41 protein-coding genes, 1 tRNA gene and 1 other annotated feature (1 of these 43 cut by a window edge) are annotated in these 47,649 nt (G+C 27.8%); of the genes, 8 read left to right on the top strand and 34 right to left on the bottom strand.

The features are described 5' to 3' along the window. A partial coding sequence (locus tag KGF42_RS05225; RefSeq protein WP_227825918.1) for a MerR family transcriptional regulator occupies positions 1 to 225 on the bottom strand: 225 nt, incomplete at its 3' end. 450 nt (positions 226 to 675) lie between these two features. Next, the gene (locus KGF42_RS05220; protein WP_227821110.1) at positions 676 to 1,110 is read right to left on the bottom strand and encodes a cell wall-binding repeat-containing protein; all 435 of its coding nucleotides are present in this window, start codon (positions 1,108 to 1,110) and stop codon (positions 676 to 678) included. Positions 1,111 to 1,518: 408 nt separating this feature from the next. Here KGF42_RS05220 and rpsT point away from each other — a divergent pair, with 408 nt between their 5' ends. After that, positions 1,519 to 1,785: a 30S ribosomal protein S20 gene (gene rpsT, locus KGF42_RS05215; protein WP_021385419.1), complete on the top strand. Its 267-nt coding sequence runs from the start codon at positions 1,519 to 1,521 to the stop codon at positions 1,783 to 1,785. Positions 1,786 to 1,974: 189 nt separating this feature from the next. Here the strand turns inward: rpsT and holA are convergent, their stop codons facing one another. The 4 genes from holA to KGF42_RS05195 form a co-directional block, all read right to left on the bottom strand. After that, positions 1,975 to 3,018: a DNA polymerase III subunit delta gene (gene holA, locus KGF42_RS05210; RefSeq protein ID WP_227821057.1), complete on the bottom strand. Its 1,044-nt coding sequence runs from the start codon at positions 3,016 to 3,018 to the stop codon at positions 1,975 to 1,977. Next, complete coding sequence (locus tag KGF42_RS05205; protein WP_227825917.1) at positions 2,972 to 4,267, bottom strand: ComEC/Rec2 family competence protein; 1,296 nt, start codon at positions 4,265 to 4,267, stop codon at positions 2,972 to 2,974. The genes holA and KGF42_RS05205 overlap by 47 nt, the downstream gene beginning before the upstream one ends. A gap of 120 nt (positions 4,268 to 4,387) precedes the next feature. Beyond that, on the bottom strand, positions 4,388 to 5,572 hold the full coding sequence (gene eis / locus KGF42_RS05200; RefSeq protein ID WP_227825916.1) for a GNAT family N-acetyltransferase: 1,185 nt from the start codon (positions 5,570 to 5,572) through the stop codon (positions 4,388 to 4,390). Positions 5,573 to 5,580: 8 nt separating this feature from the next. Beyond that, positions 5,581 to 6,486 (bottom strand): DUF2156 domain-containing protein, encoded by a 906-nt coding sequence (locus tag KGF42_RS05195; RefSeq protein ID WP_054274479.1) that lies wholly within the window; start codon positions 6,484 to 6,486, stop codon positions 5,581 to 5,583. Between the two features lie 187 nt (positions 6,487 to 6,673). On the opposite strand from KGF42_RS05195, the gene KGF42_RS05190 reads away from it, so the two are divergent. Next, a complete protein-coding gene (locus KGF42_RS05190; protein WP_227825915.1) occupies positions 6,674 to 7,510 on the top strand; it encodes a ComEC/Rec2 family competence protein in 837 nt (278 codons plus the stop codon). 126 nt (positions 7,511 to 7,636) lie between these two features. Here KGF42_RS05190 and KGF42_RS05185 read toward each other — a convergent pair whose 3' ends face one another. The 5 genes from KGF42_RS05185 to KGF42_RS05165 form a co-directional block, all read right to left on the bottom strand. After that, complete coding sequence (locus tag KGF42_RS05185) at positions 7,637 to 8,344, bottom strand: tRNA threonylcarbamoyladenosine dehydratase (RefSeq protein ID WP_227825914.1); 708 nt, start codon at positions 8,342 to 8,344, stop codon at positions 7,637 to 7,639. 150 nt (positions 8,345 to 8,494) lie between these two features. Further along, positions 8,495 to 8,591 (bottom strand) — tRNA-Sec (locus tag KGF42_RS05180). Positions 8,592 to 8,835: 244 nt separating this feature from the next. Beyond that, positions 8,836 to 9,675: a 3D domain-containing protein gene (locus KGF42_RS05175; protein WP_227821063.1), complete on the bottom strand. Its 840-nt coding sequence runs from the start codon at positions 9,673 to 9,675 to the stop codon at positions 8,836 to 8,838. Positions 9,676 to 9,923: 248 nt separating this feature from the next. Next, positions 9,924 to 10,598 carry a uracil-DNA glycosylase gene (locus KGF42_RS05170; RefSeq protein WP_107595415.1) on the bottom strand — a complete coding sequence of 225 codons (675 nt, stop codon included), beginning with the start codon at positions 10,596 to 10,598 and terminating at the stop codon, positions 9,924 to 9,926. A 36-nt stretch (positions 10,599 to 10,634) separates the two neighbouring features. Then, positions 10,635 to 11,006, bottom strand: coding sequence for a NusG domain II-containing protein (locus tag KGF42_RS05165; RefSeq protein ID WP_054274484.1), 372 nt, complete (start codon positions 11,004 to 11,006; stop codon positions 10,635 to 10,637). Positions 11,007 to 11,072: 66 nt separating this feature from the next. On the opposite strand from KGF42_RS05165, the gene KGF42_RS05160 reads away from it, so the two are divergent. Next, the gene (locus KGF42_RS05160) at positions 11,073 to 12,128 is read left to right on the top strand and encodes an FAD:protein FMN transferase (RefSeq protein WP_227825913.1); all 1,056 of its coding nucleotides are present in this window, start codon (positions 11,073 to 11,075) and stop codon (positions 12,126 to 12,128) included. A 192-nt stretch (positions 12,129 to 12,320) separates the two neighbouring features. Here KGF42_RS05160 and KGF42_RS05155 read toward each other — a convergent pair whose 3' ends face one another. From KGF42_RS05155 to KGF42_RS05125, 7 genes are all read right to left on the bottom strand, one after another. Beyond that, positions 12,321 to 13,499, bottom strand: a complete 1,179-nt coding sequence (locus KGF42_RS05155) for a PatB family C-S lyase (RefSeq protein ID WP_227821066.1) — start codon at positions 13,497 to 13,499, stop codon at positions 12,321 to 12,323. 53 nt (positions 13,500 to 13,552) lie between these two features. Beyond that, positions 13,553 to 14,617: an aminopeptidase P family protein gene (locus tag KGF42_RS05150; protein ID WP_227825912.1), complete on the bottom strand. Its 1,065-nt coding sequence runs from the start codon at positions 14,615 to 14,617 to the stop codon at positions 13,553 to 13,555. Positions 14,618 to 14,715: 98 nt separating this feature from the next. Continuing rightward, complete coding sequence (locus KGF42_RS05145) at positions 14,716 to 15,978, bottom strand: PTS fructose transporter subunit IIC (protein WP_227821068.1); 1,263 nt, start codon at positions 15,976 to 15,978, stop codon at positions 14,716 to 14,718. 24 nt (positions 15,979 to 16,002) lie between these two features. Further along, on the bottom strand, positions 16,003 to 16,320 hold the full coding sequence (locus KGF42_RS05140) for a PTS fructose transporter subunit IIB (RefSeq protein ID WP_003416512.1): 318 nt from the start codon (positions 16,318 to 16,320) through the stop codon (positions 16,003 to 16,005). Between the two features lie 57 nt (positions 16,321 to 16,377). Next, positions 16,378 to 16,833 carry a PTS sugar transporter subunit IIA gene (locus tag KGF42_RS05135; protein WP_227821069.1) on the bottom strand — a complete coding sequence of 152 codons (456 nt, stop codon included), beginning with the start codon at positions 16,831 to 16,833 and terminating at the stop codon, positions 16,378 to 16,380. Between the two features lie 14 nt (positions 16,834 to 16,847). Further along, positions 16,848 to 18,737, bottom strand: a complete 1,890-nt coding sequence (locus KGF42_RS05130) for a BglG family transcription antiterminator (RefSeq protein ID WP_227825911.1) — start codon at positions 18,735 to 18,737, stop codon at positions 16,848 to 16,850. 87 nt (positions 18,738 to 18,824) lie between these two features. Continuing rightward, a complete protein-coding gene (locus KGF42_RS05125) occupies positions 18,825 to 20,186 on the bottom strand; it encodes a Sapep family Mn(2+)-dependent dipeptidase (protein WP_227825910.1) in 1,362 nt (453 codons plus the stop codon). 172 nt (positions 20,187 to 20,358) lie between these two features. Here KGF42_RS05125 and manA point away from each other — a divergent pair, with 172 nt between their 5' ends. Continuing rightward, entirely contained in the window at positions 20,359 to 21,303 is a 945-nt protein-coding gene (gene manA, locus KGF42_RS05120) for a mannose-6-phosphate isomerase, class I (RefSeq protein ID WP_227821072.1), read from the top strand. A gap of 111 nt (positions 21,304 to 21,414) precedes the next feature. Here the strand turns inward: manA and KGF42_RS05115 are convergent, their stop codons facing one another. The 5 genes from KGF42_RS05115 to KGF42_RS05095 form a co-directional block, all read right to left on the bottom strand. Further along, entirely contained in the window at positions 21,415 to 24,153 is a 2,739-nt protein-coding gene (locus tag KGF42_RS05115) for an ATP-binding protein (RefSeq protein ID WP_227821073.1), read from the bottom strand. Between the two features lie 104 nt (positions 24,154 to 24,257). After that, complete coding sequence (gene selB, locus KGF42_RS05110) at positions 24,258 to 26,141, bottom strand: selenocysteine-specific translation elongation factor (RefSeq protein ID WP_227821074.1); 1,884 nt, start codon at positions 26,139 to 26,141, stop codon at positions 24,258 to 24,260. A gap of 116 nt (positions 26,142 to 26,257) precedes the next feature. Then, positions 26,258 to 27,637, bottom strand: a complete 1,380-nt coding sequence (gene selA / locus KGF42_RS05105) for an L-seryl-tRNA(Sec) selenium transferase (RefSeq protein ID WP_227821111.1) — start codon at positions 27,635 to 27,637, stop codon at positions 26,258 to 26,260. 50 nt (positions 27,638 to 27,687) lie between these two features. Beyond that, positions 27,688 to 28,734 (bottom strand): selenide, water dikinase SelD, encoded by a 1,047-nt coding sequence (gene selD / locus KGF42_RS05100; RefSeq protein WP_227825909.1) that lies wholly within the window; start codon positions 28,732 to 28,734, stop codon positions 27,688 to 27,690. Between the two features lie 91 nt (positions 28,735 to 28,825). After that, on the bottom strand, positions 28,826 to 29,515 hold the full coding sequence (locus KGF42_RS05095; RefSeq protein WP_227821075.1) for a helix-hairpin-helix domain-containing protein: 690 nt from the start codon (positions 29,513 to 29,515) through the stop codon (positions 28,826 to 28,828). Positions 29,516 to 29,594: 79 nt separating this feature from the next. On the opposite strand from KGF42_RS05095, the gene KGF42_RS05090 reads away from it, so the two are divergent. Then, positions 29,595 to 30,884: a D-alanyl-D-alanine carboxypeptidase family protein gene (locus tag KGF42_RS05090; protein ID WP_227825908.1), complete on the top strand. Its 1,290-nt coding sequence runs from the start codon at positions 29,595 to 29,597 to the stop codon at positions 30,882 to 30,884. Between the two features lie 113 nt (positions 30,885 to 30,997). Here the strand turns inward: KGF42_RS05090 and KGF42_RS05085 are convergent, their stop codons facing one another. The 3 genes from KGF42_RS05085 to KGF42_RS05075 form a co-directional block, all read right to left on the bottom strand. Continuing rightward, complete coding sequence (locus KGF42_RS05085) at positions 30,998 to 31,336, bottom strand: DUF2325 domain-containing protein (protein ID WP_009890712.1); 339 nt, start codon at positions 31,334 to 31,336, stop codon at positions 30,998 to 31,000. Positions 31,337 to 31,592: 256 nt separating this feature from the next. Beyond that, on the bottom strand, positions 31,593 to 32,909 hold the full coding sequence (gene argH / locus KGF42_RS05080) for an argininosuccinate lyase (protein WP_227825907.1): 1,317 nt from the start codon (positions 32,907 to 32,909) through the stop codon (positions 31,593 to 31,595). A gap of 86 nt (positions 32,910 to 32,995) precedes the next feature. Next, positions 32,996 to 33,207: a binding site (T-box leader), on the bottom strand. Positions 33,208 to 33,283: 76 nt separating this feature from the next. Beyond that, positions 33,284 to 34,105, bottom strand: coding sequence for a Cof-type HAD-IIB family hydrolase (locus KGF42_RS05075; RefSeq protein WP_227821078.1), 822 nt, complete (start codon positions 34,103 to 34,105; stop codon positions 33,284 to 33,286). Positions 34,106 to 34,465: 360 nt separating this feature from the next. On the opposite strand from KGF42_RS05075, the gene KGF42_RS05070 reads away from it, so the two are divergent. Further along, positions 34,466 to 35,569, top strand: a complete 1,104-nt coding sequence (locus KGF42_RS05070) for a pyridoxal phosphate-dependent aminotransferase (protein WP_227825906.1) — start codon at positions 34,466 to 34,468, stop codon at positions 35,567 to 35,569. Between the two features lie 57 nt (positions 35,570 to 35,626). Here the strand turns inward: KGF42_RS05070 and KGF42_RS05065 are convergent, their stop codons facing one another. Further along, complete coding sequence (locus KGF42_RS05065; protein ID WP_227825905.1) at positions 35,627 to 38,266, bottom strand: cation-translocating P-type ATPase; 2,640 nt, start codon at positions 38,264 to 38,266, stop codon at positions 35,627 to 35,629. Between the two features lie 324 nt (positions 38,267 to 38,590). Continuing rightward, positions 38,591 to 39,238: a M15 family metallopeptidase gene (locus KGF42_RS05060; protein ID WP_227821081.1), complete on the bottom strand. Its 648-nt coding sequence runs from the start codon at positions 39,236 to 39,238 to the stop codon at positions 38,591 to 38,593. Between the two features lie 277 nt (positions 39,239 to 39,515). Here KGF42_RS05060 and KGF42_RS05055 point away from each other — a divergent pair, with 277 nt between their 5' ends. Both KGF42_RS05055 and KGF42_RS05050 read left to right on the top strand, forming a co-directional pair. Next, positions 39,516 to 40,406: a TetR/AcrR family transcriptional regulator gene (locus tag KGF42_RS05055; protein ID WP_227825904.1), complete on the top strand. Its 891-nt coding sequence runs from the start codon at positions 39,516 to 39,518 to the stop codon at positions 40,404 to 40,406. 3 nt (positions 40,407 to 40,409) lie between these two features. Beyond that, positions 40,410 to 41,810, top strand: coding sequence for an MDR family MFS transporter (locus KGF42_RS05050; protein WP_227825903.1), 1,401 nt, complete (start codon positions 40,410 to 40,412; stop codon positions 41,808 to 41,810). A gap of 122 nt (positions 41,811 to 41,932) precedes the next feature. Here KGF42_RS05050 and KGF42_RS05045 read toward each other — a convergent pair whose 3' ends face one another. The 6 genes from KGF42_RS05045 to KGF42_RS05020 form a co-directional block, all read right to left on the bottom strand. Then, positions 41,933 to 42,652 (bottom strand): transglutaminase-like domain-containing protein, encoded by a 720-nt coding sequence (locus tag KGF42_RS05045; RefSeq protein ID WP_227821085.1) that lies wholly within the window; start codon positions 42,650 to 42,652, stop codon positions 41,933 to 41,935. A gap of 46 nt (positions 42,653 to 42,698) precedes the next feature. Next, entirely contained in the window at positions 42,699 to 43,412 is a 714-nt protein-coding gene (locus tag KGF42_RS05040; RefSeq protein ID WP_227821086.1) for a helix-turn-helix transcriptional regulator, read from the bottom strand. A gap of 175 nt (positions 43,413 to 43,587) precedes the next feature. Further along, positions 43,588 to 44,940: a 6-phospho-alpha-glucosidase gene (locus tag KGF42_RS05035; RefSeq protein WP_227821087.1), complete on the bottom strand. Its 1,353-nt coding sequence runs from the start codon at positions 44,938 to 44,940 to the stop codon at positions 43,588 to 43,590. A gap of 46 nt (positions 44,941 to 44,986) precedes the next feature. Next, positions 44,987 to 46,537, bottom strand: a complete 1,551-nt coding sequence (locus KGF42_RS05030; protein ID WP_227821088.1) for a PTS transporter subunit EIIC — start codon at positions 46,535 to 46,537, stop codon at positions 44,987 to 44,989. Positions 46,538 to 46,590: 53 nt separating this feature from the next. Next, on the bottom strand, positions 46,591 to 47,406 hold the full coding sequence (locus tag KGF42_RS05025; protein WP_227821089.1) for a PRD domain-containing protein: 816 nt from the start codon (positions 47,404 to 47,406) through the stop codon (positions 46,591 to 46,593). A 20-nt stretch (positions 47,407 to 47,426) separates the two neighbouring features. Further along, on the bottom strand, positions 47,427 to 47,649 hold the end of the coding sequence (locus tag KGF42_RS05020; protein WP_227821090.1) for a PTS glucose transporter subunit IIA. The gene runs 260 nt beyond the window's last position; 223 of the gene's 483 nt are visible here — the last part of the coding sequence; its start codon lies off the right edge, out of view — the gene reads right to left on this strand; its stop codon occupies positions 47,427 to 47,429.

Raw genomic sequence — 47,649 nt, 5'->3', positions numbered from 1 at the left:
TTTTTGATTAGAAGTTGAAACTCTTGTATAAATAACATTTTTTCTATTTACTTGTTCTTTATGTATTCCTTTATATTCTAAATATTGTTCATAAGTGTAATATCTTCTATCTGTTGGAGTTCTAAAAACCTTTAATTTCCCTTCAACATCCCAACGTTGCAGAGTTCTGAATGAAATATTAATTAACTCTGCAAACTCTTTTGGTTTATAGTTATTGTTTTTCATATAATCACATCTTGACTATAATTTACTATAAACAACTATATTTATCTATGTTTTTATTAATTAAAAACAACCTCCTTTTATAAAAATAAGATGCATGTTATTTTGTTTTATCATTATTAACTATAGGCGGAGAAGATATAATTGAAAGTTTTCTAAGTTTTAGATTTAATTTATGCTTTTGTTCTATATATGGCTTCAATAAGTCAGCTATACTTTTAAGAAGACTTTCTTATTTATTATCGCTCATATACAGAAATTCTTAAGTAAAAAGCACACTATCTTTTTTATAGTCTTGGTATTTCCCGCATCAATCCTACATGAAATACTGTAGAAAGTATAACAAATGTTTCTCCTTCCATAGATGCTGTATATTCCTTAATGCATAAACTATTTCAATTGTACCACACACACGATTTTCTTTGAATACTTCAATCATATTGTTCCAAAATTTTAACATGGTGATAAACTGTTGCACGAGGCTTCACCTTTAAACCCATTTGTTACCAGTACATTACCTGAGGTACCTTTTAATTCTAAAATCTTGTCACTTACCTTATAATTTCTACTAAGTCTATCTTTTCCTTCAATTCTTTCAACGTCAATATTTTTTCCCTTTAATAAATTCTCTACTTTTCTTCCTATAGAATTATTTCCTCCTATTATGTATACTTTTTTAACATTATTAAGTCTTTTTAATGTTAAATCTGGTATCTCATCTTTCTTAGTCAATAATATTGGCGCGTTTTCAACTCCAGCCAATCCACTTGCTGATAATCTATCTGCTAAACTATTATCCACATTGATAAGGATGACTTTAGTATAATTCTGTTTATCTGCAATAATGGCTGAAGTTTCATACTTATCTTTACCATTTGTATTATCAATCGAACTAAGTGCATTTGATACTATTGGAAAAATTATCTTAATTGAGCATATAAATTTATATTTTTATAAATTTTTTATTAAATTTACAAAAATGAGTAATTTCTTGCATTATCTTATAATTATTGGAAATACTATCAAAATGTATGTAAATAGTTTGTATTATCTCAAAATATTTGTTACAAAAATGAAATATTAATTTATATATATTAAAATATTTAAAACACAAAATATACCAACCTAAAAACAAGATATTGCAAATTATTTATACACAATCTATAGTCTAAAAAATCAAAATAAAAAACATTATTAAAATATATAAATAATAATCCTTGATTTTTAGATTTATTTCTGTTAAAATCTAATATGTTGACGATGAATATGATAAAAAAATACAGGGAGGTGAACACGGTGGCAAATATAAAATCAGCTAAGAAAAGAATAGGTGTTATCGAAAAGAAAACTGCTTTAAATAGAGTTAGAAAATCTCAAATAAAAACTGCAATAAGAAGATTCGAAGATGCTGTTGCAGCTGGAAACAGAGAGGATGCTGTTGCTAAGTTCCAATACGCTCAAAAAAGAATATACCAAGTAGCTTCTAAAGGAACTATACATAAGAATGCTGCAGCTAGAAAAGTAGCTAAATTAGCTCAAAAATTAAACGGTATGAACGCTTAATTACCAGTTTATATTTCTTATATATAATAACCCCTATGTAGGGGTTTTTTATTTTGTAAATTTATACAATAAAAAATAAATAGTTAGACATATTATAGTTAATTGTACATCCTTAGTCTTAATTTAGCGTACTTCTACTCTGAGCTATAACATATCTTGCTATTTATTTTTTATTAATCTATAGATTTTTTATATTGCTTCTCTTTTACAGTATCTACTAACCAACATTTCAACAGCTAAAGTATCTCTTATAAGACCTGTCTTTATTTTATAATCACTTTCTAATATATAATTTAATATTTCCACAATTATATCATCAGAAAAATTTTTAGTTTGCTTTAATGCTTTTCCTACAACAAATTGATGCATTTTTAATTTATCAGCTATGAGTTTTGTTGAATATCCATCAAGTTGTAACTGTCTTACTTGCATAATTATTTTAAATTGTCTTGCTATCATAGAAAATATACCTAAAACAGACTCTCCTTCTTGTATCATATCGTTTAGTATTTTCATTGCATTGGAAGCATTTTGTTCTCCAATATAATCAATTAATTTAAATATATCATTCTCAACTTTTTTTTGAGATAATTTATCAATTACGTCATTAGTCACATTATTTCCTTTACCAACAAATGAACTTATTTTATTTATTTCATTTTCTAAATCAGATAAAGTCTTTTCACTACTCTTATCTCTATATCCTTCTTGTTCAATAAAATACATTATTTGAGAATTCTCTATTATGACTTCATTTAAAGCAAAAGATTTTTTTATCCACTTAAATAAATCCATATCAGAAAGCTTGTCACAATCAAAAACAATTCCATTATTACCTATTTTCTTAACTAGAGATTTTCTTTTGTCAATATCTCCATATACAACAAAAACTATAGTGGTAGTGTCTGGAGTGTTGTCTAAATGTTCAATTAAGTATTTCTCATCACTATCTGTAAAATTCTTTTTCTTCCCTTTTAATAGTTCAAAATCTTTTATTATTACTATTTTCCTATCATCCATAAATGGAAGTGTTTCTATAGAGCTTATAAGCTGATTTAAGACTATTTCCTTTCCATCTATTATATCTAAATTAAAATCAAGCATTCCCTCGTTTAGACTACCTTTAAATGCTTTTATTGCATTCTCGATTAGATAATACTCTCTTCCATAAAAAAGATACATTTTTTCAAAATTTTTCTCTTTTACATTCCTTATAATATCCTTGTAATTCATTCTCTTGCTCCTTTATCTCTTTTCCTTCTATGTAAAATATGTAAAAAAACACTCCTATGTAATAAATAACAACAATATAAAATTTAGGGTTTTCTATATTAATGTATGCAAAACTTAAATTGCTGAGTTTTTCTAGTAAAAAAAATATGCTTTCTATCAGTGTACTATTAAAAAAGGATATAATTTTAGCTATTATTACACTTACTTTGAATACTATTAAACTTGCGATACTAAGATACATTATTACTCCTACAAATGGTACTATAATTAAATTTCCTATAACTGAAAGCAGTGGTATGCCTTTAAATGTATAGTATATTATAGGCAAAGTTAATATATTTGAAGATATTGTCAATGATACCATACTTAATTTTATAATACTATTTATTTTATTGTAGAATATTAATATAGAAAGTGTCGCTAAAAAAGATAATTGAAAACTTACATTATATATAACATAGGGGTTATTCATAATTAAAACTATCCCTATTAGAGACAATGCTGATATTCCATCCTTTTTTCTATCAATAAATATTGATAAATAGAAAACCATAACAAATGCTATAGACCTAATTATGGATGGAGATGCACCTACCATTATACAATATAAAGTTATAAAAATCGACAATATTAATAATTTATACAATTTATTTATACCTCTTAATAGAAAAGATATAATTACGCATAGTATACCTGTATGAAGACCCGATATAGATATTACATGACTAGTTCCTGTTCTAGTGAATATTTCTTTTTGCTCATCAGTCAAATTTTCAACCTCAGCTAATAATATAGAATTTATAAAATCTGAGTTTTTCTTATATAAATATCTGTAAGTCTTACTAACATAAAATTTTATTTTACCCACTAAGGAATATATTTTATTTTTTCCAATAACTTTATAGTTATTTATGTATATTATACCTTTATATCCAGTACTTTTTACATACCTTCCATAATCAAAGTTATCATACTTCATTTTATCTAAACTTTTAAATTTGCCCGTAATACTGACTTCTTGACCGGTTTTCATATTTTTATTTCTTGTATAATCATTTATTAGAAAAACGCCTACTTTATATTGATTGTATTTTTTCTTTTTAATTTGCCCTTTAACAACTCCCTGTATAGTTATTATCTTATCATTAAGCTCTTCATCGTTTTTTACGTTATTCGTAATGATAAATGATGTAACTATCACAAATGTTAATATAATTAATAAAGGTCTTCTTATTTGAATTATAATCACTCCTACATAAAAACATATTATTTAGATTATTTTCAAATAGTAGATTTTTAAACAAGATAAATTATTATATAAACAAAATAATACGTCAAAAGATTATAAAAAACTTTTGACGTATTCTACTTATATATATTCATTTATATAGTTATTTTTTTTAGAGAAAATACAATTAAGTACTTCTATTGTTTCTTCTGAAACACCTTTTATATCATTTAAGAAAAGAGCTTCTTTTACATCTATATATGAAAATGCTAACTGTGTTAAGGTATTTATATCTAATTTAATATCAAAACCTTCTTGAATCTTTTCTGTGCCTTTTTCATCTAATCTCTCTACAGATACATTTCTATTATGTATAGAAATTTTAAATAGCCCATTATTTTCATCTATAAACTTGTCTTCTATTAATAAATTAACTGAGCTATTAATATCCTTATCAATATCCATATCTTCAATAAATTTCTTTACATTTATAACTCTTCCCATCATAAAAGGTTTTATTTTTATCTCACTATCCTTAGGGTTGTCTAATATGAATCTCATCTTATCTATTACAGGAGTAGATATAGTAGCTATCTTACATTGAGTATTGTGATTATATATAAATCTAAGCATTGATTTAAGAGCATCTATATTTTTATAAAATAACTCTCTAACAAACATTTTGTCTCCCTGAAGAAAATAAACTATATATCCATCCTTTTCATTTCCTTCATGAATGTATAAAAGTCCATCTTCACTTTGAATCTCTTTAAATAAGTTTTCATAATAATGTTCATCTTTTAACACATTACCATTAACCTCATTTAAAAAAGCTCTATCTATTTGTATCAACTCATCTATTTGTGATAAATCAGACTTTATCATTTTTCCACTTGATTTAAAATTTTTTAAGTCATCTGTGTTAATAGTATATTCAATCTGGTCATAACAATGCTCATATCCAAATCTTCTATAAAGTCTATAGTCAATTGGCATCAATATAGAAACTAATTGCCCTCTTTTATACAATTCATTTAAAGTAAATTTAATAACTTTACTCATATATCCGGTTCCTCTTCCTTCTGGAAGTGTAGAAACCCCTACTACATACGATGTATTGTATACCTTGTTATTTAGTAGTAACTTATACTGATTTAGCTGAAGAGAGGAAATAATTTTTCCTCCATCTAAAGCTACTACAGTATTTTCAGATTTATATTTATCACTAAAATAGTACTTCATGAAACTTTCACTGTCGTTAAAACAATAACTCCAAATTTCTTTTATACTTTCTATTTCTTCTTCTTTAGCATATCTAATCTCCATATAGTCTACTAAGCCTCCCTAACACTGTACTTTTCAACAAATCTGCAAGGATGATAAGAAAGTTTAGCCTTTCTTAAACCTTCAATACCTAAGTCTTCTTCTCTGTTCACAAACTCAACATCCTTAAATTCACTTACCAAAAATTGTTGGTTTATAAATGGATACAGACCTCTTATATCAGGATTAGCTTTTTCTATATGAATCAATGCCATATTTGGATTTAAAAGTTCTCCTATACTAAAAGCTTCTAATTTTCCATCCACATAAACACCAAAAACTTTTACCTTATCTTTTAGTATGTCATAATGGTTAAATATTTTTTTGATACCTATTAATTCATCATCCATACTTTCATCAAATTCATCATTTTCTTCTTTATTGCTTTCCCATTCTTTCATTAATACCAAACATTCATCGAAGTTTTCTTTATCTAATAACTTGGCTTCATATCTACCTGCATACTCTTTTAAGAAATAATTTATATGGTTTCTCTTCTTTTGATTCTTCTTACCAGCTAGAGTTCTTAAACTTTCTGCATCATAAATATAGTCAAATAAATCTCTTTCTTCTATATACTCAAATCTATCTGGATATTTTTCTTTTAAAAACTCTACTACTTCAGTAGTAATACCTCTTAGGTATATTTTTTTGTTATTTCTAGAAAAATATTCAAGTACAAAATCTACAACTTCTGGAAGTTTGTCTTTTTTAGCAAGTGGTAATATTGAGAAACTATCTCCTTCATATTCCCCAACTAAAACAGCAAAATCTTCACCTATATAATATCCTGTCTTATAAACATGTTGCCACATATATAAAGTACTAAAACAGTACTCACAAGCTTCATAATCTACTAAATCAAAATATGGGTCTAGCTCCTTTTTTGAATTTAGTTCAATATCTTTGAAAAACATAAAATCCTCCTACCTTTTTTATTGCTTAATTTTTAAAAATTTTATTTTGTATCTATAAAAACTCCAATTTTGTTATGGTATTAATTTCATTTATATTGTCTAGAATATAAAATATAATAAGTTATATATATCTTATATTACCCATCATAAATTTATATAAACATGTAATGAATGGAGTGATTTTTTATTGAGAAATAAAATTTTTTTATCAATACTTATTATAATATCACTTTTAAGCGGCTGTGACAAAAAATCTCTACTATCTATACATATGATTGATGTTGGACAAGGTGATAGTATTTTAGTTCAAACACCTACAAATAAGAATATCTTAATTGATGGAGGTGATGAAGATAGTGAAAACATAATTACTAGTTATCTTAAACAAAAAAGAATAAAAACTATTGATACTATAATAGCTACACATCCAGATTCAGACCATATAGGAAGTCTTGATAATGTTGTAAAAAAATTTAAGGTAAACTCTATATATATGCCTGAACAATCAACAGATAGTGAAGCTTATCAAAATCTAATAAATTCTTGTACTGATAAAAACTTATCTATTCAGTATCTCTACAAAGATGATGTTTTAAATATTGATAACAATATAAATATATATGTATTAAGCCCTTCACATATACAAGAAGAATCTAATTTAAATTCAATAGTTTTCAAATTAACTTTTAATAATAACTCTTTTTTATTTATGGGCGATGCTGAAGAACCAAATGAAAAAGAAATTTTACATTCCTTTGAATTAAACAATATTAATTTTATAAAAATAGGTCATCATGGAAGTAATTCATCGTCTTCTTTAGAGTTTATAAAGAAAGTTAATCCAGATATAGCTACAATATCATGTGGATATAAAAATCAATATGGTCATCCACACAGAGAAGTTATTAATACTCTAAAACAAAACCATGTATCAATTTATAGAACAGACAGAATAGGAGATATTGTTTTTTATAGTGATGGAGAAATTATATTTACAAAACATAAATATGAGATAGATACATAATATAAAAAATAAAACTATAACTACATAAAATAATTAGGCTAAAAGTATGAATATAAAATTATTTTATATTAATGCTTCTAGCCTTCAAGTTGGTATATAAAATTTATAAATTAAAATATTTAAAACTTATTGTCCTAATAGTTCATTAATTATTACAGATGCGATTACTAGCCCTCCTACAGAGGGAACAAATGATACACTACCCGGTGTTACTTTTCTACCATTCATTACTTTCTTTTTAAGTTCTATTGGCTGTTCAGTCGAATATACTACTTTTAATTTTTTGATGCCTCTATCTCTAAGTTCTTTCCTCATAACTTTAGCTAAAGGACAAGTGCTTGTTTTGTGTATATCCGTAACAACTATTTTAGTTGGGTCTAACTTATTTCCCATACCCATAGAACTTATTACTTTTAATCCTTTTTTTTCACAAGTTTCAATTAGATGTATTTTAGAACTTACCATATCTATTGCATCCACAACATAATCATATCTTTCAGTCAGTATTTCATCACTAGTATCTTTATTATAAAGACTTCTTATTTTTTTTATATTGATATTAGGATTTATATCTAATATTCTTTCTTCCATAACGTCAACTTTATACCTTCCTACAGTTGAATGTAGGGCTGGTATTTGTCTATTTATATTGGTTATATCTACATCATCAAAATCTACAATAGTAATATTACCCACTCCAGCTCTTACTAAAGCTTCAACAGTAAAACTGCCAACTCCTCCAACTCCAAATACTATTACATTTGAATTATTAAGTTTTTCTATCCCATCATCTCCAGCTAGAAAACTAGTTCTCGTTGTAAAATTATTTTCCATCTTTCCACACTCCTAGACTTTTATCTAAATATATAATAGTATTAGAAAATTCACATTATATAATACAAAATATTATATATTATTAAAAATAAATTATCTTAAAATAAATTTAAAAAGGTATCTTTTAATTAAAAGATACCTTTTACATACTGGCGGGAATGCGTGGGAATCGAACCCACCTAAGAGGCTCTTAACCCCTCATACTAGTTTTGAAGACTAGAGGGCACACCGGCACCCATCCACTCCCATAATGAAAGCCTTCTCAACGAAATCTATAATATCATATATTTTGACTCTTTGCAACAATTTTTATAGATTTATCTGATAGAAAACTATAATTTAAATAGTTTTTATCTATACATAGTTAAAATTTACATGTTTTATTATATATCTAAAATAAAAAACTGGAAAGTATATTTTAAGAATCTATAAAGAGTTTCTTCTCTATACTAATTAAAATATAATTTCCAGTGTAAATATAAATTATTTAACTATTTTAATATACGTATATCTATAGTTTTTCTACCCCAGTTATAAACTGTTTTTGAATCATTCATATAGATATCAATTTTATTTCCTTTTATTGCTCCACCACAGTCTTCTGCAGTAAATACCATATCAAATTGAGGTATATAAACTTTAGTTCCATATGGTATAACCTTAGGGTCTACAGCTATTGTTCCCCATTTAGGTTTTGTTCCTGTTGCAGTTATACTATGACCAGTATATGCAGTTGCTACTACTCTCATATTTTTACCATTATTACTACTACTGCTACTAGATGATGAAGAAGCCATTCTTCTTGAGTTTTCTCCCCTTGATGAAGCGACTTGCATTTCCACCTTAGTTCCTTTGCTTACAACCTTATTTACTGGCTCAGCTTTAACAACTTTTTTCACAAATTCCTTTTCTACTTTCTTTCCATTGTGATAAGTTTCTTTATATATTAATTCACTTTTACCAGACTTTCCTTCTTCTTTAACTTTAGAATCTCCCTTTAATAAAGAATTGTCTTCAACTACTGTAACTTCAAATGGAATGTCTTTAGTTTCTACAACTGTTTTTTCCTTTACATCAATTACTTCTATTTTATCCCCATTAGATAACTTTGAATTCTCATCTAAAGTAACTATATCATTTGCATCATAGCTGATGTTTTGAGATTCTAAAAGATCTCCTACATTAGAACTGAATGTTGATATAGTTCTTTCTTCCCCCTTTACTACTAGTGTTACTTGTTTATTAAGTGCAGAGTATCCTGATAATATTCCAACTGATAAAACAACCGCCATTGCCGAGACTTTAACATTACTCAATTTTTTTAAATTCATATAAAATTTCCTCCCTCAGATTTTTTACACTATATATTTTGCTTCATAAAATTCTGCTTTGTAAGTTTCTTTTTTTATTTGTGTTTTTTGTGTAACTAAATTGTAACTATTTTTTCAAGAGTTGTCAACTTGACAAAAAAATAGAAATATGCTTGTATAGTATTTTCAACTATTCAAACATATTTCTATTAGTTACAACAATGTCATTGTTTATTGTTGTTTTGTTATTATTTTGTTACCTTTTATTTTTATATATTTTCTATTTGCCAATTGATAGGTTCTTTTCCTAGCTTTTCCAAAATTTCATTTATCTTAGAGAAGTGTTTACATCCAAAAAAGCCTTTACTTGCTGACAAGGGGCTTGGATGAGGCGCTTCCAAAATATAATGCTTACTTGTATCAATCAACTCTACTTTTTTACGTGCATTACTTCCCCATAATACAAAAATAACTGGGTCTTCACGTTTACTTAAAATAGATATTACTCTATCAGTGAAAATTTCCCAACCTTTATTCTTATGAGAATTAGCTTCATGTGCTCTAACAGTAAGAGCAGTATTTAAAAGTAACACTCCTTGGTCTGCCCAAGGCATCAAATATCCATTATTAGGTATAAAACACCCTAAATCATCTTTTAATTCTTTATACATATTCAATAGAGATGGTGGAGTTTTCACTTGTGGTTGAACTGAAAAAGCTAAACCATGAGCTTGATTATCTCCATGATATGGGTCTTGTCCTAATATTAAAACTTTTGTATCTTTATATGAAGTGTGTTTTAAAGCTTCATATATATTGTGCATATTTGGAAAGATTTGTCGTGTTTTATATTCTTCTATAAGAAATTTTCTTAAATTTAAGTAGTAATCTTTTTCAAATTCTTCTTTCAATAATTCATCCCAATCATTTCCCAAATTAACCATAATTATCACCAATTCCTTTCAATTATTTTTATTATTTTATTTAGAAATTATATCTTCTTGATTATCATTCTTTTCATTTGTATTTATTTTTATGCTCACTCTATTAGGTATACAAACTATACTTTGACTTGGCTTATTTATAAAGCCAGTATGTACGCAAACCTTATCAGGACATGAAGCATCTACTATCTCAACCCCTCTATCATGAATCTTGACTATGTTATACCCCCCTCTATTCTCTATTTTAAATTCTTCTTTGGCATTTATTGAAACAGTTTTATACAATTTATTATCTACATAAATCTCAATATTTCCAGCATTTTTAGAATTTATAACATTTATTATCCCATAACATGCTGTAATAATAACCAAAACGCCCAAAATAAGAAGAATGTCTTTTTTCTTCATTTTTTGTCCTCCTATGAAATTATGTTATAATAAAATAATAACACAATTTCATAGGAGGAATATACCATGAATAAGAAAAAAATCACATTTATTTTTGTGATATTGATTTTAGCATTAATTTTATTTTCATTTTTTAGGAGTTCAAGCCAGAATACTAAATATAGTAAAACTAGCTACTACCTTGGTACAGTAAATGAAGTCACTGTATTTAATGTAAAAGAATCCAAAAGTGATAAAATCTTAAATGAATGTGATTCAATTTTAAGATATATCGACAACAAAATGAGCACTCATATACCAGGAAGCGATGTTTCTAAGATAAATGATAATGCTGGTAAGAATTTTATCAGAGTTTCTGATGATACATTCTTCGTTGTAAAAGAAGCCATACAATATTCCAAATTATCAAGTGGATATTTTGACATAACAATTGGTCCATTATCAAATTTATGGGCAATTGGAACAGATAAAGCTAAAGTGCCAAGTGATTCTGAGATACAAAAACTTCTGCCTCTTATTGATTATAAGAACATTGTATTAGATGAAAAAAATAAATCTATAAAATTAACCAAAGAAAATATGAAAATTGATTTAGGAGCAATAGCTAAAGGATACGCTGCTGATAAAATTGTATCCTATTTAAAATCAGAGGACGTAAAAAAAGGTTTAGTAAACTTAGGAGGAAATATATTTACTTTAGAAGATGGTAAAAATGATAAACCCTTTAAAATAGGTATTCAAGACCCAACTAGTAAAAATGGTGAGTCTATAGGAAACATAGAAACTACAAATAAATCTGTTGTTACCTCTGGAATTTATGAAAGATTTATTGAAAAAAACGGAAAAATATATCATCATATGCTAAATCCATTTACAGGGTATCCTTTTGAAAACAACCTAAGTAGTGTTACAATAATCTCTGATAAATCTATTCATTGTGATGCTTTATCCACTTCTACATTTGGGCTTGGACTTGAGAAAGGTATGGATTTAATTAATAGCATTAATAATGTAGATGCTATATTTATAACTAAGGATAAAAAAGTATACTTAACTAAGGGTATAAAAGATAATTTTAAACTTACAGATAAAGCTTTTTCTATTGAAAAATTAAATAAATAATGAGTTTAAATAATAACTATATCTATTATACATACAAAATACATAAGAATTTAAATAGTTATCACATAACTAATTCAAATTTAAGTTTTATATAAAATATGGTATATACTAAGTAATCTAAGACAAATTGTACTTATGTATATACCATATTAATAGTTTAAATTTATATAAAACACTAATTCAACCAAATTTTTATAAAGACTTTAAAAATAAATCCATTCTATTTAGAGCTTCAATTACATTTTCTTTTTGAGTTCCTAAATTTATTCTAACATAGTTTTCACCATCTTGTACAAAATGGCTTCCATCTTCTAATAATACTCCTGTATCGATAGCCAACTTATCTGTAAATTCACTTGCACTTATACCTAATCCACTTATATCCATCCAAGCTAAATAAGATGATTCCATCTTCATCAATTTTATCTTACTATATTTATTTACCCAAGCTTCTAAAAGTTCATAATTTGATTTTATATATTCATTTACACCACTTAACCATTCGTGACACTCATTATATGCAGTTATCAATCCTAATATTCCAAATACATTTGGAGAAGTTATAGAGTTTTGCTTTAGTTTATCTCTAAATCTATCTCTTATATTCTTATTTATGACTATTGAGTAAGAAGTCTTTAATCCTCCAAGATTAAATCCTTTGTTTGGTGATGTCAATAGAATAACATTTTCTAAAAGCTCTTTTTCAATCTTAAGTATTGAATTAAATTCACCATAGTGAATATGCTCTGCATGTACTTCATCTGCAACCAAAATAACATTATTTTCTTTACATATAGTTGCTACTCTTGTCATTTCTTCAATTGTCCATATTCTTCCAGATGGATTATGTGGTGTACAAAACATCATTAATTTAGGTTTATTTTCCTTAATTTGGGCTTCTAATTTATCAAAATTTATATAATATCTATCATTTACAACATCTAATGTGTTACAAACTACATTTACACCCTGTTTTTTTGCTGATGATTCAAAAGGGTCATAAACTGGTGTATTTAATATTATACTATCACCTTTTTTACAAAAAGCTTGCACTACATAATGAAGTGTCGATACAGTTCCATAAGTTAATGTAATCCATTCTCTTTTTACATTTACCTCATGCATATTTTTTTGCCATCCAATAACTGAATCATAAAATTCATCGTAACAGTATGTATATCCAAATACCCCTCTTTTTACAGCCTCAATAAATTTATCTTCTATTTCTGTTGGTATTTTGAAATCCATATCAGCAATCCACATTGGTACAAAATCTTCTTTAATATCTCCAAACTTATCTCTTATGATATTTAAATCCCATTTTCTACACTTTTCACTTATTCTATCTGGTCTATCATCAAAATTATACATTTAAATTTACCTCTTCTTTTCTTATTGTTATAAAATATTTATCTAATTTATTTTTAGCTTACAACTATTAAATCCTTAGTAGATGTAGTCAACCTCACACATCCACCTTGTGTTATAAGTACATCATCTTCTATTCTTACGCCTCCTAGAGTTGGAACATATATACCTGGCTCTATAGTTACAATCATTCCTTCTTTTAATACTTCATTTGATTCAGGAGCTAATGCAGGATATTCGTGAACCATAATTCCTACACCATGACCTAGATTATGACCAAAATTATCAGCATATCCATATAAGCTAATTATATTTCTTGCAACTTTATCTATTTCACCAGTAGTCATTCCTGGTTTTAAAACCTTTATACACTCTTCATTTGCTTCTCTTACTATATTATATATTTCTTCTAACTCTTTATTTATAGTCCCCATACAAATGGTTCTAGTAATATCTGAACAATAATTATTGTACTTAGCACCAAAATCAAAAGTAACAAAATCTCCATACTCTATAATTTTTTCACTTGCTTTTCCATGAGGTAATGCTCCTCTAAGTCCAGACGCAACTATTGTATCAAAAGATTCTTTTTGACCACCTAACTCTTTTATAACCCTAACAATTTCATTTTCAACTTGCTTTTCAGTCATACCAACTTTTATAAAATCAATTATATGATAAAATGTAGCATCGACTATTTCACAAGCTTTTTTTATATATTTTATTTCGTCTTCATTTTTTGATTCCCTTAATGTAGATAAATCAACTGATTTTAAGGTTGCACTTAACTTATTACTCATACTTCTATATGAATCAAAAGATACTTCATTTCCTTCAAATCCAATTTTGTTTATATTCTGCTCTCTACAAATATCATTAATTATATCGAAATGAGTTCTAGTTTTGTCCATTAATACTACATTAAACAAGCTCGATTTTCTTTTAACTTCTTCAAAATATCTAAAATCTACTATTATATATTGTGCTTCTTTCGTTATAAAAACATAACCTGAAGAACTAAATAGATTTCCAACATAAAACTTATTTGTAGGACTATTGATAAGAAATCCATCTATATCATATTCTCTAAGATACGCTCTTACTTTTTCTATCTTCTCCATATCTTATCTCCACCGCCTTTAATTAATCATATAGGTAAGGCTGGTAATATTAAACCATATTACCAGCCAAGGTTATTTATAGATAGTAAAATTAAATACTAGTCGATATAATCTACAACAAGTTTACCATCTTTTATTAATTTATTTCTGTAGAATATATTTCCTACTGCTATGAATATAGCACCAACTGCTATACCTATTACATATCCAAATAAGTTATCTACTAGAGGCCATGCCCATACAGCTGACTCTGGGAACCATTGAATTGCTCCTAGAATTATACCTGTAATAGCTCCTATTACACTTCCTACTATGTTTAAAGGTATAACAAAACCTGGTCTTTCAAGTGCAAATGGTATTGCTCCTTCAGATATGCCCATAAATGATAAGAATATAGAAGTTTTTCCTGCTTGATAGAATTGTCTATCATATACTCTTCTTCCTACTAATCTTTTATCTAATAATGTTGTTAATCCTAATCCAATTGGAGGAACAACTATAGCTATTGTTCTTGCTGTTATTGGCAGTACATTTTCTGTAGTTAAACCAAGTGCAACGAATCCTGCGGCTTTGTTTATTGGTCCTCCTAAGTCAAATGCTGTAGCTGCTGCTAAAGCTGTTGCATATACATATTCTCCAGCTGCTCCTGCTGCTGTTAAGAAGTTTTTCATACTTTCATTAATTAATCCACCAAATGGAGTTATTATAAATATCATCAATACCATACAAGTTAATGATGCTATTAATGGTATTAAAAATGTTGTTTTAAAAGCTAACCAGTTGTGAGAAACTCTTATAGATTTGTTTAACCATTTTACAAAATATCCTATTATGAATGCTATTAATATTGCACCTAAAAATCCTGATGCAACTGGAACAACTTCAGTCCATTGTCCATCTACAAATTGTGGTACACCTACAGGTTTGTTAGCTATATATCCACCTATAAAACCTGCAATTAAAGCTGTTTTTCCTCCTATAGAGTTTGCACAAAATGCTGCAAATAGTGGTATTGCAAAGCCAAATAAAGTAAATCCGAAATTTGACATTAATTGTGCCATATTTAAAAGACTAAGTTTGAATCCTGTAAATTCTCCTGAATTCATAGCATCAACTATACCCACAGATGGGTCAAGTCCTAATATAGCATATGGTATTAATTGAGATAAAGCCCCTATAAGTCCACCCATTACTAAAACTGGTATCATATATGATATACCTGTCATTATATGCTTACTTATTTCCTTCCATTTTCCATTTCCCTTTGATTGAGTTGGATTAGATGGAGTAGATTTTCCTACATTATTTCCTCCTGTTGTAGAAGCACCTGAACTGTTTATAACTTTTTTCTTAATTGCCATTCTATTTCCTCCACAATAAATTTATTATATTCCTAAATCTTCTTCTATTTCTTTTATAACACCCTCTGCATTTTTTATAGCTTCTTGTAATTCAACTTCATAAACTTCACAACCATCAAATCTTTCCATACCTTCTGGTGTTATTGCTACTGCATGTATTATCATAGTTGCTCCTAATATATCATCTCTTGTTAACTCATTTTGAACACCATCTGCACCTTGAGTTTCAACTTTTGCTTCATAACCTAATGCCTTTGCTGCTTGCTCTATTGCTTCTGCTGCCATGAAAGTGTGAGCTAGTCCCATTGGACAAGCACATAATGCTACTAATTTTTTATTCATTTTAAATTCCTCCTATTTTTTATTAATTATTTGTTTTATCTTAACCTTAGTGTTTAATTATAAACCTAAAGCTTCATTTATTAAGTTAGATATTTCTTCAGTATCATTACTCTTTAAAAGAGAATCTTTAAAATCTTTATTTATTAATTTTCTTGAAAGAGATGACAATAATTTAAGGTGAATATTTTCTTTACTTTTTCCTGGCATAAGTAAGCTTATTGCCAATTTAACATTGTCTTCACCTTCATTCCAAACAACATCCTCATTAAACTTCAACACTACTACTGCTGGATTTTCAATTGCATCGTTTTTAGTATGAGGTATTGCTATAGATTCACCTAAATTTGTAGTAAATTGTTCTTCTCTAGCCATTAAACCTTCATATACCAGATTTTCATCTTCTGTTAAGTTTAATTCTTTAGCTTTTTTTGCTATAAATTTTAAAACATCAACCTTTGATTTAGCATCAACGTTTAAAAACACATATTCTTTGTTAAATATGTTTGTTCCCATTATTAACTTCCTCCTTAATTACCTATCAGTGACATTAATTTATTAAAGTCACATATTTTAATAATTCCTCTTACTCCACCTTCATCTTTTATAAAATTATAAAGGTATTTAAATATCGAGAAATTATGCTTTTCTTTAGTATTAAAAAATACCATAAATACTAGCTGAACTTCTTGTTTATCCCAAATTATTGGATTTTCAAGTATTCCAACTCCTATTATAGATTTTTTGTCTCCCTTCACTATTGTGTGAGGTATTGCTACTAGATTTCCTATTTCAGTTGATGAAATATTTTCTCTATCTATTATGCTTCTTATAGAACTTTCTTCTATAAAGTTTCTTTCTTTTAGTTTATTTGAAAGTGAAAGTATAACCTCTTCTTTAGTACTAGCCTTTATACTGAAAAAAGCTTTCTCATCAAACATATTACTTATTATCTTTCTTCTTTCTTCCTTTTCATAAAAGGCTTTGTTTACGTTTTCAATTAAGCTATCATCAAATATATTTTCTATATATAGCACAGGTTTTTTATATCCTTTTAATTCAACCGTAGATACTATCAAATCAACATCTTGACTTATAGCCATATCAAGATATCTAACTGGATAAACACCTACAACGCTTAAATCACTTATATTCTGCTTTAACTTTTCAGAAATAAGTTGTCCTGTTCCTATACCATAATGACAAACTATACAAATCTTCTTACTAGTATTTTTTTTCATTCTTTCATTTGAAGCAGCAAAGTGAATAGCTATATATCCAAGTTCATCTTCATCAAGTTTTAAATTAAACTCAGTTTCTAGTTTATTTGATAAAAACACAGCTAGATTAAAAGCTATAGGAAACTTCTCTTTTATCTGATGGAGTAGAGGATTATTTGATTTTATATTAGCTTTAGCTCTATTTAAAAATCTCTTTATATGGTCAGATACTGATATCATAAACTCCTCATCCTTTGTGTAATCACTACCTGAAATAAGTAATATATCTTGAAGTGCACTACTTATAACATTACTTATTCGCTCCTCTAGTTCACTTGTGTTTTGTCTCCCTTGTGTGTCTTTATATGCTATTACACCAGAGTAATTTGAAATATAAATTACCTCATCTTCAATAAGTTTAAATCCAATCTTATCAGATATCTCTTTCATTAAAGTTTCTATAAAGTAGTAATTATGAAATCTATAATTTGTATCCATCAAGTTTATATTATTACTATGACCTCTCTTACTCCTAAACACAGAAACAATTATCTTTGAAAGCAAAAGATTAAAATCTTTATCTGAAATTATTGTATCTTTTTCTCTTAAATGTCTTTCTAAAATGCTTTCTATACAGTGTATATCGTTTTCACTGATGTCATCTAGAAACACCTTTACTTTACTTTTTTCATCTAATTTTATTGCATAGTCAGTAATTAATTGTCTTATATTAATTTCTTCACCATGTATATAGCTTCCATAGTAAGGTTTAGATTTTATAACTAAGTCATACTTTTCAAGTTTTCTTTTAAGCTTACTAGACAATTTGTTTATAGCGGCTATACTTAGATTTAATTCTTCTGCCATTGCTTCTATACTCATATAATTTTTGTTAATAAGCATACATATTATATTTGACAATCTTGATTCTTCAGAATCATCTAAAAAACCATCAATATATTTATTCGCTTCTTTAACAGCTTTTGCTATATTACTTTTAGAGCCGCTTAGCTTATATCCTATACCTCTAGAAGAAGCTATTACCAAATCATACTTACTTAAAATACTATTTAAGTCTGCTATATATCTTTTAATAGTTTTAGTAGACACATCCAATTTAATAGCTAGTTCGTTTGATGTCATATATCCGTCTTTATTGCTTAAACTTTTTACTATTACTGCATGTTTCTTAGTTATCATTGTATCACCTTCTCTTTGATTTCAATTATATATCAAGTAAAATTTTAATTGTATATATAATATGTCTATATAAGGGACATTTTGTATTTATATTTTGTTACACAATGTAATTATTGCCTCTGCATATATGGATATTGCAGTTATAAATCTGTCTAAGCTAGCAAATTCATTTGCACTATGGACATTTCCAAAACTACCATCAGGAAATTCACAACCAAATATTACTGAATTATGCATTTCAGAAGCATAACTTCCTGCACTAGTTACTCTAACATTGTTTTTTAAATCTCCAGAATACTTTACATATATATCATGCAAACTTCTTACAAGTTTTGTGTTTTTATCTATATAATTTGCTTGCTTTAAATTTTCCCCAATAACCTTGAATTTATTAATGTTATTTTTATTCATATACAAATTAAATTTTTTTATTATAGTTTCAATTGTTAATACTTCAGGATATCTAACACTTAAAACAACTTCTAACTTTCCATCTATTATATTTATTATTGTTGGAACCATTGATAAAATCCCACATTTTCCTTCAATATTTAAATCAAATAATTTTCCATCTATATTATCTTGATTTATTAACTTATACAAGTCTTTTGCCCAATCTTCATCAATATTTTCTGCTAGAAGTTTAATTGTACCTAGTACAGGATTGATTGACTTTTCAGGTTTAGATGAATGCCCACCTTTTCCATGTATAACATAATCTCCTTTATCATAACTTATTGACATATTATTAAAATCACAATATATATTATCCTTACCCAATTTTTTTATATTTTTTATATACACTTTATCTGGTATTGTATTAAATTCTATTCCACCACTTATATATAAAGATTTATTGTCTATATCTGAAATTAATTTTATTACTGCTCCACCTTTTTCCCCATTTAGTACAGGAAATTTAGCATCTGGAGTAAATCCATATACACCATATGGTTCTTTACTATAATAGTGTTTTATACACTTAAATCCACTTTCTTCATTTCCTCCTGCTATTAATCTAACCTTTCTTTTTAAATCAATATTTAAATTTTTTATCATTTTTAACGCTAAAAAATTCACTATCATAGGTCCTTTGTTGTCAGATACTCCCCTAGCAACTAATTTATCACCTATAATATTTAGTTTAAATGGCTCGCTGTCCCATCCTTCACCTGAATTTACAACATCACAATGCCCAAATATATCTACATACTCTTTACCATCTCCATATTCAATTTGAATAGCATAATTATCTATATTTTTTACTTTAAAATTGTTTTTTCTACCTAGATTTTCAAACCAATTTAATGCATCATATACTCCTTTTCCAAAAGGCATGTCTTTAGATACTGTTTTTTTATCATAAAATGAAGGTATACTTACCCATTCTTCCAACAGCTTTAAAAATTCTTTTTTGTATTTTTTGCTTTCTTCTTTAAATAATTCCATAATTATCACTCCAATTTAGAACTTTATATTATATATCATAGTTTATCTTATTTAATAACTCCTTATACTTTATGTCATTTCAAGGGACAAAACTTTTTTACTATTGATTTTATAATCTATTTATATATAATTATTTGTAGGATAAATTTAATATCATAGGAGGAACAGAATTATGGAACCATTATTTTTAAAACCTATTTTTATGGATAGAATATGGGGTGGTACTGCACTTAAAGATAAATTTAATTATGAAATAGATTCACCAACAACTGGTGAGTGTTGGGCGATAAGTTCTCATAAAAATGGAGATTGCTTAATAGAAAATGGAGAATATAAAGGTAAAAAGCTATCTGAATTGTGGAATAAAAATAGAGAATTATTTGGAAATACACCTGGTGATAAATTTCCTTTGCTTACAAAAATATTAGATGCAAATGATAATTTGTCAGTTCAAGTTCATCCAAATGATGAATATGCTAAGAAAAATGAAAATGGAGAGTTGGGCAAAACAGAGTGTTGGTATGTAATAGATTGTTCTGATGATGCAGAAATTATAATAGGTCATAATGCAAAATCTCATAAAGAATTTGTAGATATGATAAATAATAATGAATGGGACAAACTACTTAGAAAAATTAATATAAAAAAGGGAGACTTTTTCTATGTTCCAAGTGGAACTATACATGCTATATGTAAAGGAACATTAATTTTAGAAACTCAACAAAATTCAGATACTACTTATAGAGTTTATGATTATGATAGAACTGACAATTCAGGTAATAAACGTGAACTTCATGTTCAAAAATCCATAGATGTTACTAATGTTCCTCATACAAATTTTGATACTGATTATAAAATTGTATCAACATCAGACTTTAAATGTACAACATTTGTATCAAATGAATTTTTCAGTGTTTACAAATTAGATGTTTTTGGAAAATGTAGTTTTACACACAATACACCTTTTTCTTTATACAGTGTATTGGATGGAAATGGAAAATTAATACACAATTCTGTGAAATATGATTTAAAAAAGGGAATGCACTTCATATTACCAAGTGAATTTGGAGATTTTAGCTTTGAAGGTAATTTGGAAATTATATGCTCTCATATATAAAATCTAACTAAAAATAGGCCATCATAATGACTTACTTTATGATGACCTATTTTTATAAAATACCTACTTAAACATATAGTATTTTGATTTCATCTTTGTTTATAAAAATCTCTAATAATATATATCAGAAAATTCTATTTTTATTTTTTCTTGAATGTTATATATTCTCTTATCTTCTGTGTAATGTTCACTATTAAAACTCTTCATTGGAAGTGAAATTATGAATTCTGTACCTTTATTCACTTCACTTATTACTTCTATATCTCCACCATGAAGACTTACTAGATTCTTGACTATAGCAAGACCTATTCCACTTCCTTCAGTATTTCTAGATAAAGTCTTATCAACTTGTGAAAATTCTTCAAAAATCAATTCTAATTTATCTTGAGGTATTCCAACTCCAGTATCTTTTACACTTATAATTACTTTATCTATTTTATAATGAATATTTACACATATCCAGCCTCCATTATCAGTAAACTTAACACAGTTTGACAATAGATTCAACATAATCCTCTCAATTTCAACCTTATCGATATAAACATTAATTTCTTCAAGTTCTGTATCAAATAGAATTTTTATATCTTTTCTACTTGCATACTCTTCTATATTCATAAATAAATCTTCTATTACAGATACAATATTGTATTTTGCAAGTTTTAGTGTATAGAAACCAGAATCCATCTTGGTTAAATCTATGATATTATTTATTAATCTTTGAAGCCTGTAAGAGCTTTGTCTAACTAAATCCACATGAGATTTAATATTATTATTGTAGTCTTTTATCTTTTCAGTTCTATAGAAAGAATCTACTAGTTGATTTGAACTTGATATAACATTTAGTGGAGTTTTTAACTCGTGAGACATATTTGCAAAAAACTCAGTTTTGATTTTATCTGTTTTAAATCTTTCAAGCAGTTCTTTTTCTGCTTGTTCAGAATATTTTTTATGTGCTAAATCTTTTATAATAAGCATTATATATCTAGTATTATATATAGCAAAAGGTAATGCACTTAATTCTACTTCTACTATATTATCATAACTATTTATCAACTCATACTCTAGTAAAAGTATGCTTCTATTTTCGTTTAGAACTTTAGCCATATTATCAGTAAATTTCATTTTTTCTTCAGTATTTGCATTCATTAGTAGCCTAATATTAGAGTCTTTTATATCATCTATATTTGTAAAAGCTAGCATATCTAAAAACGACTTATTTGCATAGTTTATACTTAAGTCTTCTTTCAATAAACATATGCCATCAGGTAATATGTCTATAAATCTTGAATAAGATGATTGACTCTCTTCAAGTTTTATTTGAGATATTTTTCGAGAAGTTGTATCACGTATCACAATAATAGTTTTATCAGTCCCACCATTAGTATACTGAGAAAAACTCATCTCTACGTACTTTACTTCACCATCTATTACATATCTTTTTTCTATACTTTCTTCACTTTTACATACTGATGAAAAATCAATACTTTCTAATTTATTTTTAAAAATTTCTCTACATGCATTATTAACATATATTTTGTTACTACCTTCAAGCACTACTATGCCATCTCCAACACTTTCTAAAAAATCTCTGCTTCTCTTATTTGCTTCAATAAGTTTACGTTCGTATTCCTTTTTCTTAGTCTTATCTTCTAGTACACATAATACTCCTTCTATTTGTGAAGCAATAATTAAAGGAGCAAGTATAGCTTGATAAACTTTATTATCGCTTGTATTAATGAGTTTTTCTACATTATTTTCATGTACAAATACATAATGAATACTTTCTATTAAATCATTGAAGTTTTTTATTTTATCAGTCAGTTTATCTTGTTCTTTATAATCTCCAAAAATATTTCTAAAACTCTTGTTTGCATATGTAATTTCTCCATCTTTACTAAATACAACTATACTATTTACTGCTACATCTAATGTAGATTGTAGTCGAGATTCTCTTTTTATAAGTATTTCCTTAAGTTCCTCTATCTTTTCTGTTTCATATATTAATTTTTTGTTCTTTTCTTTCAAACTTTCCGTTTTTATTGTTAATTCTTCATTTATATCATGTAATTCTAGTGCTGTTTTCTTAATATTCTCAGATACTATGTAATTATATAAATAATATATGGCTACATTTATTATTATCTGTGATAAGATTCCCTCTACATGCCTATCATCAATAACCATATGTAATAGATTTGGAATCCTTGATAAGATTATTATTATTATTATTCTATTAAAAAGCTTTTTTTCATTATATTCCCATTTACCTTCATTCGCACTTGAGTTTAATTCAACTGCACTTACAATAAAAATAATTATCATAAATACAGACGTTATAATTCCTAAAGAATATTGTGATGTATCATTTAATAGATAGTTACAAATCCCAGATATTATGAATAAAGATATTATTGTTAAGGTAACAGTTGTTATAAATAAAATTACACTTGAATGAATTTGTTTATTATCTTTAACAAATTTAAAACTTAAGTATACACCTAGCATAGGAAATAAATCTGTTATTGATGATATTGTGATATTAATATCTATTATAGACCGAGTTCTAATTCCCAAGGAATTAAATAAATATATACACTCCAATGCTCCAGTAGCTGTAAAAATTAATCCTAAAAATGTAGAAAATGAATCTACTTTAAATTTTGTAGTATTAAATATAACTATTCCTGTAGCTATTAAGAATACCGCATATATAGCATGTAATAAAGTTTCATATTTATCTTTATCTTTTATAATAAATAATAAAAGTACTGAGCCCATTATTATAAATAAAAGGCTCATGTCTTCTCTTTCTTTTATATCTGGTTTTACAGCAGGCATTATATTTTTCAATACTTTACACTTCCTCTTAATTAATATTTTATACTAATTAATTATACGATACTCGACATTATAATTCCTTCTTTATGCCTCAAAGCAAAAACAGACATTTTCTGCTAAAACAAAATTCTTTTATTTTCTACTCTCTTAGTTATTTTGTTTCTATCGAAGTTTTCCAATATAATCATGCAATTTTTTCTACTAGAATCAATCAAATCTCTGTATTCTCCTAGTGTTATTTCTTTATTTTCTTTTATATAATTTATCAAAGTATTCTTTGCATCTTCATAAATACCTTTGTCCATTATATACAAATCATCTAATTTCTCTACTTTATTACCTATCATTGACTCCAATACTTCAGCATAGTTATGATTTCCTTCAGAAACTTCATCTATTGTCAGTATAGAAGAAACTCCACATGATTTTAATCTTTTTTCTATTTTTTTTGCTATTTCTTTTTGTTTCTCATTTAAAATAACCTCAAAATCAAATAAAGATACTATATTATTTTCTATTTTTATGACATTTTCTGTAGATAATTTTTCTAATAAAATATCCATCTCTCTAGTCTTGAAATTACTTTCTATCTTAGACCTTACTTCTTCTTTTAACATCCCTTTTCTAAGTCTATACTTTTTATGATACTCACCTAAAAGATTTATTGTGTTTTCTTTTAATTTATTATATTGATTTATATGAATATACATATTTCCTATAATAAATACTTTATTTTCTGATATAAGTGTCTCAAGTGATTTTTTTACATGTTCTTCATGAGCACCACTATAACTCATTATTTCTTTTATATTTGGATAATTTTTTAGATTCCTTTTTAAGTACTCTTCTATGATATCTTTAAGTTCACCTTTTTCTTTTATTTTTAATACTTCTATAACTTTTTCGTCAAATCTTTTATGTTTTTTAGGAGATGGGTCAATTATTACACCTCCTCCTATAGTTTCCATTGGAGAATAGCGTCTAACTACAAATGTATCGCCTTTCTTAGATACTATGCTTTCTTCAAGTCTTAACTGAACATAACCACTTTCTCCATTTTCAATTAATTCTTTATCTAGTGGGACTGCTCTACAAAGTATCTCTCTAGTTCCATGATACAATCTTAATCTATCCCAATGTTTTAATCCTTTATCTAAATGATTTACTAATGATAATTTTACATCCAACATCATTGATTCCTCTAGTGAGTTTGGTGCAGCTAAAACATCTCCTCTTTTTATATCATCTACTTTTATATTTGATATATTGATTGCTGTTCTTTGTCCTGCATAAGCTGTATTTTTATTTTCTCCATGAACTTGTATACTTCTTATTTTTGTTTTTAGTACTTGTGGATATATAACCAAATCATCTTCTATACTTATCTTTCCTTCTATTAAAGTACCTGTTATTACTGTACCAAACCCTTTTATTGAAAATACTCTATCTATATTAAGTCTAGCTGGAGAATTTTCATTTTTATCTTCTATATCATCACTCATTTTATCTATTTTTTCAATAAGAGTGTCTATACCTTTTTTAGATATAGAATCAACTTCAATTATTTCCGCGTTTTCAAGAAAAGTTCCTTTTATTTTTTCACAAATATCTTCTTTTACCAACTCTCTAAATTCATCATCTACAGTATCAGACTTAGTTAGAACCACTATTCCATTTTTGATATTTAAAAAGCTTAAAATATCTAAATGCTCAACTGTCTGTGGCATAACTCCTTCGTCTGCGGCTACAACAAGTAAAACTATATCAAGCCCTGATGCTCCAGCTAGCATGTTTTTTATAAACTTTTCGTGTCCTGGTACATCTACAATTCCAGCTCTTCTATTGTTTGGTAAATCAAAATAAGTAAATCCTAAGTTTATTGAAATACCTCTCTTTTTTTCTTCATCTAATGTATCAGTTTCTCTTCCCGTTAATGCTTTTATAAGAGTAGTTTTCCCGTGGTCAATATGACCTGCTGTTCCAATTACTACATTTTTCATTTTTTGCCCCCTCTGAACCTCCCATGACTAAAGTCACAAGTATGCGTAACTATTTTTTAATCAAAACTTCAATACTTATACTTCTAAATTTAATACTATTATTAATTCAAATTTATTTAATTAAATGCGTTTCTCAATTCTTCAACTATTACATCAAATTCATCATCAAATATAGTTCTTACATCTAGTACATATTTATTATCATACACCCTAGCTATTATATGTGCTTCACTAAGTCTTAGTTTCTTTTCTAAAGATGAAACATTCATATGTTCAGGAGTTATTGATATTACTTTTGTGCTTATCGTTTCAAGAGGCATAGAACCTCCTCCTACTTGAGAAAATCCATCTTCTATATTTATGTTGGCATTTAAATTTAAAGCAGTTATTTTTTCAAATAGTTTATTTGCTTTTACTTCTAATTCTTCAATTTTATATGTCAACATTTTTAGGGTAGGTATATTTTCTATAGCCTTTGTCTCATCCAAATACATTCTAAGTGTCGCTTCAAGAGCACATATTGTAAGTTTATCAACTCTAAGAGCCCTAGTAAGTTGATTTTTCTTCATTTTTTCTATATACTCTTTCTTTCCAACTATAATTCCAGCTTGCGGACCTCCAAGCATCTTATCTCCACTAAAAGTTACTACATCTGCACCTTGTCGTACTGAATCTAATACAGTTGGTTCATAAGATAATCCATATTTTGATAAATCTATAAATACCCCACTTCCTAAGTCTTCTATTACAGGTAATTTATATTTTTTACCTAAATTGACTAGTTCTTCTATAGAAACATTTTCTGTGAATCCCATAATTCTATAGTTACTTGTATGAACTTTCATCAATACATTTGTATCCTCTGTAATTGCATCTTTGTAATCTTTTAAATGAGTTTTATTAGTTGAACCAACTTCAACAAGCTCTGCACCACTAAGAGCCATTATACTTGGAATTCTAAATGAACCACCTACTTCAACTAATTCTCCACGAGATACAATCGCTTCTCCTCCTTTAGCCATTGTACTCAGTACAAGAAGCACTGCTGCAGCATTATTATTTACAACTAGTACATCTTCCGCACCAGTAAGTCTTTTTATTGTACTAGTTAAATGAGAATATCTTGAACCTCTTTCTCCATTATCTAAATCATATTCTAAGTTTGAATACCTTGAAGCAGCACACCATAATTCATCTTTTATATCTTTACTAAGTAAAGACCTGCCTAAATTTGTATGAATAACTGTACCAGTTGCATTTATAACTTTTTTTAAGGATAATGAGTAATTCAACTTAACTCTATCTATCGCAGATTCTATTATTTCATCAAACTCTATTGTTACAGAATTTGATACATCTTCTTTTAATCTTAATATAAATTGTCTTTTAAAATCTATTACTTCTCTCACAGATTCTAGGACTAAACTTCTAGGATATTCCTCTATTATTTCTACAATTCTATTATCACTTAATACTTCATCAACTGAAGGCAACATTGCAAACAATTCTCTTTTGCTCAAAACAATCACTCTTTCTCTATAATATTTTATAAAACTGTAATATATTTTTCCCCTTTTGAAACTACAGAACCTATAATTTTAGCTTCTATTGCTCCATTTAACTTCATATCTCTTACAAGTGCATCTGCAAGTTCTTCTTTTACTGAAATTAATAACCCTCCTGAGGTTTGTGGGTCGTATAAAATATCTTGAACTGCAACTTCTACATCTCCTACAACTTCTACATCTTTAGATACATAATGCATATTTTTATACATACCAGCAGGTATAATTCCCATTTGTGCCATTTCTATTGCACCTTCAATAATTGGTACATGATTTGATTCAATTTCAATACTAACTTCAGAAGCTTTAGCCATTTCTAAAGTATGTCCAAGTAAACCAAAACCAGTTATATCTGTAACTGAATTTACATCAAACTTATCAAAGCTCATTGCTGCATATTTATTTAAATGTATCATTATTTCTATTACTTTATCTGCTATATGTTGTTCTACCATACCTTCTTTCATGGCAGTATTTAATACACCCACTCCAATTGGTTTTGTTATAATTAACTTATCCCCAGGCTTTGCAGTAGCATTTGACAAAACTTTATTTGGGTTTACAATTCCCGAAACTGAAAGACCATATTTAGGTTCTTTATCATCTACAGTATGCCCTCCAACTAAAAGTGCTCCACTTTCTTTTACTTTATCAAATCCACCTTTTAATATTTCTGCAAGCACATCCATATCATGACATGATGGAAAACAAACAATATTCATCGCCACCAAAGGTTTGCCTCCCATAGCATACACATCTGATAGTGAATTTGAAGCAGCAATTTGCCCAAATACATATGGGTCATCTACCATTGGTGTAAAGAAATCTAGTGTTTGAATAAGTGCCATATCATCATTTAATTTATAAACTGCAGCATCATCTGCTGTATCTAATCCCACTAATAGGTTTTCTATATTATCATTTTTAGGTAATTGAGATAAAACTGACGCCAGAACCTCTGGCCCTATTTTAGCAGCTCAACCACCTGCTGTTGTCATCTCTGTAAGTTTTTTTTGTTCTTTTTTCATAAAAGTGCCTCCTTTACTAAATTTCCACAGATACACACATATACATACATATTTATAATACCATATCTATAAGTAAGTTTTGTATTATATTTTAGTCCACACAAATTAAATCTTTTATATTTTCATATTTTTTATCTCCAATACCATTTACATTTTTTATATCTTCAATTGAATTAAATTGTCCATTTTCTTCTCTGTGTTGTAAAATTTTATTGGCTGTAGCTTCTCCAACTCCAGGTAGAGAATCCAACTCTTCTATTGTTGCTATATTTATATTTACTTTTGATTCATTAGATCTATTTTTAGACTCACTTTTTGGCTCGTTTTTTAGATTTGGATTATTGGAACTATCATTGCTTGTCACAGATATTGTTTCACCTATTTTAGGTATTATGTAGTGTTGTTCGTCTTCTAACCTTACTGATAAATTAACTCCATTTAAATCGGCTTCTTTTGTTGTTCCTCCCAGTAATTCTACAGCATCATAAAGCCTCTTATCTGACTCTATAGTTACAATCCCTGGTCTATTTACTGCTCCACTTATGTATATAGTTATTTTTTTGTTTTGAAAATTTTTATCTGTATCTTTAACTACTTTATTGTGACCATTATCTTCATTTTTAATTTCTTTTTCTATAGCATGTGTTTTTTCATTAGATGAATTATTTTTACTTACAACATAAATATCATCTTTAAAAATGTTTGATTTGTAAACGATTATTGATGATATTATTAAAAGAAAGAAAACAAAAAACGAAATTAATTTTACCTTTTTTTTCATATATTAATCACTCCTTTCTTTTAATTATTGACAAATATATGCTATACTAAAAGATGAATTTAAAATTTGGAGGCTCACAATGAAAAGAAATTTATCACTTTTATTAATCTGTTTATTGATATTCACTTCATTTTTAGGAAGCTCTAATATCTCTTTTGCAGATGATGAACCAGCTATAGTTGCCAAACATGCAGTTTTAATGGACTATGAAACTGGAAAAATACTATACAATAAAGATGGAAATTCTAAGCTTTATCCAGCTTCAACAACTAAATTATGGACAGCCTGTCTAGTTCTAAAGGAGGTTAAAGATTTAAATCAAGTAATAGAGATTAAAAATTTACCTCAAATAGATGGTTCTAGTATGTATCTAAAAGAAGGAGAATCTTTTACTGTAAAACAATTACTAAATGCTCTTTTAGTTCATTCTGCTAATGATGCAGCTTTTGTATTAGCTAGATATGTTGGTGGTGGAGATGTGCAAAAATTTGTTGACCTTATGAACTCTGAGACAAAGAAAATTGGAGCTAATAATACTCATTTTAATAATCCTCATGGATTGCCAGACCCAGACCATTACACAACAGCTCATGATATGGCGCTTATGGCTAGAGAAGCTATGAATAATGATATTTTTAGACAAATTGTAAAAACTAAGTCACTTAAATTTGAAGCTACAAAAGCATACCCTTATGAGAGATACTTTGTAAATACTAATAAATTTTTAACATCACATGATAAGATTACATATAAAGGTCAACCTATAGACATAAAATATGATATAGTTGATGGTATAAAAACTGGATATACTGATGATGCTGGTAAATGTCTTTTATCTAGCGCTGTAAAAGATGGAAGAAGAGTTATCTCTGCTGTATTCAATTCAACTAATGCTGATTTATATTTAGACTCACGTATCTTGATTGATTATGGATTTGATAACTTTAAGTGTGCTACTATTGTTGATAAAGAAAAATATGCTGAAACTAAAAAAGTATTATTTACAAAACAGCATGAATTGATTTATGAACCAAAAAATAGTTACAAGATATTCTTGGGAAAAAATGAATCTCAAGGCAACTATAATATTAAAACAGAACTAAATAAAATTGATTTACCTATAAAAAAAGGTACTAAGGTTGGTACCTTAAATGTATATAATAATGATAAACTAGAAAATAGTATAGACCTTGTTGCAAAAAATAATCTTGATAGCAGTCTTCCATTTTTGACTGGAAATAATATTTTGATGACTTTTGTTAAGATTATTGTAGGTATTTTAGTACTTTTAGTTTTATTTATAATAGCTTTAAATATAAAGAAGAAAAAAAGAAAAAAAGCTAGAGGTAAAAGAAATATGAAAAAGTAGAAATTATAGTAAAAAATTTATAATATACCTCTTCTTATAAAATTAGGCACTGATATAGTAATTATAACTACTATCTCAGTGCCTTTAATTTTGTGTTTATGTATTTTTTATACTTATATATTTTTTTGTTTTTGTTTATCCTTAAGCTTACATTTTGAACAGTTTCCTAGACATTCATCGACCATATCTAGACATTCATTAAATGCTACCTTACTGCTATTTTTATGTCTTACGATTAATATATCTTGTTTTTTAGCTTGAGACTCAACCGTTCTAGACATCTTATGTGAAACAGTTGATGTAAGTATAACAACTGCATCCGGTCTTCCTATAGAATTATTTAATTTAGATGACATAGTAGTATATACCTTTGTCTTATAACCCTTTTTCTTGGCCATAACCATATAATCCTTTTCCATTCTTTCATGACCACCAATCACTAATAAGTTCATTAGATTTCCTCCCGCTTTATTTGATATTGATTTTCATTATTATTTATATTATATATAATAATATTTAGAAATAACTTTGTCAATACTTATTGATATTAATTATCCTTTTAATAACAATTTTTTTATTTATATTTATTCTAAATATTACCCTCTTTAAATTTTTTAATTTTTTACACATAGTAAAATCTCTATATAATAAAAAGCTGTAAGTTTGAATGTTATCATTCAAATTTACAGCTTTTAGAAATCCAATATATTATTTTAAATTCTTTTTTATCCCCTTATTTAATATACTCTCATAGTCGATAAAATCATAAATATCTTCCTTAAAGGCATCTGAAAACTTATGTAATTCTTCTAATGTTAAATCTTCTATCGCTTTTTTATTATCTTCACAATATATAACGATACTTCCCACTATACCATGTGCATCTCTAAAAGCAACATTATTTTTAACTAAATAATCAGCAACTTCTGTCGCATTTAAAAAGCCATTTTTTACTGCTTGTTTCATTTTGTCCTCATTTACCTTTAATGTAGCTATCATTCTATCCATTATTTGTATACACATTTCAAGAGTATGTACACTATCAAAGAAACCTTCTTTATCTTCCTGCATGTCCTTATTATATGCTAATGGTATTCCTTTCATTACTGTAAAAAGACCAAATAAGTTTCCATATACTCTGCCAGTCTTACCTCTTATAAGTTCTGCACCATCAGGATTTTTTTTCTGAGGCATTATACTGCTTCCAGTAGTGTATAAGTCATCTATCTCAACAAATCCAAATTCTTGAGAACTCCAAAGTATCAACTCTTCACTTAGTCTACTTAAGTGCATCATTATAATTGAAAAATCACTCATTAACTCTAATAAATAATCTCTATCACTTACTCCATCCATAAAATTATCTACTACTTTTTTAAATCCTAATTGTTCACAAGTTATATTTCTATCTATATCATGTGTAGTTCCTGCCAAAGCTCCACAACCTAAAGGTGATTCGTCTAATATCTCTATAGCATTTTTTATTCTTTTCTCATCTCTATCAAACATACTATAATATGCCATTAAGTGATGCTTAAATGTCACTACTTGTGCTCTTTGAAGATGAGTATAACCTGGCATCATCACAGGATTTTTATCAGCAACATCTTTTATAGTAGATTTAAATTCAGATATTAAATCAACCAAATTATTTGCTTTTTCTTTAGCATACAATCTCATATCAACTGCAACTTGGTCATTTCTACTACGTGCTGTATGAAGCTTCTTGCCAACATCTCCAATTCTTTGAATTAAATTTATCTCAGTAAAACTATGTATATCTTCATACTCTCCATCTAATGCTAACTTTCCATTTTCTACATCTTCAAGTATCCCTTTTAATCCTTCTGTTATAGACTTTCCTTCTTCTTCTGTTAAAAGTCCACATTTTACTTGCATATGGACATGTGCTATACTTCCTTCAATATCTTTTTTGTACAGCACACAATCATATCCAAAAGATTTATTAAACTCTTCCATAAGTTTATTTTCCGCTTTTCTAAAGCGTCCGCCCCATAATTTCATAACTTTCACCTCATATTTTAATTTTTTGTATTTTAATTATAATTCTTATAGCTTAACGAAACTAAAAAATCTCTTGGTCAAAAAGACCAAGAGACGAAATATTCCGTGTTACCACTCTAGTTGGTAAACAATGTTTACCCACTCTATTCTCTTAAGGCGAGATTACCTACTACCATACTAAATTTCAAGTAGTATTCTCCAAAGTTCTTTTCAATATAAAGTGTTATCATTAGGCTCACACCATCCCCCAATTCGCTGAGATTTTCTTTATATCTACTCTCTTTTTCACTGAATCTAAATTTTTATGTTTTATCTATTTGTATTATAATTACTATCTATAAAATAGTCAACCTATTTTCCTATTATATACCGTTTTAAGAACTAAGTGATTCTTTTAACTCTAGGAATTTATAAATTGCCTTTGCAACTCCACTGTCTTGATTTGTATCTGTAACATAATCAGCTTCTTGTTTAATCAATTCTTCTGCATTTCCCATAGCCACTCCAAGACCAGCAAACTTTATCATTTCTATGTCATTATAATTATCCCCAAATGCAATTATATCTTCTCTATCTATATTCATTTTTTCAGCTAAAATTTTAACTGCATTACCTTTATCAACACCCTCATTCATGACTTCAATATTGTTTGGCCATGAGGAAGTTATCTTTATGCCTTGAACTTTTCTCAATTCTTTTCTTATTTCATCCAAAATAGATGGATTCTTTTCTTCTATGATTACAAATTTTAGTATATCTTTTTTAAAGATTTCTTCTCTCAAATCATCTCTTATAATTACTTCTGTCTCAGAACCTAAAAATACACTTAATCTATCTTCACGTCCTTCTATTTTTTTTGAAAGCATAGAATCTATACTATTACATTGATAGTAAATATCGTATTTATCTAATACATCTAAGATATTTAAACATGTTGCTGTATCAATCTTATTTGAATATATTATGTTTCCATTTTGCTCTCTTATTAATGAACCATTACAAGCTATTATTGGCATGTCTTCTTTAAGAAAATCTACATTGCATTTAGCTGAATCGAAGGCTCTTCCTGTTGCTAAAGTTACATTAATACCGCTTTTTATAACTTTTTGTAGTGCAGTTTTATTTTCATCTGTAACTTTATGATTATTTCCTAATAAAGTTCCATCCATATCTGTTACAATTAATTTATATCCCATAATCCAACTCCATAACTTTTTATTGTATACCTATATTTCCTTAATATAATCTAAAGAATTACCCTTATTAGATTATATCATAACTTTGTACTTAAACTATTTCAATTTACAAAATTCATAACATTCATTTAGATTATTTTAAGAGCAAAATAAATCGTTTCTTGTAGTATTTTTCTGAATATTTTCAATTTATAGTCTTATAATGCTAGAAATTTTACAATATATGATATATAATCATATTAAATAAAGTGAGCTATTATAATATTTATATCCATTTTTTACTATTATATATTTTCATAATATTTTAAATCTAGCAACTTTTATAACATTTATTATTGACTAAATAAGGAGTGATAAACTATGAAATTAAAAATTAACAAAGCTATTGAAATGCAGTTGAAAAAAAGTTATGCAATAGAATCTGGACATTCAGAAGATGTATTTGAGATAGACTGTGGTGAAGGTATAAATACAGTATCTTATTCAAACAAAGCTGTAGAAGCTTTTAATGCTTTAGAATTTGATATGATAAGAGGATATCCTCATTCAATTGCTTTAAAAGACAATATAGTAGATTATTGGAAAGACTTTATAAAATTAGACACTGATAGAATTTGTTTGGCAGATGGTTCTATACATGTTATTTACCTTTTAAATAGACTATTTATTGAAAAAGGAGATAAAGTTTTAGGATATTCACCTCAATTCTCAGAATATGAAACAGATATAAAAATGCATGGTGCTATTTATGATTATGTTCTTTTAAAGAAAGAAGATAATTTTAAATTTAATGAAAGGGAATTTATTGAAAAAATAGATTCAGAATACAAAGTAATCTATATAGATAATCCAAACAATCCTACAGGACAAATTATACCTTCATCATCAATTGAAAATATAGTAAAAGAAGCTGCAAAATATAATATAGCAGTTATGGTAGATGAAGCTTATGGTGAGTACATGCCAAAAGAAAATTCAGCTGTCAAACTTCTAAATAATTATGATAATGTAATCGTTTTAAAAACATTTTCAAAAGGTTTTGGTTTAGCAGGACTAAGAGCAGGATATGCAGTTCTTCCAGAACAACTTGTTAGCCCTATTAAAAAGATTTCTACTCCTTACGAAGTATCTGAAATATCTCGTAGTATTGCAGCCAATTTATTAGATGATGTTCAATTTATAGAAGAACTAAAGGAAAAAACAAAATATATAAAAAATCAATTATTAGTTCCATGGAAAAACCTTAATATAGCTGAAACTAGTGATACTGTATCAATTATGACAGTTGAACATAATAACAAAGACATAGATTTACAACAAGAATTTGCAAAATTAAAAATAAGAGTTATATCAGGCAGTGATTTCACTGGACTTGATAAGAATTTCATAAGATTTAGAATGCCTGAAGAAAAAGAACTACCTGAAGTTATAAAAGCATTCCAAATAATTGATAATATAGAGTAAATTATATTATTTATAAGGGACATATTTTAAAGCTAATATGTCCCTTTAATTTTTTAATTATTTTACTGTACTTCTATTCATTAATTTGTTAAGTTCCATTAATATTGATGAAATTAATGCTAGACCTAAACAAATGCCCAACTGATATAGTCCAAATGTTGTTGGTATAGAGAATATTCCTCTTAACACTGGTATTAGTGTTAAAGAGTAAAGTCCAAAGCAAACTACAACTGCTCCTATAACATATTTATTACTGAAAAAACCTAATTTTATTAATGTTTGATTATTAGAACGTGCAGGTAATGTTTGCATTATTCTAGATAATATCAATGTTGAAAATGCCATAGCCACTCCAAGTTCTGGAGATACCTGTAATCCTATATATTGTGCAACTATTGTAACTACACCTATTATACAGCCTCTTATAGCAACTGCTTTCAATGTTCCTCCTGCTAGTATACTTTCATCTGGATGTCTAGGAGGCTTATTCATTATATTTTTTTCTGACTTTTCAAAACCTAATGCAATTGCTGGTAAAGAGTCATTTACTAAATTTATAAATAAAAGTTGTAAAGCTGTAAATGGATTTGACCAACCTGCAAATACTGCAAATAATATAGCCACTATAGCTCCTAAGTTTCCTGCAAATAAATAAGTAATTGATTTGATTATATTACTGTATACGGTTCTACCAACTTCAACAGCGTTTACTATACTTGCAAAGTTATCGTCAACTAATACCATAGCAGATGCATCTTTTGCTACATCAGTACCACTTCCCATACCAATTCCTATATCTGCTTGTTTCAAAGCAGGTGCATCATTCACTCCATCACCAGTCATTGCAGTTATATTATTTTTATGTTGCCATGCCTTTACTATACGAATTTTATTTTCTGGTGAGACTCTAGCGTATACACTTATATTTTCTAATTTTTCATATAGTTCCTCTTCGCTTAACATATCAAGCTCTTTTCCAGTAAGAGCTAAGTCTCCATCTTCCATTATGCCAATATCTTTTGCAATTGCTGCTGCTGTTGTTTTATGGTCACCAGTTATCATAACAGTTTTTATTCCTGCACTCTTTGCCTCTTTTACAGCATCCATTACTTCTTCTCTTGGTGGGTCTATCATTGCCATTATTCCAACCAATGTCATATCATGCTCATCATCAATTGAAGGTGTAAAATCGTCTTCTGGAACATCCTTTATTGCAAAAGCCAATACTCTAAGTGCTCTATTTGAAAATTCTTCATTTTTATGTTTATATTCTTCTATTATCTCATCTGTTATATCTACTTTTGAACCATTCTTCAAAGCATATTTACATCTGCTAAACACAATATCTGGGGCACCTTTTGTAAACATTATATAATCTCCATATATACTATTTACAGTAGACATAAGCTTTCTATCTGAGTCAAAGGGTACTTCATTTATTCTGATATACTTACTTCTTAATTTATCATAATCCAAATCATTTTTACTTGAATAATTTATTAAAGCTACTTCTGTTGGGTCTCCAACTTCTTTACCATCACTTGTTATATGAGAGTCATTACATAATGTAGAAACCATAGTCAATAATTTAGCATGATAAGAATAATTTACTTTTTCTTTACCTAACTCATCATTATTAGTTCCATACATATAATAATCAACAACTGTCATTTTATTTTGTGTAAGAGTACCTGTTTTATCAGTACATATAACACTTGTTGAACCTAAAGTTTCTACTGCTGGTAATTTTCTTATTATGGCTTGTTTTTTTGCCATACTATTTGTTCCAACAGCCAATACTATAGTGACTATTGATGATAAAGCTTCTGGTATAGCTGCCACTGCTACTGCTACAGAGAACATGAATGAATCTAGAATAATTTGTGTCATTTCTCCATTTCCAGCTATAAAATAATTTCTTGCTACTTGAATTATAAATATTAAAATAGCAAGTACTACAATACCTACACCAAGCTTTTTACTAAAATCCTCTATTTTTTGTTGTAATGGTGTAAGTTTATTTTCAGCACTTTCTAAAAGCCCAGCTATTTTACCCATTTCAGTATCCATACCTGTTCCAGTTACTACAAAAGAACCTCTACCATAAACAACTACAGCACCACTAAATACCATATTTTTCTGGTCACCTAAACTTACATCTTCACTTATTTTTTCTGTATGTTTTAAGACTGGTTCTGATTCTCCAGTTAACATACCTTCTACAACCTTGAGAGATTGTGCTTCTATAAGTCTTCCATCTGCTGGTATGTAATCGCCAGCTTCTAAGAATACAATATCTCCAACCACTAAATTTTTTGCTGGAATTGTCATTTTTTTATTGTCTCTTATTACTTTTGCGTTTGGTGCAGATAAATTTTTCAAACTTTCTAATGAACTCTCTGCTTTTTTTGTTTGTACAACACCTAGAACAGAGTTTATGATAATAACTGCAAAAATTATTATAGACTCCACGGTTTCACCTAAAAATATTTGTACTAAAGCAGCTATCAATAGAATTATTACTAATGGGTCTTTAAAACTCTCTAAGAAAAGCTTATAAGTAGGAACTTTATCTGCTTCTTTTAATTCATTAGCTCCATTTTTTTCTAATAGCTCTTCTGCTCTTTCTTTGCTCAAACCAGATAAGCTTGAGTCTAAATTCTTAATTACTTCTTGATAAGTACTTTTGTAAGACATTTGTTGCCCTCCTCTTTAATAAATTTATTTTATGTTTGGGGACCCTTATGTATACTTGAAATTTAAATTTTTTTAAATAAAAATTCCTTGAATAAAAAAAGACCCCAAAACAAACATACCTAATGCTTATTTTGAAGGTCTTGCTATCAAGGAATTCCTTGCTAATTAACCGAGTATTTCTACTGTCTTGACGATTAATTACCACTTTCGTGTAAGCTACTCCCCTTCGAGTAGTTATCTTAAATTGTATTTACATTATATCACTTTACACAATTGATAGTCCAGCTTATTTTTTATTTTAACCTAATTTTAACAAACTATATCTTAATTTATATGTAAATATTCTTCTAAAGTCAAGTCATTCATTGCAAAGTTTTTACTATGTTCAGTTCCAACATATCTATAATGCCAAGATTCATACATATATCCTGTTATATTCTCTTTACCTTCTGGATATCTAAGTATGAAACCATATTTATATGCATTTTCATACAACCACTTAGCTTCTTCTGTATTATTGAACTTTTCATTTGCCCAACAAGATTGGTCATCTCCTCCAATATCAAAAGCAAGTCCAGTTTGATGCTCACTTTCTCCAGGTTTAGCTGAAAATCTATTTGCTTCTTCCTCCCCATGTTCTTTTATATATGATTTAAATAATCTATCTTGATATTCATAACTTCTATATGTACTAAAAGCTTTTAAATTTAAGCCTGATTTTTGAGCATCTTCATTCATTTTATAAAAAGCATCTCTCGCTTCACTATTTTCCTGTGGTGAATAGTCTTTAGGCAAGCTATACTTTTTATTTGCTATTATAATATTATTTATTGATAACACATTTACCCCTCTCCTGTATTTACTTAATTCATCTTTCATAATTGTATGCCCTTCACTAGAACTATCGATAAACATTTCCACAAAAACTATCAATATAGCAAAAATTATGGCTACACAAATTTTCTTTTTCATATACTACACCTCCATAATTGAAATTTAATACAGAAAAATTTCAAGACAATTTTTCTTATATTGTAATCATACCACTAATTTATTGCAACTTATTTAAGCAATTCTTAAGAAATTCTTATATTTTTTCTTTATACGACTAAAAATAACAAAAACTTTTTCAAAAATTTCATATTATAGTGCATATATTGATTTTTTTCCAAATGATGTATAATATATTTATAGAAACTTATAGGTACTATATAGTACTTAATGTTTTTACATGAAAGGAGACAATAAAGTGACAGACAAACAAAGACTTATTATAACTATTGCACAAAGAATTTTTGACCAAAAAGGTTTTCAAAATACTTCAATACTGGATATTGTAAAAGAGTGTAAAATGTCTAAAGCTACTTTTTATAAGCACTTTGAAACTAAGGAAAGTTTTATCTGCGAAATAATCAATTATTATGATGAAAAGTTCTTAGAAATTATACATTCCATCAATGAAAATAATGACATTCCATCATCTGAGAAATTAAACAGAAAGATAATTGCCATATGGGAAAATATTTTTTCTAGAACTACTATAAATACCTATATAAGAGAAAACTTTTCTGAAGTGCAGCGTAAGGCTACAAGTAAACTGCAAAAAAAATCCCGAGCTAATTTATTGAATGAATACAAGCTCAGCTTATTTGATAAATATGGGGATAAAATAGAAAGCATCATATTTGACTTAGTTTTCTTATTGGATGCTCTAGTTCATCAGTTTATATACATTATTCATATACAAAAAAGAGAAATAAATGTATATTTTATTGCTAAATTTACTATACAAATTCTAGATTTAGTTGTAGAAAATATGGATAATCTAAATCCTTTAATTGAAAAATCAATGTTTTTATATGAACAAGAAGATGAAGCTTACTTTTCCATTCATAATAAATCACTATTTTTTAAAACGATACAAAATATAGAAGAACTAATCAAAACGGATACTTCTCTCCTTGAAAACCCTAAGTTACTACAAGCAACAAAAAAATTATATATCGAGGGCAAAAATCAACAATATGATTCTTTAATTATGGATGCAATGATTACATATTTAGAAAAAGAAGACACTTTGAGACCAAAAGTACTTTTATTGAATAGTATTAAAAATCAATTAAAAAAGGAGACGTTATAAATCATGGAAACCCAAAGTAATAATAAAAAAGGAAATTTAATAATAGCAATTGTAATGACTGGCGCTTTTATAAGTTCTCTTAGTCAAACATTACTATCAACAGCATTACCTAATATAATGTCAGATTTTAAAATTACTGCTGATGTTGGTCAGTGGTTAACGACAATTTATCTACTTATTGCAGGTATTATTGTACCCACAACAGCTTATTTGATAAACAGGTTTAGTACTAGAAAATTATTTATTACATCAATGACTCTCTTTTCTATAGGATGCGTTATTGCATTTTTTTCTAATAGTTTTTCAACTATGTTGATTGCTCGTGTCTTACAGGCAATAGGTTCTGGCTCTTTAATGCCACTATTACAAGTTATTATACTCTATTTATGCCCTGTGGAAAAACGTGGTGCAGCTATGAGTTTGGTTGGTATTACAGTAGGATTTGCTCCAGCAATAGGACCAACTTTGTCTGGCTGGTTGGTAGATTCATTTGGTTGGCACAGTTTATTTTTGCTTCTTTCTCCTATAGCTATATTAGATGTTATACTTTCGTTTATTCTATTAAAAAATGTTGGGGAAACTCAAAAACTAAAATTAGATATACCTTCAATAATACTGTCTTCTCTAGGTTTTGGTGGTTTGTTGATTGGATTTACTAATCAAGGTAATTATGGATGGACTAATATTGCCACATATTTACCAATATTTATAGGAATTATATCATTAATTTTATTTACATTACGTCAATTAAAATCTAAAGAACCGTTTTTAGAATTGAGGGTTTTTAAAAATAAACCATTTCTTATTTCTACAATATTAATTATGATTGTATATGCTTCAATGATGTCTGCTACATTAATGATTCCTCTATATATCCAATCTGTAAGGGGATTTTCTGCATTGTCTTCAGGTTCATTAATGTTACCTGGTGCTATATTGATGGTTATACTAAATCCAGTTGCAGGACGTCACTTAGATAAATATGGACCTCATGCTCTATCAATATTAGGAACTGGATGTTTATTTTTAGGGACTCTATCTTTTGCTTTTTTAGGCAGGGATACATCTTTAATTCATGTATCATTAATGTATTGTATTCGTATGATTGGTATCTCAATGGTTTTAATGCCATTAACTACATGGGGGATTAAAACATTAGATAGAGAACTCATATCTCATGCCACAGCAATTAATAGTACACTTCGTCAGATATCTGGAGCTATAGGTTCTGCTGTGCTTATTACTATAATGACAAGTGCTACTAAAAAAGCTCACATGAGTTCTGCTATACTGTCTAATATTCATGGAATAGATGTTGCATTTTCAATAGCAGCTACTCTTGCATTTATTGGTTTAATTGTATCTATATGTTTTATAAAAGGACATCAAATTATTAGAAGTTAATATAAAAAAGGAGTTGTACATGAACAATTTAAGTTTGTTCTGTGATAACTCCTTTTTACTTATTTTAACCAGTGCAATTTTAATTATTCTATATTTTCCCTATATAGTCACCTACCAAACACTCATTTGTTTTTACCAAAATAATTGTTTCTAACCTTACATACATTCTTTGTCATTATTTTTCTGATAAGATGTACATATATGAAGTTTTTTAACTTTGATAGATATTGTGAATGAGTAGAGAAAAATTCATCTGGTGAGGAAAAAACACCATAATCATGTACGATAGCTTCTTTTTGAATAAAAGTATCTTTACCATTCCAATCAATAGATGTGTTCTTTAAATCATTTGTAGCTATTGCATACTTTTTGAATGTTCCACTCTGATTAAAAAATTTTTTCTGAATTGCTTCTAAGTATTTTTTATCAGTTATGACTCCCTCTAAAGCAATCCACTTATCTTGATAAAATACCTCTACCCAAGTATGGAGAATATATTTTGGAGCTAATAGTGAAATCACTTTGGATGTAGCACCTCGTTGAAAATCTTTTGTCACATCAAAAGCATGAAGCCGACAAGGGATATTAACTGCACGTAATAATGCCATTAAAAGAGTAGCTTTTGTATTGCATTGTCCCATACCATCATTTAATACCTGTACTGCGCTTAACATATCAGAAGCATTATATCCAAATAAAATATCATTCTGGACAAACTCATAAATAGCTTTTATTTTATGAAAATCATCTAATTCCAACCACTTATTTGATGATACAAAAAACTTAAGTTGTGGTTCATTATAGTTTAGCATTTTTGTTTCTTCTAAATATTCTTTATTCATAACAAAGCCCCTTTCTTAGTACAACTTTATTATATAACGAGAATATTTAATATACTTTCAAAAACTCGCTATCTTTCAAAGATAAAGAAACGGGCATTCCCATCATTCGCTTAACTGTACCTGCAAAGTGTGACGGAGTATCGAATCCAGCAATCATAGAAGCTTCTGTAACATTTTTTCCAGAAAGTAATTCTCTGAAAGCACACTCCATTTGATGAAATAAAATATAGCTTTTTAAAGGTATTCCAATTTGCTCTTTAAACAGATGTGATAATCTACTTGCTGATAGTGACACTTTATCTGCAAAACTTGAAATAGTATGATTATCACAATTACAAGTACGTAATAAATGAAGTAACTCAGTAATTCTGTCATCATAGTGTTTGGGAGTTGCAGGTATATTCAAATGTTTATTAAGCATTTCCATAAATCTTAAATATTGTTCTTTATTGGATTGATATATCAAAGAAGTTCCTTGTTTACGTAATTCCTCTAATCCATCGTTGTCACATATCCAATAACCAAAATCATTCATTTTTGAGGTAAGCTGTTCTGCGTATATAGATGTAGGTTCAATAATAGCAGAATAATAAACTTTTTTTCTTGCTGAAAATGAGTGAGAGATATTTTTATCTACTACGATACAATTACATTTAACTAATTTTTCATTAACTGTTATTTTAATGCTGTCTTCTATTCCTATGAATAGTTGTAGCATACAATGGCTATGTGTATCTGCTTCTAAATTGTTTGTAATCATACCAATCCTATCCTCTTGCCAGAAAATTTTATTTATAATGTTCATTGTATCACTCCATTCTTCTAAAAATATCACTCTTTATTTTAATATATTGTAATATGTTTGTGAATATATTTTGATAAAAGGCTCTGAAAGCATACCTAAATATTAAGTAGAAACCTTTTCTTCTACCCTTCTATCTTAGTTCTGGCCAATATTCTTTATTAACTTCTATCATTTCATCCAAAATTTCTTTAGCGACATTCATACTTGGAACAGTTTTATTTAATGTAAATGCTTGTAAAGCTTTTTCATAACTATTTTCAATATAAGCTTCTACTATCAATTTTTCGCTGTTAAGCTGTTGCATCATTAATCCTTGTTGGAATATAGGTATTGGACCTCGAGCAATAACTTCTGGACCATCTTTACCAATATATGCTGGAATTTCTACCATTGCGTCATATGGCATGTTTGGAATAGCTCCACGATTTTCAGTTATAACTAAAAAACGATTATGTGTATCATTTTTGATTGCAACTGCTAAATCACTAATCCAATCCCCATGTGAGCCTGCATAAAATGCTTTTTCAGAAATTTCTCCAGTTTCTAAGTAATTTTTTACACCTTCAAATAAATCTTTTTCACGGCTCTCCATAACTTCATTTGCACGAGTACGATTTATATTTGAATGTTCCACTGTTTCTTTACTCAAAAGATAGTATGTTAAATAAGTGTTTGGTAAATATTTAGGGAAGCTTTCTAACATTGTATGAACTGATTCCCAAACATGTATCCAACTACTTACAGCATGACGATTTCCTGTAACACGACTTTTTTTTAAGTTTTCAATATAAGATTTTGGTAGTAATATTTTATTTTCTTTTATGTATTCTTTAATTTCTGCCATTAAATCTCTACGTTTATAATCTATTGAAGTAAACCACCCAAAATGATTTAGACCAAAATAATCATAGTGTATATTATGGACATCCTTAATGTCTAATGAACCAGCTATCATATCTATAATAGCTATTGGCATATCGCAGATATTTATAATTCTTGCGTTTGGTCTTAACTTACGACAAGCTTCAGAAACAATTGCAGCAGGATTAGAGTAATTTAATATCCAGTAATCTTTTTTAGCATACTTTTCCACATCATCAATAACTTTTATCATTGGTTGTATTGTACGTAATCCATATGCCATACCTCCACAACCACAAGTTTCTTGACCTACACAACCATATTTCAATGGAATTTTTTCATCTTGCTCACGCATTTCATATTTACCAACACGCATTTGTGCAAATATAAATGTAGCATCTGTATAAGCTTCTTTTTCACAATTAGTTACAGTTAGCTTAATATCTGTTTTAATATCTTCTTTTAATATCCAGTCGACAACTACAGCTACTTTATCTTGACGTTCTTTATCAACATCAAATAAACGAATTTCATCAAGCTCTAACTCTTTTTCTCTTAATGCAATTGACTTAACAATACCTGGAGTAAATGTACTTCCTCCACCAACAATAGTAATAATCATAATAGTTATTCCTCCTCTATAAACTCTATATAAATCATATGTATCTTTAATAAGCTTCTAAAAAATCTTCTACTGCACGTCTTACCTCATGCACATGAAGTCCAAAAATTATTTGTATATCTTTTCCTTTCCTTACAATTCCACTATTTGGGGTTAGGTTAATTATGTCTTCATTAATCTTACTTTCATCTTTTACATTAACACGTAATCTAGTGATGCAATTTTCTACTGTATTAATATTCTCTTTTCCACCTAGTCCATCAATTATATTTTCTATACCTATATCTAAATTAAGTTGTTTTGATTGTTCTTTGCATGTAGCTGTACTCTCATCTTCACGACCTGGAGTTTTATAATTAAATTTCTTAATTAAAAAACTAAATACTACAAAGTATACAATAATTTGTGCAAATCCTAATATCATCATTACTGGCCAGTGTGTTTTTTCTATACCTACTGTGGTATTCATTATAATTGATACTAATAAGTTACCTCCACATAATGCAGTAACATCAAATATTTTTAATAAAGCTATAAAAAGACCAGCTATAACTGCATGTACAAAGAATAAAAGTGGTGCACAGAATACAAACATAAAGTCTAATGGTTCTGTTACAGAGGCTAATACTGCCGTAATTATTAGTGGAATAATTGTTGCCTTAACCTTCTTTTTATTTTGCTTATATGCAGTATAAATAAAGGCAGCTCCTATACCTATATAGCCAAACATCTTTGTAAATCCAGTTGCCATATAGTATATACTATCTGAGAAACGCTCAACTGGTAAATTCATTTCTGTCATAACTATAGCATAGGCTCCTGAAACTGTATCTGCACCAACTTTAAGTACTCCTCCTAAATCAGAGAATTGAAATGGTGTATAGATTAAATGGTGAAGTCCAGTTGGTACTAATATTCTCTCTAAAAAGCCGTATAAGAATAAACCAAATGTACCTGTATCTTTTATGACATTTGCAAGAGAAGCTATTCCTTGTTGGGCTAATGGCCATATAAAGTTACTTACAACACCAATTAAAATAGATACAAAGAACATACATATAAAACTAAAGTTTGCTCCAGAGTATATCTGCAAAGCTCCTTTGAATATTTTGTTGCTTGTACGATTAAATACATATCCAACGATACATCCTAAAATAATTCCACCAAATACACTTGTGTCCACAACTTGAATACCTAAAATAGTAGCTTGTCCAGTCCCTATCAATCCAAGCATTTTACTTTCTTTTGCTAGTTTTCCTAGTGAGGTTAGCATAGTATTAGAAGCTGTGAGGTATATTATATAACTCATAAACCCAATCAATGCTGCTTTGTGTTTCTCTTTTTTTGCTAGTGCAGCAGGAATACCTATAGCAAATATAACAGCAAGATTATTAATAATAGCCATTATACAGTTATAAATTAAGCTTCCAAATATTTGTATTGGCTCCCATTTGAAAAATGGAAATACTCCTAATAACATATCGTTTGTAAGTAACACACCTACAACCATTAATATGCCTGCACTTGATAAGTACATTAATGGTTGAACCATTGCTTTTGCAAATGTTTCTAATCCCCCAAGTAGTTTCTCTTTCAATCTTAATACCCCCTCTTAAAATTATATATTTCTATTATTAATTCATTTCATTCTTATAAGATTTTTGTTAGGTGCAGTAGTAGATAAATTTTTTCAGGTTTATCTAATTTATATCTAAATTCTTTTTCAATATATCCATTTAACTTTTCTAAATATTCTTTATTTTTAGGATGATTGTTAATTAAATAATCGTACATTTCAAGCATTTTATCATCCTGACAAATTTCATTCTTAAAAATTCTTTGGGCAAGAAATTTAAGATGAGTTCTAAAACGTAATGTACTTAAACTCGATTCATCTAATTCTAATCCATAACATTCTTTAATCAAATTAACACTACCTTTTACAAATTTTAAAGTATCATATGCCAAATTATCATTTGATTGTAAATTGACAAAATGTAAAGCTATATAGCCTGCTTCATCTTCAGGCAAATGGATGTGACATACTTTGTATATAATGTCTAAAGCTTTTACTCCTAATTCAAATTCTTTTGAATACATCATCTTTATATCCAAAAGCATTAAATTAGGTAAAAAAACATTATTTTTCATCCTATCTATTGCAAAACTAATATGTTCTACTAGAGATAATATTCCTTTATTATTAAACTTTCCCTCATTCCCTGGTATAAGGCTTATAATTTGTTGTGAAGCATCCATCACTTCTGGACTTACATTTTTTAACAATTCTAAGAATTTTGTTTGCATATGGTCTTGAACATAATAAATCTTTTCTATTTTATCTTCATTAACTTTATCTCCTGGACGTTTATTAAAACCTATGCCAAGACCTAGTAAAATAGCATCTTTTCCGTCATTAGTTACTGTAGATAATGCATTATTATTAAAGATTTTTACTACTCTCATATTGAATTAATCCTTTCCTATTATTTCATAATTTCAATAACAGTATCTTGTCCTGCAACAACCTCATTCTCTACTATGCAATTTATTTTCGGGAATTCGCTATGATTTAGGACAATCATTATTGTTGTACAATCAATTCCCTGAGAAGTTATTTTTTCTCTTTCAAAACTTATTATTGGATTACCTTTTTTAACAACATCTCCTTGAGACACTTCACTTTTAAACCCTTCACCTTGTAAATTA

It is taken from the genome of Clostridioides sp. ZZV15-6383 (genome assembly GCF_020657735.1).
Lineage (GTDB): Bacteria > Bacillota > Clostridia > Peptostreptococcales > Peptostreptococcaceae > Clostridioides > Clostridioides difficile_D.
Note: the sequence above shows the minus strand (reverse complement) of the source record. Positions and strands in the feature narration are given on the sequence as shown.

Bases quoted from the DNA above. Each gene is read 5' to 3' on its own strand.
- selA (WP_227821111.1), bottom strand. From the start codon at position 27,637: ATGTTGCCTTCAGTTGATGAAGTATTAAGTGATAATAGAATTGTAGAA.
- KGF42_RS05095 (WP_227821075.1), bottom strand. From the start codon at position 29,515: ATGAAAAAAAAGGTAAAATTAATTTCGTTTTTTGTTTTCTTTCTTTTA.
- KGF42_RS05090 (WP_227825908.1), top strand. From the start codon at position 29,595: ATGAAAAGAAATTTATCACTTTTATTAATCTGTTTATTGATATTCACT.
- argH (WP_227825907.1), bottom strand. From the start codon at position 32,909: ATGAAATTATGGGGCGGACGCTTTAGAAAAGCGGAAAATAAACTTATG.
- KGF42_RS05170 (WP_107595415.1), bottom strand. From the start codon at position 10,598: ATGGTTAATTTGGGAAATGATTGGGATGAATTATTGAAAGAAGAATTT.
- holA (WP_227821057.1), bottom strand. From the start codon at position 3,018: ATGAATTACAAGGATATTATAAGGAATGTAAAAGAGAAAAATTTTGAA.
- KGF42_RS05060 (WP_227821081.1), bottom strand. From the start codon at position 39,238: ATGAAAAAGAAAATTTGTGTAGCCATAATTTTTGCTATATTGATAGTT.
- KGF42_RS05135 (WP_227821069.1), bottom strand. From the start codon at position 16,833: ATGGGAACAAACATATTTAACAAAGAATATGTGTTTTTAAACGTTGAT.
- KGF42_RS05165 (WP_054274484.1), bottom strand. From the start codon at position 11,006: ATGAAGAAAAAAGACATTCTTCTTATTTTGGGCGTTTTGGTTATTATT.
- manA (WP_227821072.1), top strand. From the start codon at position 20,359: ATGGAACCATTATTTTTAAAACCTATTTTTATGGATAGAATATGGGGT.
- KGF42_RS05150 (WP_227825912.1), bottom strand. From the start codon at position 14,617: ATGGAGAAGATAGAAAAAGTAAGAGCGTATCTTAGAGAATATGATATA.
- KGF42_RS05040 (WP_227821086.1), bottom strand. From the start codon at position 43,412: ATGATTACAAACAATTTAGAAGCAGATACACATAGCCATTGTATGCTA.
- KGF42_RS05195 (WP_054274479.1), bottom strand. From the start codon at position 6,486: ATGTTTTTCAAAGATATTGAACTAAATTCAAAAAAGGAGCTAGACCCA.
- KGF42_RS05085 (WP_009890712.1), bottom strand. From the start codon at position 31,336: ATGAACTTATTAGTGATTGGTGGTCATGAAAGAATGGAAAAGGATTAT.
- KGF42_RS05050 (WP_227825903.1), top strand. From the start codon at position 40,410: ATGGAAACCCAAAGTAATAATAAAAAAGGAAATTTAATAATAGCAATT.
- KGF42_RS05035 (WP_227821087.1), bottom strand. From the start codon at position 44,940: ATGATTATTACTATTGTTGGTGGAGGAAGTACATTTACTCCAGGTATT.
- KGF42_RS05155 (WP_227821066.1), bottom strand. From the start codon at position 13,499: ATGTATAATTTTGATGATAGACCAGATAGAATAAGTGAAAAGTGTAGA.
- KGF42_RS05130 (WP_227825911.1), bottom strand. From the start codon at position 18,737: ATGATAACTAAGAAACATGCAGTAATAGTAAAAAGTTTAAGCAATAAA.
- KGF42_RS05025 (WP_227821089.1), bottom strand. From the start codon at position 47,406: ATGAGAGTAGTAAAAATCTTTAATAATAATGCATTATCTACAGTAACT.
- KGF42_RS05175 (WP_227821063.1), bottom strand. From the start codon at position 9,675: ATGAATTTAAAAAAATTGAGTAATGTTAAAGTCTCGGCAATGGCGGTT.
- selB (WP_227821074.1), bottom strand. From the start codon at position 26,141: ATGAAAAATGTAGTAATTGGAACAGCAGGTCATATTGACCACGGGAAA.
- KGF42_RS05160 (WP_227825913.1), top strand. From the start codon at position 11,073: ATGAATAAGAAAAAAATCACATTTATTTTTGTGATATTGATTTTAGCA.
- KGF42_RS05185 (WP_227825914.1), bottom strand. From the start codon at position 8,344: ATGGAAAATAATTTTACAACGAGAACTAGTTTTCTAGCTGGAGATGAT.
- KGF42_RS05075 (WP_227821078.1), bottom strand. From the start codon at position 34,105: ATGGGATATAAATTAATTGTAACAGATATGGATGGAACTTTATTAGGA.
- KGF42_RS05065 (WP_227825905.1), bottom strand. From the start codon at position 38,266: ATGTCTTACAAAAGTACTTATCAAGAAGTAATTAAGAATTTAGACTCA.
- KGF42_RS05070 (WP_227825906.1), top strand. From the start codon at position 34,466: ATGAAATTAAAAATTAACAAAGCTATTGAAATGCAGTTGAAAAAAAGT.
- KGF42_RS05145 (WP_227821068.1), bottom strand. From the start codon at position 15,978: ATGGCAATTAAGAAAAAAGTTATAAACAGTTCAGGTGCTTCTACAACA.
- KGF42_RS05140 (WP_003416512.1), bottom strand. From the start codon at position 16,320: ATGAATAAAAAATTAGTAGCATTATGTGCTTGTCCAATGGGACTAGCT.
- eis (WP_227825916.1), bottom strand. From the start codon at position 5,572: ATGGAGATTAGATATGCTAAAGAAGAAGAAATAGAAAGTATAAAAGAA.
- KGF42_RS05125 (WP_227825910.1), bottom strand. From the start codon at position 20,186: ATGGAATTATTTAAAGAAGAAAGCAAAAAATACAAAAAAGAATTTTTA.
- KGF42_RS05045 (WP_227821085.1), bottom strand. From the start codon at position 42,652: ATGAATAAAGAATATTTAGAAGAAACAAAAATGCTAAACTATAATGAA.